The organism is Synechococcus sp. BO 8801 (genome assembly GCF_002252675.1).
Classification (GTDB): domain Bacteria; phylum Cyanobacteriota; class Cyanobacteriia; order PCC-6307; family Cyanobiaceae; genus Cyanobium.
This window is the reverse complement of sequence record NZ_NQKY01000001.1, coordinates 1-56,032: the sequence shown is the minus strand read 5'-3', so window position 1 is coordinate 56,032 and position 56,032 is coordinate 1. Positions and strand designations below refer to the sequence as shown.

The window sequence follows — 56,032 nt, the reverse complement described above, 5'->3', positions numbered from 1 at the left end:
TCACCCTCCTGGGGCGCCCGCCTGCGGCAGGCCCATGCCTGGATGGCGCCGCTGGTGCTGGCGCCCCTGCTGCTCTCGGCCGTCACGGGTGTGGGTTACCGCCTGCTGCGGGACTGGGGCGGGCTGAGCCGGGACCAGGTCCATCCGCTGATGGTGCTGCACGAGGGCGAATGGCTCCAGAGCTGGCTGGGCCAGGTGGGGGAGACGCTCTACGTGCTGCTCAATGGCCTGGGGCTGCTGTGGATGCTGGTCACCGGCGGCGCCATGGCCTGGGAGCGGCTGCAGCGGAGCTGGCGGCGGCGCGGGGGGAAGGGGGTCACCTGAGGCGGTAAGGTGTTGGTTTGGCCAGGCGCTCAGAGAAAAGGGATGGCAACCGAGACCGATCCGACCACCACCGATCCATCCACCGAGGTGGACCCGCAGACCGTGGACCAGGAGACCCCTGACGTGGCGGCTCCTGCCACCGTGACCATCACCACCGGCAAGCTCAGTGCCCGTGCCCTGATCGAGGAGTTCGAGGCGGCCCAGCTGAAGAGCGACCTGCCCGAGATCTACGTGGGCGACACCGTCAAGGTGGGCGTGCGCATCCGGGAGGGCAACAAGGAGCGGGTGCAGCCCTACGAGGGCGTGGTGATCGCCAAGCGCCACGGCGGCCTCAACCAGACGATCACCGTGCGCCGCATCTTCCAGGGCATCGGCGTGGAGCGGGTCTTCATGCTGCACAGCCCCCAGGTCGCTTCCGTGAAGGTGGAGCGGCGCGGTAAGGTGCGTCGGGCGAAGCTCTTCTATCTTCGTGACCGGGTGGGTAAAGCCACGCGCGTCAAACAGCGCTTCGATCGCTGAAGCCTGGTTTCACGGGATTTCATTGCCCGCGTCTCCCTCTCACGCTTTCCAGGGGCCATCGGCCTTGCGCCGTTAGTTCAGTTGGTAGAACGCAGGTCTCCAAAACCTGATGTCGGGGGTTCAAGTCCTCCACGGCGCGTTCGATGGTCCCATTTGCAGTCTCGTGGTTCCGAACATGGAGTTGGATCTACAACCCGGTGATGTGGTCAAGGTGCTGGAATCGGCCGCCCTTGGCTGGGTCCGGGCCCGGGTCATCCGGGTCAAGTCCGGAGGTCGGGTCGTGGTCCAGAGCGACCAGGGGCGGGAGTTCACCGCCCGGGGCAATCAGGTGCGTCTGATTGAACCCGCCGGCTTCCGCCCCTGAGCCCAACGCTCCGGCGTCCCCTTTGGCCAGCCCCAGCCCCGTGCCCCGCACGGGGCTTTTTGTGTGGCCCAGTCACCAGGCCCGCCCCCTGCCCGGCCTTCCCGGGCGCCGTTGACGGACCGCGTTGACGGAGGGACCGGTGACGATGGATACTTCCTTGGTCGGCGTCCGCGCCGTCGTGATCGCCCATCGGTGCCGCATCCTCCCCCCGGGGCGGATCGAGCCTCGAATGTCGGTCTGGGACTGTAGTTCAATCGGTTAGAGCACCGCCCTGTCACGGCGGAAGTTGCGGGTTCGAGCCCCGTCAGTCCCGTTCTCACCACCTGGAGCCGATTCCGTGGCCGCAGCGGTTCCCGTACGCGTTCGGCTGGCCCCCAGCCCCACCGGCACCCTCCACATCGGCACCGCCCGCACGGCGGTGTTCAACTGGCTGTTCGCCCGCCACCTGGGGGGCGCCTTCCTGCTCCGCATCGAGGACACCGACCGGGAACGGTCCAAGGCCGAGTACACCGAGAACATCCTCGATGGCCTGCGCTGGCTGGGCCTCACCTGGGACGAGGAGCCGGTGGTGCAGAGCGCCCGCATCGAGGCCCACCGGGCCGCGATCGAGCAACTGCTTGAGGGCGGCCACGCCTACCGCTGCTTCGCCAGTGACGCCGAACTGGCGGCCATGCGGGAGCGCCAGCAGGCCGAGGGCCGGGCCCCCCGCTACGACAACCTGCACCGGGATCTCACCCCGGAGCAGCAGCAGGCCTACATCGACGAGGGGCGCGAAGCGGTGGTCCGCTTCCGCATCGACGACGGCGCCACGATCACCTGGAACGACCTGGTGCGCGGCGAGATGCGCTGGGCCGGCAGCGACCTGGGCGGCGACATGGTGATCGCCCGCCGGGCGCCCGCCGATGCCATCGGCGACCCCCTCTACAACCTGGTGGTGGTGGTGGACGACGCCGCCATGGCCATCAGCCACGTGATCCGCGGCGAGGACCACATCGCCAACACCGGCAAGCAGCTGCTGCTCTATGCCGCCCTGGGGCTGACGCCGCCCCAGTTCGCCCACACCCCCCTGATCCTCAACCAGGAGGGTCGCAAGCTCTCCAAGCGCGACGGCGTCACCTCCGTGGGTGATTTCCGCGCCATGGGCTACACCGCCGAAGCCCTGGTCAACTACATGACCCTGCTGGGCTGGTCGCCGCCGGAGGGCATCGGCGAGCGCTTCAGCCTCGAGCAGGCGGCGGCGGTGTTCTCCTTCGAGCGCGTCAACCGGGCCGGGGCGCGCTTCGACTGGGACAAGCTCAACTGGCTCAACGGCCAGGTGCTGCACGGACTGGCGGCCGGCGAGCTGCGCCAGCGGCTGCTGCCCCTCTGGCAGGCCCGGGGCTGGGGCGAGGGGGCCAGCGCTGACGTCGCCTGGCAGGAGGATCTCTGCGCCCTGCTGGGGCCCTCCCTCAGCCTGCTGGCGGACGGGGTCGACCAGGCCGCCCCCTTCTTCGAGACGCCGGTGCCGGATGAGGCGGCCCTGGCCCTGCGGGCCGACGAGGCCAGCCGCGCCGCCCTGAGCGCCCTGCTGGAGCAGCTGCCGGAGGGGCCGCTCGAGACCGAAGCCGCCCAGGCGCTGCTGGGGGCCGCCGCCACGGCGGCGGGCGTCAAGAAAGGGGTGCTGATGAAGGGCCTGCGGGCCGCCCTGCTGGGCAGCCTCAAGGGGCCCGACCTGCTCACCACCTGGCTGCTGCTGCACCGGCTCGGCAGCGACCGGGGGCGGATCGCCACCTCGCTCTGATCCTCAGTCGTCGAGGGCGCCGTAGATCGGCTCCACCCGGATCGCCTGGACGCTGCCGGCCCGCAGCACCAGGAACTCGCTGGTCAGGTCGCTGATCGGCACGTTCACGAAGGTGTCGAGGGCCGCCGCGTTCAGCACGCCGCCATACCAGGTCTGGAAGTCCTCCAGGGTGTTGAAGTGCACCTCCTGGTGGTGGCCGCCACTCAGGAACAGGTGGATGGCATAGCGGCGGGGGGTGCGGGCCATGGGGCGCGGACGGCGGCGTCGGACTGCCCACAGGATGCCCCAAATGGCCGCAACAGGCTTGTGGCCGGCCGGTAGAGGGGATGGAGCGGGGCGCCGGAGGCGGTGAGGCCGAGACACACCAGCCGGGAGCGGTGGGGGTCCAGCAGCTCCAGCATCCGTTCGTCCTGGCCGGAACGGCGGCCGCCGTTGCCCCAGCCCAGCCAGATCAGCGACGGCGGCGCACCGGCCCGGGTGGCCCGCACCCTTCGCCGGATCCAGGCCAGGTTGGCGGCGCCCACCGGATCGGCGGCGAGGGCCAGGGCCGCCGGGCTCGGGCTGATGCGGGCGAAGAGATTCAGCACCTCCAGGCCGCCGTAGCCCCAGTCGGCGGCGAAGGCCATCAGCCGCCGCAGGGTGGGGTCGTCGTGGCGATGGTCGGCGCGGGAGGGGTTCAGGCCGATGAACAGCAGCCGGCTGCCCTGGGGCTCCCACACCCGCTCCAGCCACCAGCGGTACTGGCGGCAGCGGCTGAAGGCGGCCCGGCCGGTGGCCTTCACGGCGCTTCCGGGCCGCCGGATGGCAGGCTGTGGCGGACGGCGGACGGATCCCGGGAACGGCCATGGAGCGGGACAAGCCCCTGTTGCTGCTGGTGGACGGCCACTCCCTGGCCTTCCGCAGCTTCTACGCCTTCGCCAAGGGCGGCGAGGGTGGACTGGCCACCAAGGACGGGGTGCCCACCAGCGTCACCTACGGCTTCCTCAAGGCCCTGCTGGACAACTGCAAAGGCCTGGGGCCCCAGGGGGTGGTGATCGCCTTCGACACGGCCGAACCCACCTTCCGCCACGAGGCGGACGCCGCCTACAAGGCCCACCGCGAGGAGGCCCCGGAGCACTTCTTCGCCGATCTGGCCAACCTGCAGGCCATCCTCAGGGACTGCCTCAACCTGCCCCTGTCGATGGCGCCGGGCTACGAGGCCGACGACGTGCTCGGCACCCTGGCCAACCGGGCGGCGGGCGAGGGCTGGCGGGTGCGGATCCTCTCCGGCGACCGTGACCTGTTCCAGCTGGTGGACGACGAGCGCGACATCAGCGTGCTCTACATGGGCGGCGGCCCCTACGCCAAGAACAGCGGGCCCACGGAGATCCGCCGCGCCCAGGTGATCGAGAAGCTGGGGGTGCCGCCGGAGGGGGTGGTGGACCTCAAGGCCCTCACCGGCGACAGCTCCGACAACATCCCCGGCGTCAAGGGGGTGGGGCCCAAGACCGCCCTCACCCTGCTCAAGGCCCACGGCGACCTGGACGGCATCTACGCCGCCCTCGACGAGCAGAAGGGGGCCCTGAAGACCAAGCTGGAGACCGACCGGGAGAACGCCTTCCGCTCCCGGATGCTGGCGGAGATCCTGGTGCAGATCCCGTTGCCCGAGGAGCCCCGCCTGGCCCTGGGGCGGGTGGACCGCGAGGGGCTGGGGGCCCGCCTGGCCGAGCTGGAGCTGTTCAGCCTGGTGAAGCAGACCGAGGGCTTCGCCCGCCTGTTCTCTTCGGAGCCTCCCGAGCCCGCCGCCACCCCTGCCACGGCCCCGGCCCCGGACCCCGGCACCCCGGCGGCCCCAACCGCGGCCGCGCCTGAGGCCCCGGACGCCACCGTCTCCCCGGAGGACGGGGGGGATCCGGCCCTGCCCGCCCTGCGGCCGCAGCTGGTCACCACCCCCGAGGCCCTGGCCGCCCTGGTCGAGCGGCTGATGGGCTGCACCGACCCGGCGGCACCGGTCGCCATCGACACCGAGACCACCTCCCTCAACCCCTTCAAGGCGGAGCTGGTGGGGATCGGTGTCTGCTGGGGGGAGGGGCTGGCGGATCTGGCCTACGTGCCCATCGGCCACCACAGCCCACCGGCCCCCGACCTGCTCACCGCGGCCCCCCCGGCGCCGGAGCAGCTGCCCCTGGACGCGGTGCTGCTGGCCCTGGGGCCCTGGCTGGCCAGCGCCGGGCACCCCAAGGCGCTCCAGAACGCCAAGTACGACCGCCTGATCCTGCTGCGCCATGGGCTGCCCCTGGCCGGTGTGGTGATGGACACCCTGCTGGCGGACTACCTGCGGGATGCCAACGCCAAGCATGGCCTGGAGGCGATGGCGGCGCGGGAGTTCGGCCTCCAGCCGACGTCCTACGGCGACCTGGTGGCCAAGGGTCAGAGCTTCGCCGACGTGCCGATCGAGGCCGCGGCCCTCTACTGCGCCATGGACGTGCACCTCACCCGGCGCCTGGGCGCCGTGCTGGCGGAGCAGCTGGCGGCGATGGGGCCCCAGCTGCCCCTGCTGCTGCAGCAGGTGGAGCTGCCCCTGGAGCCGGTGCTGGCCCAGATGGAGGCCACCGGCATCCGCATCGACGTGCCCTACCTGAAGGAGCTGGCCGAGGAGCTCAGCACCACCCTGGCCCGGCTGGCGCAGGAGGCCCAGGCGGCGGCGGGGGTGGACTTCAACCTGGCCTCCCCCAAGCAGCTCGGGGAGCTGCTGTTCGACACCCTGGGGCTCGACCGCAAGAAATCCCGCCGCACCAAGACCGGCTGGAGCACCGATGCGGCGGTGCTCGAGAAGCTGGAGGACGACCATCCGGTGGTGAAGCTGGTGCTGGAGCACCGCACCCTCAGCAAGCTGCTGAGCACCTACGTGGAGGCGCTGCCGGCCCTGGTGGAACCCGAGACCGGGCGGGTGCACACCGATTTCAACCAGGCGGTCACCGCCACCGGGCGCCTGTCGAGCAGCAACCCCAACCTGCAGAACATCCCCATCCGCACCGAGTTCAGCCGCCGCATCCGCAAGGCCTTCCTGCCCCAGGAGGGCTGGCGGATGATCAGCGCCGACTACTCCCAGATCGAGCTGCGCATCCTCACCCACCTCTCGGGCGAGCCGGTGCTGGTGAAGGCCTACAACGAAGGCGACGACGTCCACGCCCTCACCGCCCGGCTGCTGCTCGAGACCGACACGGTGACGCCGGAGGAGCGGCGGCTGGGCAAGACGATCAACTTCGGGGTGATCTACGGCATGGGGGCCCAGCGGCTGGCCCGTGAAACCGGCATGGGCCAGGCCCGGGCCAAGGAGTTCCTGAGCCTTTACAAGCAGCGCTACCCGAAGGTGTTCGCCTACCTGGAGCTGCAGGAGCGGCTGGCCCTCAGCCGCGGCTACGTGGAGACGATCCTGGGGCGGCGGCGGCCGTTCCAGTTCGATCCCGGCGGCCTGGGCCGGCTGCTCGGCAAGGATCCGCTGGACATTGACCTGGAGGTGGCCCGCCGCGGCGGCATGGAGGCCCAGCAGTTGCGGGCGGCCGCCAATGCCCCGATCCAGGGCTCCAGCGCCGACATCATCAAGCTCGCGATGGTGAGCCTGCAACGGGCGCTCAGCGAGGCCGGCCTGCCGGCCCGGCTGCTGCTGCAGGTGCACGACGAACTGGTGCTGGAGGCGGCCCCGGAGGCGCTCGAGGAGGTGCGGGAGCTCACCCGCCGCACCATGGAGCAGGCGGTGCAGCTGCTGGTGCCACTGGCGGTCGACACCGGCGTCGGCCCCAACTGGATGGAGGCGAAATAGCCGCGTCAGACCACCTGGCGTCGGGGTGGCATCCCGGTGACAGCACGGTGTCGCTATCCCACCAGCCGCCGGGCACCACGATCAAGCCGATTCGATGGGAGCGACCCGACAGTCATGGGGCCCAGCCAAGAGGCACGGATCCCATGGCCAGCCCCACCCCCAATCAGGACGAGAACCTCGTCACCGGTCCACATCCCTTCGCGGGGAATTTCCACAAGACCCTGCCCCACAACCGCTTCGGCGAGGTGGACGTGGCCGCCTACCGGCTCTTCGAGCGGACCTGCGTCGCCATCGAGGCCGGTGCACCGATCAACTTCGAGAGCGTGCCGGGGGGCCCAGTGGCCCCGTCCTCGACGGATGTCCCCCAGACGGCGTTCAAGATCAGCTCAGGTGACACCCCCGCCATCCAGGCGCTGGGCAAGGCGGCGGCGAAGCTCACCAGCCCCCTGGCCGGCGCGGCGGCCGAGGGTTTCGGGCCCGACCCGAAATCCCTGGAGATGCCACCGGCACCCAGCATCCAGTCGATCTCCGCCACGGCGGAAATGGTGGAGCTGTACTGGATGGCGCTGCTGCGCGACGCGCCTCTGGTGGCCTTCCAGTTCGACCGCAGTCAGCCCACGAGCGGCTTTGCGGACGTGGGCGGACACGACGGAGAGCTCGGCTACGGCGTCGCCAGCCGGATCGGGACGGCCCGCCAGGCGGTGAACCGCTGCTTCGATGCCGCCGTGCGCCTCGACAGCGATCCCGGCCGGCTGCGCACCCCCCTGGATCTGGCGCAGGGTGGCGGCGGCGCCCGCATCGACCTTCAGACCCTCTTCCGCAGCGGCCTGCCCGGCGAGGACGCCGGACCACTGCTGAGCCAGTTCTTCCTGCAGAACGTCGGTTACGGCACCCAGACGATCGACCAGAGCCAGGTTCCCTACATCGCCAAGCGGGATTTCCTGGTCACCCACGCGGACTGGCTGCTGGCGCAGAACACCGGCAAGGACGGCTATGGCCGTGATTACGGCAACGGCAACAATTACGGCGACCAGGTGCACCGGGGCGCCACCTACTACCCACCGGGCAACGGCCGCCGCCTGATCAGCACGATGCGTGATCTGGCTCGGTTCGTGAACCGCGATGCCCTGCATCAGGCCTACTTCAATGCCGCCCTGTTCCTGCTCAACATCGACGCCCCCGTCGATGGTGGCAATCCCTATGGCGGCAACCGGTTTTCCAGGGAGGGGGCGTTCGCCTCGCTCGGTGGACCCGACCTGCTGACGGTGGTGTCCGAGGTGGCCAGCCGGGCGCTGAAGGTGGTGTGGCGGCAGAAGTGGCTGGTGCACCGTCGCTGCCGGCCGGAGGTGTTCGGCGGACTGTTGCAGATGGAGCGCAACGGCCACGAGGGCTGCCTGCGGGACTACGGCCTCCAGACGTCGGTGCCCACCGTTCCGGACTTCCAGAGCGCCGTGGGTGACACCCTCGCCGCGGTGAGCGCCCACAACGCCTCCCTTCCCGGCGGCGCCGCCACCCTCTTCCTGCCAATGGCCTTCTCCGCCGGTTCCCCCAGCCACCCGGCCTACGGGGCGGGCCATGCCACCGTGGCCGGCGCCTGCGTGACGGTGCTCAAGGCCTGGTTCGACGAGGACGCACGGCTGCGCGACATCTACGCCGCGGCCAATGCCAGGGCTGGAGCGGAGCGGATGGGTCCCAAGGATCCGCCCGACTCCCCCGACCCCAACCCCCCCCTGGAGCTGCTGCAGCCGGGCTACCGCCGGACCGGCACCGACCTGGAGGCGTTCGGCCCGCCCATGCCCTACCCCCCGGCCGCGTCCTCCGACGCGGAGCGCATCACGGTGGGGGGCGAACTCAACAAGCTGGCCAGCAACGTGGCCATGGGCCGCTCGATGGGCGGCGTCCACTGGCGCAGCGACAACACCCGCAGCCTGCGCCTGGGCGAGGAGGTGGCGATCGAGATTCTGCGCAAGCGCTCCGCCGAGTACGCCGAGCGGCCGCTCTCGTTCCGGTTCCGCTCCTTCGACGGCAAGCCGGTGCAGATTGTCCAGGGGGAGGTGCTGCGGGACTGATGGCGGCGAGGTTGGCTGGCGCAGGTAGGCTGCGCCAGCCGTGCCGCCGCCATCGATGCCCCAACCGGTGCGGGTGCTGCTGACCGGCCGCCACGGCCAGCTCGGACAGGCCCTGCTGGCCAGCGTCCCCGCCGGTATCGACCTGATCGCGACGGGACGGGATGACCTGGATCTGGCCGATCCGGCCGCCTGCCGCGCCGCGGTGCACAGGCACCGGCCCGACTGGGTGCTCAATGCCGGCGCCTACACCGCCGTTGACCGGGCCGAGAGCGAACCGGAGCTGGCCGAAGCGGTCAACGCCGGCGCCCCCGGGGCCTTCGCCGAGGCCCTGGCCGAGTCCGGCGGCCGGCTGCTGCAGGTGAGCACCGATTTCGTCTTCGACGGCGAGCAGGGCCATCCCTACGCCCCGGAGCAGGCCCTGGCCCCCCTTGGCGTCTACGGCGCCACCAAGGCCGAGGGGGAACGGCGGGCGGCGGCCGCCCTGGGCGCCGATCGCCTCTGCCTGCTGCGCACCAGCTGGGTGTACGGGCCGGTGGGGGCCAACTTCTGCCTCACCATGCTGCGCCTGCACCGAGCGAAAGCCGCCGCCGGCGAGTCCCTGGGGGTGGTGGCCGACCAGGTGGGCTGCCCCACGGCCACCGCCGGCCTGGCCGAGGCCTGCTGGCGGGTGATCGGACGGGGGGTGAGCGGGCGTCACCACTGGAGCGACTGCGGTGCCGCCAGCTGGTACGACTTCGCCGTGGCCATCGGCATGCTGGCGGCGGCCCGGGGGCTGATCGACACCCCGGCCCGGGTGCGGCCGATCACCACCGCCGACTACCCCACCCCGGCCCGTCGCCCCTCCTATTCCCTGCTGGATGGCACCACCACCCGGCACGCCCTGGACCTGGAGGGGCAACACTGGCAGGCCGCCCTCGCTGAGGTGCTGGCGCGGATTCCCCTGCCCCAGGCCTGAACACCCCGACCCCGTCTCGCCCCACACCGATGGATCCGTACCCCTCCCTCGACCTGCCGCTGCTGCTTGCCGGCCGCCGCCGCATCCTGGTGACCGGCGGCGCGGGCTTCATCGGCGGGGCGCTGGTGCGGCGGCTGCTGCGGGACAGCACCGCGACGGTGTTCAACCTCGACAAGATGGGCTACGCCAGCGACCTGCTGGGCATCTACAACGCCGTGGCGGAGCTGGGGCCGGCGGCGGAGCGGGCCGACGGGCCGCGGCACCGGCTGCTGCAGGTGGACCTGGCCGACGGGGAGGCCACCGCCGCCGCGGTGCGGCAGGCCGATCCGGACCTGGTGCTGCACCTGGCCGCCGAAAGCCACGTCGACCGCTCGATCGACGATCCTGGCGCCTTCCTGGTCAGCAACGTGATGGGGACCTACCACCTGCTGCAGGCGGTGCGGGCCCACTGGGAGGGGCTGCCGGCGGAGCGGCGGGAGCTGTTCCGCTTCCACCACATCAGCACCGATGAGGTGTTCGGCTCCCTGGGGGCCACGGGCCGGTTCTCCGAGACCACCCCCTACGACCCCCGCAGCCCCTACTCGGCCAGCAAGGCGGGCAGCGATCACCTGGTCCAGGCCTGGCACCACACCTTCGGGCTGCCGGTGGTGCTGACCAACTGCAGCAACAACTACGGGCCCTGGCAGTTCCCCGAGAAGCTGATCCCGGTGGTGATCCTCAAGGCCGCCGCCGGTGAGCCGATCCCCCTCTACGGCGACGGGGCCAACGTGCGCGACTGGCTCTACGTGGAGGACCACGTCGAGGCCCTGCTGCTGGCCGCCACCAGCGGCGAGGTGGGCCGCAGCTACTGCGTCGGTGGCCATGGGGAGCGCACCAACAAGGAGGTGGTGCACGCCATCTGCGCCCTGCTCGACGAGTTGCGGCCCGACGGTGCCCCCCACGCCGGCCTGATCACCCCGGTGGCCGACCGGCCCGGCCACGACCGGCGCTATGCCATCGACCCGGAGCGGATCAGCACCGAACTGGGCTGGCAGCCCCGCCACGACTTCCAGCAGGGCCTGCGGGCAACGGTGCAGTGGTACCTGGAGCACGACGACTGGTGCGCCAACGTGCGCAGCCGGGCCGGCTACGGCGGCGGCCGCCTGGGCCAGGCGGGTGCTGGCGCGGGAGCCGTGGCGGGAGCGGGCCATTGACCCTGCGGCTCACCAACACCCTCACCCGCACCTGCGAGCCGTTCGAGCCGCTGCAGCCGGGCAGGGTGTCGATCTACTGCTGCGGCGTCACGGTCTACGACCTCTGCCACCTGGGCCACGCCCGCAGCTACATCGTCTGGGATGTGCTGCGGCGTTATCTGCTGTGGAGCGGCTATGCCGTCACCTTCGTCCAGAACTTCACCGACATCGACGACAAGATCCTCAAGCGGGCCGAGGAGGAGGGCAGCTCCATGGAGGTGGTGAGCGAGCGCAACATCGCCGCCTTCCAGGCCGACATGGCCGCCCTGCACATCCTTCCCCCCGACCGGATGCCGCGGGCCACCCGCAGCCTGGACGCGATCCGTGCGCTGATCGGCGAGCTGGAGGCCAAGGGGGCGGCCTACTCAGCCGATGGCGACGTGTACTTCGCCGTGATGCGGCAGGCCGGCTACGGCAAGCTCAGCGGCCGCACGCTGGAGGAGCAGCAGGAAGGGGCCAGCGGCCGCACCAGCGAGGCGGAGGAGGCCCGCAAGCGCCACCCGTTTGATTTCGCGCTCTGGAAGGGGGCCAAGCCGGGCGAACCCAGCTTCCCCTCGCCCTGGGGCGCAGGCCGGCCCGGCTGGCACATCGAATGCTCGGCCATGGTGCGCGAGGAGCTGGGCACCACGATCGACATCCATCTCGGTGGTGCCGACCTGATCTTTCCCCACCACGAGAACGAGATCGCCCAGTCGGAGGCGGCCAGCGGCCAGCCCCTGGCCCGCTGGTGGCTGCACAACGGCATGGTCAACGTGGGCGGCGAGAAGATGTCCAAGTCGCTGGGCAACTTCACCACGATCCGCGCCCTGCTGGAGAGCGGCGTCAGCCCGATGACCCTGAGGCTGTTCGTGCTGCAGGCCCACTACCGCAAGCCGCTCGACTTCACCGCCGAGGCCCTGGCGGCGGCCGCCACCGGCTGGAAGGGACTGGACGCCGCCCTCGGCCTGGGTGAGCGTCACAGGGCGGCCCTGGGATGGGGGACCACAGCGGCGGCCGGGAGCGCTGTGGCGAGTGCCGCCGAGATCGGCGAGGAGCTGGCCGGGGCTCGGGAGCGCTTCGCCGCCGCCATGGACGACGACCTCAACACCTCGGCGGCCCTGGCGGTGCTGTTCGAGCTGGCCCGGCCGTTGCGGGCCCTGGCCAACCGCCTGGAACGGGGGGGGAGCGACGCCGAAGCCGCCGGCGAGGCGGCGGAGCTGGAGCCCCGCTGGCGGCTGCTCCTGGAGCTGGCCGGGGTGCTGGGGCTGGAGGCGGAGGCGGCGAGCGCAGCGGCGGTCTGCACCCCTGCCGAGGCAGCGGAGGCGGCGACGGCGATCCAGCAGCGGATCGAAGAGCGCCGGACCGCCAAGGCCGCCCGCGATTTCGCCACCGCCGACCGCATCCGGGCCGAGCTGGCCGCCGAGGGCATCGAGCTGATCGACCGGCCCGGCGGCGTGACCGACTGGGTGCGGAGCTGAGCCAATGGGCGATCTCGACATCCGCTGGCAGCAGAGATTCTCGAACTACTGCCGGGCGCTGGAGCAGCTGGAGACGTTCTTCCAGCCCCCTGAACTGAACGCCCGTGAGCACCAGGGATTGATCAAGGCGTTCGAGTACACCTTCGAACTGGCCTGGAACACCCTGCGCGATCTCCTGCTCAGCAAGGGCAACGAGCAACTGCTCGGTTCACGGGATACGTTGAAGGAATCATTCCGTCTGGGGCGGATCGAGGATGGCGAGAGCTGGATGCTGATGATTCAGGACCGCAATCTCACCAGCCACACCTACAACCGCTCCACCGCCGACGCGATCGCCGGGCACATCGGCCAGAACTATCTGGCCTGCTACCGACAGTTGCGGGCCCGTCTGGAGATGCTGCAGCAGGAGCCGACGCCATGAGCCCCCAGCCCTCCACCACCCCGATGGGATCGATCCCCGGGATCCCTGAGCGGTCCCAGGAACGGCTGCAACAGGTGTTCGAGTCCCAGGACCACCTGGAGGCCGTGTGGCTGTTCGGTTCACGGGCGATGGGACGCCACCGGGACGGATCGGACATCGACCTCTGCCTGGAGGGCCCGGAGCTCAGCCACCGCGACCGGCTGCGGCTGATGGCGGCGATCGATGAGCTGCTGCTGCCCTGGCAGGTGGATATGGCCTTGCGGAGGGAGATTTCCCAGGATCTGGAAGCCCATCTGCAGCGTGTCGGCCGCTGCATCTGGGTGCGGAGCTGAGCCGATGGCCAGCGTCTCGGTGGTGATCCAGTTCTTCGAGGACTTCGATTTCATCGAGCGGGTGGTGGAGCGGCTCGCCTGGGTCGACGAGATCGTGGTGAACGACGGGCCGTTCCAGTTCACCCGCGAGCTGCTGGAGCCGCTGGTGGGCCGGGATCTGGAGCAGCCCAGCCCCCGGGCCGCCGGGCTGTTCGGCGGGCTCGCCCGGCGGCTGGGGGTGCCGATCCAGTACCACCACGGCGTGTTCGCCGGCGAGCGGGAAAAGCGGATCCACGGCTACGGGCTGGCGGCCGGCGACGTGGTGCTGTCGGTGGATGCCGATGAACTGCTGCTGCTGGATCGGGCGGCGGTGGAGCGTTTCTGGGCCAGCCCGGCGGTGGTGGCCAGCTTCGACTGCGTCAATTTCACCTACCTGAATCTGGTGTGCGGCAAGCCGGGCAGCCCGCTGGTGGCCCGCAAACCGTTCGCGTTCAAGCGCGGGGCGATCACGGCCGAGCGCCACCTCGACTACCTCTGGCTGGTGGGGGTGGAGCAGGCGGCGGTGGCCAGCGAGGACTTCCTGCCGGAGGCCCTCTGCGGCGGCGCCCACCTCACCACCGTGCGCAGCGCCTATGGGGCCAGCATCAAGTTCGGCTTCTACAACTGCCTCTACTTCCACCTGCACGGCGGCGAGGGTCTGCAGGGCAGCTTCCAGGCGGCGCGGCAGTTCTTCGCCCAGGGGGACTTCGACGCCCAGACCCAGGCGCAGGTGTACGGGCGGGCGATGGCCGATGCGATCGGCTTCCCGGACCAGCAGTTCTTCCGCGCCGCCGACCCCGCCCTGATACCCGAGGCGATCCGCCATCTGGCTGAAGAGTGCTGTGAGCCCCACAACCACGGACGGCCCCACCGGCGCCTGAGCGGCCGGCTGGTGCCGGGGGTTCCCCTCTATGCGCTGCTGGAGCCGGGAAGCCGCTGGCGGGTGTCGCTCTCCATCACCGGCGAGGCACGGCTGCGCGTGTTCCCACTGGTGCTGGACGGTCCACCGCTGGACCTGGGGCGCGCCGCCATGGAGCAGCGCTGGACGGCAGAGGCGCTGAAGCCCCAAGCCCTGCAGATGGAGGCGCCGCGAGAGGGCCTGGCGGGCGAGCGGATCGGTGATCTGGTGGAGCTGGTGGTGTGGAGCGACGCCGAGACGGTTGCAGTCTGGGCACGGGCATCACTGGCGCCCCAGTTCAGCCTGCAGGTGGTGGATGCAAGCCCGGGCGCACCATCGAAGGCGACAGTCACCACAGCCGGGAGCTGAATCAGCCGCGTCCTGTCTCTGGTGCACCTACAAGGCCCTGGATCACCTGCTCAAGACGACTGCTGCTGCTGTGTTTCGCAAAGGGCTGGTCAAGAACCAGATTGGAATAGCGCAAGCATGCGTCCTGGACCTGGCCCAGGGACAGCTGGGCCTCCTTCCCCCTGGCACGCTCCAGGATGTTGCGGTGGATCTCCTCAGGTGAGGGATCGAGCCAAAGAAAGGACTCCCTGGACATGTCAACGCCTGCCATGGCGAGGCTGGCGCGCAAGGCTGCTCGCCACTGCTCCCAGACCAGAATGGTGCCTTCAATGATGATGGGCCCCTGGAAGGAGAGGCAGATGGAGTGCGATTGAAGGAACGAATAATGCAGGGCCTCGATCGCCGATGTGTGCTGCAGCAGCGCCTGCCAAAGCCCCCAGTCCCCTGCAGATCCGGGCTTGCAGAACGGACAGAGCCGCATGGCCGCAATCAGGGCAAGCTGGTCGGTATGGATGACATGGGCGATCCTGGACAGGCGAAGCGCCAGGCTTGTTTTGCCTGATCCAGAAGCACCAATGATGTAAAGAATGTGGTTCATTCTCCTGGCCTGAATGATTCCATGCGGGTCGCCGAGACTGGGCTCTGCCGCCCCAGCTGATCCAGCCTCAAAACGAAAAATCGAAACAACCCAACGTGGCGCATGGTCAGGGTGGACGATGCAAGCGAGATACGCGCGCGACCGGAACGGGTTCCGCCAATCACCGAAAAAGAGACCAAGGACGGGACTGGAGGGCGTCAGTCAACTGGAGACTGGGGCAGTTCGACAACGTCAGACTTGATGGAAGGCAGAAGCAACCTCCGGCCGAGTAAGCGTGGCCAGCGCAAGCGCCCGAGACTGGATCCAAAAGGGCCAAGGCAAGGCCTACGAAGATAAAGGGGACGTTAACAGGCACTCATGGGCGTTGGGGGCCTTGATCCTTTCGAAACCGACAGCATCGAACAAGGCTCCCGAGCGGATCACCTAGCAGCAAGCCTGCCAACCACGGCGAAGGGCGGGACGAGAGGCAGGAAGTCAGGGGCAGGGAGCAGCAGGTCCTTTGACAGCCAAGGTAATGACAGAAGAGGCGTGAATTCTGGCCAAAGAGAGTGACAGACGTGCATCACCGTCAAGGCCGAACGACGGAGTTACGGAGCCGAGCAGTGGCCTAGATTCTGCAGGGTGGAATATTCAGGCGTCCAGAAGACCTGGCCGTCGCCAGACAGTAGGATTCAAACATCTCTTCAGCCACGACGAAGCCCCTTTGCTGCATGTCCGCATAGGCCGTTCTCCAGTGAAGGGCATAGTGCTGACCCAACTTCGTTGCATTGACGGCCTGACCACCGTTGAGAATCTTGGATGCCACATGCCTGGGACTGCGATACTTGAAATGAATGATGCGAGCCCCGACCTCGCAGGCCACAAAGATCTTGTCACGGGAAAGATCACCATGTGCCAACACATGGTTGCCCATGGTGAGTCCCGAAACAAAACGGGGGTTGAAGGTATTTTTGGTGACAATCTGACCTGAGCAGGCCTCAACGACATCAATGGTCCCATAGACATCCTGTCTCTCGTCGTAGTGGACGAGCGAGCTGCTCGCTGCATTGCACAGGTGAAAGACAACAACTTCCGACTCTCTCTCGATCATTCGGTCCACCAGCCATCGAAATCCGACCCCTGGCGGAAGATCAACAAACTCGTCAGCATCCAGCGGGAAGATCAGCCTCAACTCATCTCCGGCGCAACCGAAGCAGTCCCTTGCCAGGCGACAGAGACCCTGTGTTTTCTTGGCCTGGTAATAGCCTTCGATGGGGTCCTGCACGAGAAGGACCGTACAGTCTGGGTGCAGCCTGGCGAACCTGGAGACAACCGAAGCCGTGCCGTCCCTGGAGAGATTATCCATCACGGCAAACTTGCGACACCCTAACTGATAGTGATGCAACAGGTTGGACATCATCACATCAGCCTCATCGCGCACCATCATGCAGATGGCGAGATCGTCAACAGGCTCAAGGGGCGCGTCGTCTGAAGGCGTGGGCCTCCTGAAGCTTCGATCAATGCTCAGATGTGACTGGTGAATCCTGAGGCGAGCCTCGGCATAAAGAACAGCGGCCCTGGTCGGTATATGTGAAATAAACTGCTCAGGGCAGGAGCCAATTTCCTGCGCCGCCGACGGGATGTCTTCTCGCCTCAGAAAGAAGAGGTAAGCCAGCATGTATGGATTGTGCGCCCGGGGAAATCGCTGCTTGAACTCGTTGACCCTGGAAAGAAACTCCTCGTCGCGACCCTGCCGATCGAGGAGTTCACACAACTTGGCCAGAAAGAGTCTGGTCGGCGCAAATCCTGGAGTCTGGGCAAGACCAGACAGCATCCGCTCAGCAGCTTCCAGTTGGCCGTTCTTCAGCAACTGGCCGGCTTCATCCAAGCTGGCAGACTGCTCACCCGTCAGGTTTGCCATGAACCAGTTGATGTCGAGCTACCGAAGGGTAGGATTGTATAGTTTTATTGTCAAGTTACGAGTGATCGGGGGTGACGGTAATCACGTGAAGCGAAGAATGCCTGCGAAAACGCATGCGATTGGCGACTTCGCTAAAGCTCAATCCCCCAATCCTCACAGACCGGAGCACAGATCTCACGGAATTGCCGAGCCTGAGCATCAGGAAGACTGGCCTGACGCAATGTTTTATACGAGGGTCTTTCTATGGAGGCTGTCAGAACATCCTCTCGAGACTGACTACAAAGCGCAATCCCATCGTCAACCACGCTATCGGGCAGACCAAGAAAGCTAAACAGCTTGGTGACCGTCGTGGCGGGATCAGAGCGAAGCTGCAATTGGGAGACAACATGGGAATCAGGGGCGTAAGGGGAAGCAAGGAGCTGCTCAATCCCTCGCATCGCGGACACCCAGCCCGTAGCCACCTCGACAGGATCTGTGGCAGGACGTTCACCATCACGGCCGCCGAACTTCAACGCTGCAGACTCATAGACTTCTACCGGACTGCGTACACAAGCGATGAAGACGGCGTCCGGAAAGACTTCCTTCACCACTCCCCAACCATGGCAGGCCACAGCACCGGGGGTCTTATCAATGAACTGATCACTCCCATAGGTCCTTCGATAAAATTCCCGAAAGAACCTTGTATTGGTATCCTTCAGTTCGTCAAGGTCAAGGAGCTTGACAAGCTCCTTACCCGTGAAGTCGGTGCGCCGGCGATAAAGATTGACCTGATGATGAATTTCCTGCAGCAGGGTCAGCGTATGGGCCTCACCGTGCGAGGGCAGCCTGGTGAACGTTGCAATCAGTTTTCCAACGAATGATGTTCCTGATCTTGGATAGCCAATGATGAAGATAGGGGCTTTCATGGATGGTGGGTGGTCTACGGTGACGGATGGCAAAGGGATGGCCTGCGGAGGCCTGGAACGATCACTCATGGTTCCTGATGAAAGAGGGCCTCGAGAGCTTCCAGCCTTGAAGGTGTCGATTCCTCCAGAGTCAGCTGGCGCTGCATCGCGTGACGAAGATCTGTGGCAACGGGCTGAACCTGATCCAGATGCGGATACGCCTCTGCCGCGAAGCCTTCCCAGCACGATGTGGCCATGGGTACACCAGCCTGGGAATAGAAATCTTCGAGACGGCGGAAGGCTGCCATGGGCTGGGAAAGAAAGGCAACCGCCGGTGGGAAAATCGTGGTGGTATCGGCCCCTTCATGGAGCATCCACTCAGCCATCTCAATCAAAGCGTCAAGAGCATGACGAATACCGTGCAGACTCGTCGCAAGATCAGCAACCCCGCCGGCCTGTTGCTCCTTCCGCTGGATACGATCGACCTGCCGGAGGATCCCATCGGCATCGGAAAGCAAAGCGACCGTTGCAGATTGAGCCACAAGTTGCTTCCAATACACAGGAGGATACCGATAGCCAATCACAAAATGGTGCTGTCTGCTTCGGCTGAGCGAAGTGATCCAGTCGCTTGGCGCATCAGCGTCGAGCCCTTGGGCAGGAGGGTCCAGGCAGGCATGGCCGTTCTGGACAGCAAGCCGCTCAATAAAACTGAAGAAGACCGAGTCGATGCCAAGCGGCAGCGCGACGCTCAGGTGAATCATCCGTGGCCTCCAACGGCGAGAGCCTTGTAGTAACTCTCCAGCGCCCGCTTCGGAGTCAATCGGCTGGCGGTCTGATGGGCCGCATGGGCCATCTGGAGGTATCTGTCGTGCTCCATCTCCAGAAACAGAGCCATCTTGGCGGCAAGATCGGCGGGATCCCTGGCCACGAAGTTGAAGCCATCCACACCGTGCTGGACCCGCTCCGCCAGCCCGCCGATGAAGGCAGCGATCACCGGCTTGTAGCAGGCGAACGCTTCGGTGACCACAAGCCCGAACACTTCGGGCCAGGTTGAGGGGACCACCACCACATCGACACCAGCCATGCGGCGGATCAGCTCGTCGTGCGTGTAGCCGCCGAGTTCCACCACCTCTCCATGCTCCCAGGCATGGCTGTCGCTGATCATCCCCTCCACCTTGGCCTGGTAATCGCCGGAGGCAAAATTCTTGTTGCCACCATTGATCACGATCTGGAACGGACGCAGGGGCTGACTGCGGTTGAGAAGATCGCCAGCCTTCAGCAGCACGTGAATGCCTTTGTTGTCCACGAACTGGCCGAAAAAGCCAAACCGAATCGGCTTCTGGGAGCTGGATTCCGGCATCGGCGCCTGCGCTGGGTAGCGCTCCAGATCGATCGGATGGTTGATCACATGGACACGCTGCGCATCGATTCCCATCTCCCGCACGAGCACGCCCCCCAGGTGCCTGGCCGGCACGATGTAGCTGTCGGCCATCTCCAGCAGATCCACGTTGTGCTTGTGCCGGGCCATGAAGGTGTCGGCGGTGATATGGGGGAAGCACATGGCACAGAGCTCCGGCTCGGCCTTGCTGCACAGGCCGCCGTTCGTCTTCTTCACCATCTGACCATCGGCCAGACAGGCAAACAGCATTTCATGCAGTCCCACGCTGATGTGCACCTCCGGCAGGGCGAAACGCAGCAGACCGAGCAGATCAATACCGATGTGCATGTAATGCGAAAGGAACACCGAGCGGGGCTCCAGCTTGCGAAGAAACAAGGTGAGGTCCTTGACGGCACGCGAATCGACACAGTTATGCCAGAAATAATCGTATTCTCCGGTGAAGAAGTAGAACTCATCCTCCGCTCCCGGCACCTTGCGCAGATAGGCAGAGGCCTTGGTCCTCAGGTTTGTCTGGGGCGATGTCGCGCCGATGAAGCACACCTTCAGATTGGAATACTTGCGCAGATTCAAAAACAGATCATAGGCACATTGTTGTGCCCCGCCATGCACCACCTTGGGATGGAAAAGGCTCAGAATCACCAGGTCGTAACGGCTCACAGCGAATACTCCACAGGTAGATCCATGGTTTCCAGGACTCGCCGCCACTTCAGGGAGAACAGCAAGCGGTTGATATGGCTGGTGGTCCCACTGAGGTGATAGGGCGCCACGGATCCAGTCCCTTCAGCGTGGTAGAACTTGATATCGTCCCAGACCCGCACAGGGATTCCTTCCTGTCGCGCTCTCAGGCAGAGGTCGAAATCCTCGAAGTGGGCATACACAATCTCTTCGCTGAAGCCACCCAGGTGGTTGAACAGCGGCGCGCTGATCGCCATCAGGGACCCTGAGCAGGCGATCACTTCCGCCCGGGTCTGGTTGCGGCCCACGGAGAAACCATTGAAAAGAGGAATCGCGCCGGCCTTGGCGGTTGTCAGTCGCGTGGCAGTGAGGCCCTCCTGCATCAGGGTGCCGTCCGTGAAGTACTGAAAGGCACTGTGGATCGCATTCGGTTCGTTGAGGGCTCGGGTGATGAGCTGCTTGTAATCCCCCACCGAGTCGGCGAACAGGTCGTTGTTGTGGAAGAGCAGGCACTCACCGGTGGCATGTTCAGCACCGAGATTGCATCCGGCCGAGAAGCCCAGGTTGGTGGCCCTGTTGAGGATGCCGATCCGCAGGCCCGGACGTATGTCGGCAAAGCGATCAAGGATGTGGAAGGTTTCTGAGAACAGCTCGGGCGAGTTGTTGACAACGATCAACTCGAGGGGCAAACCGGATTTGGCCAGCTGCAGAATGGCCGGCTTGGCCGCCAGGAAGGAGCCCAGCTGCACGAAGATCACCGAGGCCAATGGCGCCCGTGTCAACGGGGTGCGCGTCAGCCAGTGGACCTCAACATCATGGCGTTCAGCGGCCACGTGCCGGGCGAACAACCCGGAGGCCGCCCTCACGGTGTGGGGGGTGAACAGCCGCAGGGAATCCGGCCAGCGGTTGCCGCTGTCGATCGACACCCGGAACACACCCAACGCCGCCTCGAAGAAGCGGGGCGTGCTGGTTTCCTCGGGCACCTCCGCCAGGCAGATCTCCACCGAGGTGACGCGTGCCTTCTCTTCGCCTTCGGGTTCCACGATCAACGGCAGGCGGCCGAGCTCCGACCAGCGCCGGAAGCCCGAGCCGTCGATCAGGACGGCAAACCCATGGTTCTGATGCTCCGGCAGACCCAGGGCCTGGCACACATCGGGGCGGTGATAGAACGTGGCCGATCCCACCGCATGGGCGCCGGGCATCAGCGGGTCGCTCAGCCGGAACAGGCTGCCGCTGCCGAAGGCTTCCCGGCACCAGCCGATGAGCAGCAGCAGCGGCCCGCAGCGCAGGCTGCGATCGAGATGCACATCAACGGCGGCGCCCGTCTCACAGACCTGGGCTGTGATCGCATCGAGGCGGCCGAGGGGGACGTTGCCTTCCGCGGTGGTGCGGTCGGCCTCGATCGAGGCCCAGGTGAATTCAGGCTGGAGGCCCTTGGCCTCGCGGAAGCAGAGGTAGGCCTCATCCGCCTGGCCAAGGGCCTTGTGGATCAGACCGAGCTCGAAGGGGATCCAGGGGTTGCTCGCCTGCTCCCGGAACGGGCGCAGGATAGCCAGAGCCTCCTCGGGCAGCCCGCTCTGCCGATGGGCGTGGGCGCGGATGAAGGCCAGCATCGGATCTGCACTGTCCTCCGTCGTGCTGGCCAGCCAGCGATCCGTCAGGGAGATGGCCTCGCTGAAACACTCTTCATCCACCAACTGCTTGGCTTTTCGGAACAGGGCCTCCGAACTCAGCTGTTGAATATCGGGCTCGACAAAGACACTGGCTGCCGGACGATTGAGCAGGGGGTCAGGCTCCGGTGGAGCCGATACAGGCGCCACTGGGGAGCCAGGCTCCTCACCTGAAGAAAGGTGAATCGGATGGCCTGACGCACGATGGGTGCCGACATAGGCAGCCAGGCGATCCCAGTCGCTCAGGGAAACAGGATTCCCAAGGAGCCTGATCTGCAGTGCTTTGCGATCGAGAGAATCAACGGGCACAGGTCAGCGAGATCCGACTTTTGACTAGAAATAATCCTTAGCAACTTACCCCCAATTCCGCCACGATTTCAGCAGAGAGCATGGCAATCGCATGAAGCTTTGCTGAATATCTTTCGTGCATCACGTGCCATGGCCAAGCGCTTCATCAGCCGCGGAAGGCCTTCCGCTCTAGCGCTGTGCCTCGATCACCAGCACCCCGGGGAGATCGGATCCGAGCACCCCGTACTTCCAGCTGGCCATTTGGTGAATCCGCGCCTCGACGAAGCCGGCGGCGCGCAACTGGTCGAGCACTTCCCACCCCGGGATCCGATACACGAGCGAGCCGCCCACCGGCCGGATCGGATCGCCATGGCGCTCGGGCTCCCCGATGAGTTCCGGCAGACCCGTTTCCGTGTTGTGCCGGGCCTTCACGATCGATTCCCGCTGACCGAAGGCCAGCGGGCAGGTGGCCACCAGCCGCCCACCCGGCCGCAGCACCCGGGCGATCTCCCGGAAGGCGACCTCCAGCTGGGGCACGTGCTCGAACAGCTCGTTGCACAGCACCACGTCGAAGCGGGCCTCCGGGAACGTCAGGGCGCAGAGGTCCTGGTGCAGGAGATCGCTGCCGGCCAGTTCCGCGCCCTCCAGGTATTCGCTGCAGACGAGCGAGCCCGCCCCCAGCCGGCGCTGCAGCCACAGGGCCAGGCCGCTGAGCGCCTCCGCCAGGTACACCTCCTGGCGGGCCAGGGCGTCCAGAGATCCGCAGGCCTGCTCCAGCACCCGAAGCACGGCCCGGTTGCGGCTCAGCAGGCCGTTGGCCACCAGGGATTCCCGATAGTTCGGCCCCTGGATCTGCAGCGCCTCCGGCGGGATGTGCTCGCCCGTGAGGGGTTCGAGCAGTCCCAGGGTCTGCGTCACGGCGACGCACTCGTCCAGCAGGCTGCCCTGCTGGAGCAGGTCGGCGAGCTCCGGCTGAAACGCTTCGAAGCTGGTGTAGCTGCGCTGCAGATCATGCAGGGCGAGGACCTTCTCGCCGGGCATGAGCTGCGGGCGGATTCCTGCCTGCACCAAGGCTCTTTCGCCAGTATGGGCTGAAGGCTAGGGAGGGGTGGCCGGCGGCGCCATCATCCCGTTCTTGGCTTTGCTCGGCCTGTCCGTCCGCTCCGGCATCAACCGCTCTGTCGTCTGATGCCGGGCCTGACCATCTGCGGGGGCTGAGCAGCCGATCGGGGACGGGCGACGCTCCGCGCTGGAACGGCTCCGCAACGGCTGCAGACCCGCATCTCAGGGGGTTGCTTGCCTCGCGTTGGCGCCAATGAAGTCTGTACAGGCTGTACACAACCCGGAACCATTCGCAGCCCGACCTTCGCTGGTCCGATCAACGGGAACTGGGTATGGCTCGCCGGGCTCGACCCCGTTCCGGCCGTCATCCCCAGCCGGCACGGCGCCGCAGCGCGTCCGCCGCCGCTGGGGCCCCGGCCAGCTCCAGGCCCTCCGCCAGGCTGAGCAGCGTCGCCTGACGCTGGCTCAGGGCCACAGCCTCTTTCGTCGCCCCCAAAGCCTCGGCGTGGGCAAAGGCCAGCCCCGCCTGCTGCTGCTGCTGCCGCTCCTGGGCCGAGGGCTCGATCCGCTGGCTGAGGGCCACCCCGTAGCGCAGCCACTCCGCCGGATCGTGACTCTCCAGCGGGTGGGCCGCGATCACCGCCTGCCAGTCGGTGGTCATGCCGGTTGGGTCGTTGCCGGTTGGCTCACTCATGGTCGGCAGTCCTCCAGCCACCCCACCAGGGGGGAGGCCCCGGCCACCGCCAGCACTCCGAAGCGGCTGCCGATGGCCTGGGCCAGGGGCAGGCGATAGGCCCCACCGGTCGCCAGCAGCACCGTGAACGGACGCTCCCGGTGGAGAGCCTCCACGTCCGCCAGCAGCGCTTCCAGGCTGTGTTCGAAACCGGCCGCCGGCCGGTGGGGGTGGCGGCTCTCCGGCACCTCCAGACAACGCAGACCGAAGGCCCCGCCCGCAAACAGGCGGCCGGCCCGGTGGGCCTCCTGCAGCGCCTCGGAGCCATGCCCCACCAGCACCACCTCGGCCCCGCCGAGGAGCTCCAGCAAGGCGGAACCCTGGGGGGGTTGGCGCAGCCGGCCCGGCCGGCCCTGCAGCTCCCAGGGCAGCCAGAGGCCCTGGGTCGCGGCATCTGCACTCCACACCTGGGCCTGCAGCAGGGCCTGCAACGCCGGCCGGGCCCAGTGGCGCAGGCTGTCGAGGGGTGTCTGGGTCGTCGCGTAGAAGCCGTCTTCCACTTCAAAGCGCCGCAGCACCTCTATCGCCCCCGGCAGGGCCGTCCCGACATCGGTCGCACCAGTGGCCCAGAACGCGTCGTCGTGGTGGCGGCGCCGCAGCTCGGCCAGCGCCTCCTCCAGGGGTTCGGCGGCCCCTGCGGCGTGACGCAGCACCATCAGCTCCAGCGGATCCAGCTCCACCACCAGGGCGCCCGGGCGCCACTCCACCGCCGGCAGCGGGGCGATCTGCGGCCCCAGCCGCTCCTGCCAGAGCGTCGCCGCCCGCCGCAGCACCCTCAGGGCGTCATCGCCCGGTGGCAGCCCACCCTCCCCCAGGCTCTCCACCAGGCTGGTGATCGGATGGTCGGCCTGCCGGCCGCTGTTCTGCCAGGGCTCCAGAAACGCCGCCAGGGCCCCGGTCACCCCCTCACCGTCGCCCGTGAGGAATGGCGCCAGGGAAAACACCTCCCCCGCCTGCGACGGATCGGCCGCCGCCGCTACCAGTCGCAGGGGCGGCGAGGCCGCAGCGGCGCCAACCCCGTCGTCGTCATCGTCGAGCCACTCCGGCTCCAGGACCTCGCTGGGGGCGCCGCCCGCCGCGCCGCGGCCCTGGGGCAGCAGCTCCAGGCTGAAGCGCGCCCGCAGCAGCGCCGCCTCGAAGGCCGGGCGCCGTTCCGCCGCCACCGGCAGCCGGCCCACCCTTGCCACCAGTTGGGCCAGCTCGCTGGCGCTGATCCCGCCGGCGCCCGGCAGCCCCTCGATCACCCGGGCCATGGCGCCGCGGCAGCCTTCTACAACCCAGTCCGGCAGGGGATCCAGCAGCCGGCTCAGCCGCAGAAACAGATCCAGGCAGGGCCCGGCGGCGGCCCCATCGGTCCCGATCCGCTGCTGGAAGGCCAGGGCACCGTGCTGCACCAGCTGCTGCTCCAGCACGGGCAGCCAGTCGGGCACGGGCCAGGGGTGGGGCGCCGCGCGCTCCAGCACCTTCGCCATGCTCAGGCAGAGCGCCCCGTCGCCGGCCCGTTCGGCGGCCCCGAAGTCCGGCGCCTGGCCATCGCGGGGGATCACCTGCCCATGGACCTGCACCGTCAGCTGGCCCAGCAGATCCCCGTAGCGCTCCCACAGCACCGCCGCCACCTCCGGCCGCGCCGGCGCCAGCTCGATCACGTGCGCCAGCAGGAGGTCGTGGGCGGCCAGGGCCGCCTCCGGCTCCTGTCGCTCGAGCGCCTCCCGCAGGGCCGCCGCCGCCAGCTCGGTCAGTTCCCCCAGAAGGGGATCCTCCGGCGCCCGACCCGCCGTCTCGGCCCGCAGCATCGCGATCAGGCGATGGTGCTCGGCAGGAGACAGATCCAGCTGCCGCAGCACCCGCAGCGGCACCCAGACGCCAGGCTCGCCGCCACCGCCGCCGGCGCTGTCCATGGCGACACGAGACAAAGCGGTAGGGCGGCAATAACGTTCCGCCAACGATTCCAGCATGGCTGCGATGCTCGCCGAGCCGCCCGGCACCCTGGAAGATTCCACCGCCTCCCTGACGGAGCTGCGGCGCCCTGGGCTGGTGGGCCGGCTCGAGGGCTGGAGCCCCGAGGGGGGCCTCAGCGGCTGGGCGTGCGCCTGGCCCCTGCACGCCCAGGCGGCCCCCCTGCGCCTGCACCTGGTGCTCGAGGATCTGCTCGATCCCGGCCAGCGACGGGTCCTCGCCGAGCTGATGGCCGTGCAGGCGCGGCCCGACCTGCTCGCCCTGGGCATTGAGCAGCCCTGCGGCTTCCGCTTCTGGTGGGGCCCCACCCACCCCCTGCCCCCCTTCTCCCAGGGACTGGTGCTGCGGGTGCTCGCCGACGGGACAGGGACCGAACTGCCCGGCAGTCCCCTGCGGCTGGATGTCGCCACCCACGGGCGGATCGAGCACCAGCGCCGCCACGGTCCCATCCGCGAAGGCGCCCTCACCCAGCTGCAGATGCCGCTCCTGCACGGCTGGGGCCGCGGCCCCGAGCCCCTGCAGCTGCGCCTCGACGGTGGCACCTGCCTGCCCATCACGCCCCCCGAGCCGCTGCCGGAGGCTCCCTGGCCGTTCCAGCTGCTGCTCCCCGCCGCCCTCGCCGACGGCGCCGTGCACCATCTCCAGCTGGAGACTGCCGCCGGCCTGGTGCTGGACCAGCGCTACGAGCTGCTCCCCTTCCACCTCACCCCCTGGGCGGCCCTGCAGCGGCACGCCCGGCCCCCCTTCCCCGACGAGCTCTCCCCCCTCGCCCGCGAGCGCTACCGCAGCCTGCGCACCTGGCTGGCCTGGGCGGACAGTGACGGCACGCACCTGCCCCCCGACCTGCCCCTGCTGCAGCGCCTGCTCGAGCTCCCCCTGCCCCGCACGGAAGGGGCGCCGGTGGCCGTTGGGACCACCGAACCGGGACCCGACGGCAGCGCCACGGTGCGCCAACCCCTGCGGCTGCCGATCGCGGCGGATCCGCGCGTGTCGATCGTGATCCCGGTGCACAACCAGTACGGCGTCACCCGCCGCTGCCTGGCGGCGATCGCCTATGCCCCCACCCGCATCCCGTTCGAGATCGTGGTGGTCGACGACGGCTCCAGCGACGGCACCGCCGAGGCCCTGACCGCCGACGCCCCCGGGGTGCGCCTGATCCGCCACGACTTCGCCCGCGGCTTCAACCAGGCCTGCTGCAGCGGCGCCGCCGCCGCCCGCGCCCCCTTCCTGGTGCTGCTCAACAACGACACCGAACCCTGCGCCGGCTGGCTGGAGGAACTGCTCGATCCCTTCGAGCGCTGGGCCGACACCGGCATGGTGGGGGCCCAGCTGATCTACCCCGACGGCACCCTGCAGGAGGCCGGCGGCATCGTCTGGGGCAACGGCGAACCCTGGAACTACGGCCGCGGCGGCAACCCCCACGACCCCCGCGTCGCCTACGCCCGCCAGGTGGACTACGTCAGCGCCGCCGCCCTCGCCATCCCCCTTGAGCTCTGGAAGCGGATCGGTGGCTTCAGCCCGGAGTTCTCCCCCGCCTACTACGAGGACACCGACCTGGCCTTCAAGGTGCGCCAGGCCGGCCACACCGTGCGCTACAGCCCCCTGGCCCGGGTGATCCACCACGAGGGCCTCAGCTGCGGCACCGACACCCAGGCCACCAGCGGGCTGAAGCGCTTCCAGGCGGTCCACGGCCCCGTCTTCCAGCAGAAGTGGGCCGCCGCCTTCGAGGGCAGCCGCGAGCCCGGCCACGCCGCCGCCGAAACCATCAAGGACCGCGGCATCCTCGGCCGCGCCCTCTGCCTCGATCAGGAAACCCCCCGGCCCGATCGCGATGCCGGCAGCCATGCGGCCCTGGTCGAGATGGGGCTGCTCCAGGAGCTGGGCTGGAAGGTGACGCTCCTGCCCCTCAACCTGGCCTGGCTGGCCAGCTACAGCGAGGAGCTCCAGCGCCGCGGCATCGAGCTGATCCATGCCCCGTTCGTGCTCTCGCTCGAGGCGTTCCTGCGGGAGCGGGGCCGGGAGTTCGAGCTCATCTATCTCACCCGCCACACCGTGGCGGCCCAGGCCCTGCCGCTCATCCATCGCTATGCCCCCCAGGCCCGGCTGATCTTCTGCAACGCCGACCTGCACCACCTGCGCCAGCTGCGCGCCGCCCGCGCCGAGGGACTCGAGGGCGACGCCGCCCGCCGCGCCCTGGAAGCGGTGGAGGAGGTGAAGCGCCAGGAGCTGGCGGTGATGCGGGAGGTGCACCTGACCTTCAGCTATTCGGAGGTGGAACGGGCGGTGATCGAGGCCGAAACCCTCGGCGAGGCCGCCACCGCCCCCTGTCCCTGGGTGGTGCAGGGCCCGGAGGCCCCCGCCCCCCTCGAGGGCCGCAGCGGCCTCGCCTTCCTGGGCAGCTACGGCCACCCCCCCAACCGGGACGCGGTCGAGGCCTTCCTGGTGCAGGTGTGGCCCCTGCTGCTCCAGCAGCGGCCCGAGTTGCGCCTGCATCTGTACGGCAGCGGCCTGGACGACACCACCGCCGCCCGCTGGGGCGCCGAACCCGGGGTGATCGTCGAGGGCTGGGTCGCCGATCCCGCCACCGTGTACGCCCGCCATCGCCTGTTCGTGGCCCCGCTGCGCTCCGGCGCCGGCCTCAAGGGCAAGGTGGTGGCCGCCGCCGCCCACGGCATTCCCCAGGTGCTCAGCCCCCTGGCCGCCGAGGCCACCGGCCTGCGCCACGGCCAGGAGGTGCTGATCGCCCGCAGTCCCGCGGACTGGCGGGAGGCCGTGCTGCATCTCATCGCCGACGACGACGCCTGGCGCGCCATGGGTGCCGCCGCCTTCGCCTATGCCCGGGACACCTGGAGCCAGGAGCGCGGCCGGGCCCTGATGGCCGACGCCCTGGCCCGCCTCGATCTGCCCCACCGGAGCCCCGCGTGATGAGCACCGCCCGCGACACCCTGCCCGAACCCCTGTCCGGCCTGCGGGAGCCGGCCGTGGTGGAGCTGCCCCCCGGCCGCCCCTGGCTGGCCCTCTCCGAACTCAACCGCCTGATCCGCCAGCAGAGCCAGGCCCGACCCCTGGCCCGCGCCTGGGTGCTCGACCAGCTCGTGCACGCCATTCCCCTGCCCATCGAGGAGGAGAAGGCCCTGATGGCGGCGTTCCTGGAGCGCCGGGGCATCACCGACGACGACCAGGTGCCCGGCTGGCTGCAGGAGCGCGGCCTGGTCTTCGACGACCTTCGCATCCTCGCCACCCAGAATCAGCGCCTGCAGCGCCTGGTGCGCAGCCGCTGGAACGAGGAGGTGGAGGTGCGCTTCCTGCAGCGCAAGCCCGAGCTCGACCAGGTGGTCTATTCCCTGCTGCGGGTCGAGGGCGAGGACCTGGCCGCCGAGCTCCATCACCAGATCGCCGAAGGGGAAGCCGACTTCGCCGATCTCGCCCCGCTCCACTCCAGCGGCCCCGAGCGCCACTGCCGCGGCCAGATCGGCCCCCTGCCCCTGGCCACCGGCCACCAGAGCCTGGTGAGCCGCCTGCGCCGCGGCCGCCCCGGCCAGCTGTTCGAACCTTTTCAAGCGGGCGAGAGCTGGGTGGTGCTGAGGCTCGAACAGTTCCTGCCCGCCGAGTTGAACGAAGCCACCAGGGAACGCATGATGGGCGAACTCTTCGAGGAATGGCTCGAGCAGCGGGTGCGGCTCCTCCTCGAAGGCCAGCCGCTGCCGCCCCTCGACGCGATGCTCGCCCTGCTGCAGGAGGACGGCACCCCATGACCTCCTCCCCCGGGGCCATCAGCGGCCTGCTGAACGACTTCAGCCCCTTCGACCGCCTGCCGCCCGCCCGCCGCGACGCGATCGATCCGCTGCTGGAGCCCCTCCGCTTCCGCATCGGCCAGACCGTGCTGCGCCCGGACGTGCAGCCCGAAGGCCTGCTGCTGCTCTGCAGCGGCCAGCTGCGCAGCCTCGGCCCCAGCCCCAACGGCCGTGGGCTGCGCACGATCGAACGCCTGGGTCCCGGTTCCCTGGCGGGCTGGGCCGGCCTGCTGCGCGGCGATCCCTGCGAACATCTGCGCGCCACCACCGACGTGGAGGCCCTGCAGCTCCCCGCCGCCGCCTTCCGCGACCTGCTTGGGGGCCATCCTGACTTCGCCGCCTGGTTCGCCAACCGGCCCAGCGCCGCCGAGCTCCACACCCTGCTGCTGGCCCTGGCGAAACGGGATCCCCTCGGTGAAGCTCTCCTCGACGACTGGCCCCTGCCCGCCGACCAGGTGCGCGTCCGCAGCCTGCGGCCCGGCGGCCCCACGGAGCTGGGCCTGCCCCCCGGTTTCCGCTGGTACGCCAGCAGTGGCCTGCCCCTGGCCGAGCCCTGGTCCGACCGACCCCTGGCGGCCCCCGGCCCCGAGGCCCCCTGGCTGCGGCTGGTGGGCCTGGCGATCCCCCACGAGGCGGAAACCCCGATCACCCTGGGCGCCGACCCCCTCCCCCCGACCCTGCTCCCCAGCGTGGAGGGGGCCGGCGCCAGCTACGCCCCGCCAGTGGAGCCCCCACCCCGTCGGGCCGCCGACCGCAGCGGCCAGCTGGTGCTGGGCCGGGCCAGCGGCCCCCGCGCCGTGCCCATCGCCCTCTGCCAGGCCCTGGCCGATTACTTCGGGGTGCCCCTGAACCGCGATGCCCTGGCCGATCAGGTCGACGCCATCCTGCAGCGCCAGGACCGGCTCAACCTGGTCAACATCGGCCAGATCATGGACACCCTCGGCCTGCGGGTGGTGCTCTCCCGGGTGCCCGCCAGCCGCCTGGGGCGGGTGCCCGCCCCGGCCCTCCTGTACCAGAACGGCCATTTCGGCCTGCTCGACGGCGTCGAAGCCGATGGCCGCGCCCGCCTGCTGGAAGCCGAACTCGGCGCCCTGCTGGTGCCGGCCGAGGAGCTGGTCACCCACGAGGGGGGCCTGGTGGAGCTGCTGCTGTTCGACCGCAAGCCCGATGCCAAGCAGCGCCGCTTCGACTGGAGCTGGTATGCCCCCTTCCTGCGCCAGCACCGCCGCGAGCTGATCGAGGTGCTGGTGGCCTCGGTGGTGATCAACGCCCTGCGGCTCGTCTTCCCCCTCGGCCTGATGGTGCTGATCCAGAGCGTGGTCGCCAGCCGCAACATCGGCGCCCTGGTGAGCATCGCCAGCGTGATGCTGCTGGCCGCCCTGGTGGAGAGCATCTTCAAGACCCTGCGCAGCTTCCTGTTCACCGACCTGGCCAACCGGATCGACCTGGACGCCAAGGCGACGATCCTCGACCACCTCGTACGCCTGCCCCAGGGCTTCTTCGATGCCCGACCCGTCGGCCGGATCACCTTCTACTTCTCCCAGCTCGACCGCCTGCGCGATTTCCTGCTCGGCCAGACCCTGCCCACCCTGGTGGATTTCGCCTTCAGCCTCATCTACATCGCAATCCTGTTCGCGATCAGTCCCCTGCTCACCCTGGTGACCCTGGCCACCCTGCCCCTGATCGCCGCCGTGGGCCTGGTCAGCAATCCCCTGGTGCGCAGCCAGATCAACCGCACCATGGCCCAGGCCGTGCGCGCCTCCAGCTTCCTCACCGAAGCCATCACCGGGATCCAGACGATCAAATCCCAGAACGCCGAACTCAAGACCCGCTGGGAATTCCAGAACCGCTACGCCGCCTACATCGGTGAGGATTTCAAGCTCAAGGTGACCCGCGAATCGATCGCCAACCTCTCCAACTTCCTCAGCAACCTGGGGCAGCTGGTGGTGATCTCCGTGGCGATCTGGCTGATCATCAAGGGCGACCTCAGCCTCGCCGCCCTGTTCGGCTTCAACATCCTCTCCGGCTACATCCGCCAGCCCCTGGTGCAGCTGGTGGGCACCTGGCAGGACTTCCAGTTCAACACCCAGGCCCTGCGGATGGTGGCCGATGTGGTCGACCGCGACACCGAGCAGACCCGCGAGCAGGCCAGCAACATCCCCCTGCCCCCGCTCCAGGGCAGGGTCCAGTTCGTGGATGTGGGCTTCCGCTTCAGCGACCAGGGCCCCCTGGTGCTCGACGGGGTGGATCTGGAGATCCCCGCCGGCTCCTTCGTGGGCCTGGTGGGCGGCTCCGGCAGCGGCAAATCCACCCTGCTCAAGCTGCTCTCCCGCTTCTACGCGCCGGAGCGGGGCAGCGTCCTCATCGATGGCCTCGACATCGGCAAGGTGGAGCTCTATTCCCTGCGCCGGCAGATCGGTGTGGTGCCCCAGGATTCGCTCCTGTTCGACGGCACCATCCGCGAGAACCTGCTGATGGTGAAGCCCGATGCCACCGCCGCCGAGATGATGCGCGCCGCCCGCATCGCCTGCGCCCACGACTTCATCATGCAGATGCCCCAGGGCTACAACTCCAGCGTCGGCGAGCGGGGCGCCGGCCTCTCCGGCGGCCAGCGCCAGCGCCTCGCCCTGGCCCGGGCCGTGCTCCAGAACCCCCGGATGCTGATCCTCGACGAGGCCACCAGCGCCCTCGATGCCACCACGGAGCGCCAGGTGTGCATCAACCTGTTCGAGGCCTTCCGGGGCCGCACCGTCTTCTTCATCACCCACCGCCTCTCCACCGTCCAGCCCGCCGACCTGATCGTGCTGATGGACCGCGGCGCCGTGATGGAGCAGGGCAGCCACCGCCAGCTGATGCAGCTGCGCGGCTGGTACTACGCCCTCTACCGCAGCCAGAACCAGGAGGGACTCAGCTGATGGCCACCCCACCCCGCTCCGCCGATCCCGCCTCCCGGCTCGTGGCCCTGATGGAGGACTGCGTCGGCTGGCTGCGCTCCCCCCGGGCCAGTCGCCGCCCGGTGATGCCGGTGCGGGTCGATCTGGTGGGCCGGAACGGCCCGCCCAGCGCGGCTTCCCCCGGGGTGGCCCCACCGGCCGCGACCACTCCTGCCACCCCCGGGGCCCCGGCCGAGGGGGTCCCCGTGGCCGCCCCGGAGCCGGACCACCCCTTCGGAGCCGGCCTGGCGGCCGCCGACGGCGATGCACCGCGGGAATGGTCGTTCCGTGAGACGGTGGTGCTGCGCAAGAGCCGCCGCAGCTCCAGCCTGCTGGTGTGGGCCGGGGTGGGGGGCGTGGTGGCCCTCGGCCTCTGGAGCGTCACCGCGCCGATCGCCGAAACCGTGGCGGTCCCGGGCAAGCTCGAGCCCTCCACCACTGTCAAGGACGTGGATTCGCCCGTCCCCGGCGTGGTGGAAGCCGTGCTGGTGAAGGAGGGCCAGTCGGTGAAGAAGGGCCAGCCCCTGATCCGCTTCGACCTGCGCGAGCCCCGCAGCAAGCTGGCGGCCGCCGAGAGCATCCGCGAGCGGCTGCTCAACGAGAACCTCGTCGCCCGCGCCACCCTCGGCGAGGACACCGCCACCGCCGGCCTCACGGCCAACCAGCGCAGCCAGCTGCAGGATCGTGCCCGCGAACTCAACAGCCGCCTCGAGGCCGCTCGCGAGGAACTGGCCAAGAGCAGCACCCGCCTGGCCGGCTACCGCGATTCCCTGCGCATCTACAGCGACATCGAGCGCCGCTACCAGTCCCTGGTGCGCGACGGCGCCGTCAGCGAGGTGCAGCTGCTCGAGGCCCGCAACCGGATGCAGGACCTCCAGACCAGCGTGGCCGAGGAGGAGCGCGAGATCGCCCGGCTGCGCTCCCAGCTGGTCAACACCGGCTCCGGCACCGACGTGGAGCTGCGCACCACGATCGAGACCAACCTGCGCCAGATCAGCGATCTCGACGCCCAGATCCGCCAGGCCCGCCTGCAGATCCAGTACGGCGTGCTCACGGCTCCCACCGATGGCCTGGTGTTCGACGTCGAGGCCAGTGCCGGCAGCGTGGTCGGCGCCACCGAGACGACGCCCCTGCTGAAGGTGGTGCCCCAGGACTCGCTGCGGGCCAAGGTCTACCTGCCCAACAAGGCCATCGGCTTCGTGCAGGTGGGCCAGAGCGCCGACCTCTCGATCGAGACCTTCCCCGCCAACAGCTTCGGCTACGTGCCGGCCACGGTGCAACGCATCGGCTCCGATGCCCTCACCCCCGAGGAGCAGACCCAGGTGCTCGGCACCCAGGCGGAGGGCCTGCACTTCCCGGTCATCCTCCAGCTCCGCCGCCAGACCATCCCCCTGCCCGACAAGGGCAGCGTGCCGCTCCAGGCCGGCATGGCCCTCACCGCCGACATCAAGCTGCGGGAACGGCGCGTGATCAGCCTGCTCACCGGCCTGTTCGAGGATCAGCGCCGCAACCTCCAGCGCCTGCGATCCAATTGAGCACCAGGCCCCAGGGCGACTGGTGGCGCTTCGTGCCACCCGAGCAGCGCCGGCGCCGGCGCTTCAAGGCCTGGCGGCTGCGCTGGAAGGAGCGGCTGCGGCAGCGCTGGCTGGCCATCACCATCGCCTTCCTGGCCTACGGGCTGGTGCTGCTCTGGCTGCTGCTGCACCTGCCACCGGTGGTGACCCTGCTCGCCCTGGCCCCGATGCTGCTGGTGCCGCTGCTCGGCTACCTCACCTACTGGCTGCTGTGGAAGGAGTTCCACGAATGAGGCCGGCCCATCGCCATGGGGCCAGCGGGCAGGGGGCCTGCCGCCCTCAGCCCTTCACATAGAGGCTGGGCAGGGCCCCCAGCAGCCACTGGGGCATGAACTGCTCACCGCCGGCGAAGCCGATCTTGCCGGGGGGGTAGAAGGGCAGCACCGCCAGCACCACCTGGGTGGCCTTGGGGCGGGTCATGTTGCGCACGTAGTGGGCCAGCTGGGAGCGCAGCTGCCGGTCCTCCTCCGCCAGGGGGGTGGCGGCATAGCCGCTGCGCAGGAACTTGCGGTAGAGGTCGCCGAAGGTGCTCTCGAACAGGGGCTGCAGCCGCTCCTCGGGCGTGTCCAGCCAGATCTGGCCCAGCTGGCGCCGGAAGCTGCCCAGTTCCTGGCGGATGGCGCCATCGTCGGGGTCGATCTCGAACAGGTTCACCAGCCCATTGAGGCGGGTGAGGAACTCCTCGCTGCCGGTGAGCTGGAGGGCCTGGGCGCCGGTGAACGACGACAGCTGGGGCAGCGGCGGCGCTGTCTCGGGCTCCGTAGCGACCGCACCGGCAGCGGCTGCCGCCGGCACCGCCCTCACCGCCCCCGCCGGTGCCAGAGCCCTGCGCTCCAGGGGGCTGGGCCGGCGCAACCGGGGCAGAAGTTCCGGCTCGAACAGGCTGGCGTAATCCTCGAGGAGCCAGGTGGGCAGATTCTGTTCGCAGTTGCGCACTTTCATCTTGCCGCGGCGGAAATAGGGCATCACCGCCAGCACGATGTTGGCCATTTCCGGGCGATCGAAGCCGCCCGACAGGCGCTCGGAGAGATGGTCCCTCCAGGCCTCCTCATCGCGCAGCAGCGGTTGGCTGGCCAGCTCAGTGCCGATCATCCGGCGGTAGCTGTCACCGACCGCGGAGCCATAGAGAAGCTCCAGGGCATCGATCGGGGCACTCAGCCAGAACTTCGACAGGCACTGGCGGGCCAGCCGGGCCTCCGCCAGCCGTGAGGGGGTGGCTTCATGGGCGTAATCCATGAAGATCGTGCCCAGCCGCGCCGCCGACCATGGCGTGATCTGGGGCCGGCGATCCATCTCCATCGGGACGGTGCCAGGATCACTCACCAGAGTATCCAGAAGACCACCATCTTTTTCAGGCTTTCTTTCACCCCAACTCACCGTATCCCGGCGTCCGAACAGACGGCTCCAGAGCGACATGACGCAGGTCAGGTACTTGCAGCGGGATTGTAATAGCGTTGTCAGATGGAACTGTTGCTGATCCATCAGAACCATCCCGGCCAGTTTCGTGATCTGACACCCGCCCTCGAACGCCGCGGCCATCGCCTGCTCGGCCTGGGCGCCACACCCAGGGCCGGGGTCCCCCGGCTCCACTACGACTGGCAGGCGCCGGTGCTCCCCGCCGGGCTGGCCGACCCGCTGCTGGAGGCCAACCTGCGCCGGGCCGCCCGGGTCCAGGAGCGCTGCCTGCAGCTGCGGGGGCAGGGCTACCGCCCCGACGCCGTGATCGGCCACAGCGGCTGGGGGGAGCTGCTCTACCTGCGCGACATCTGGCCCGAGGCGGTGCTGATCGCCTACCCCGAGCTCTATGCCAGCCCGCTGCTGCTCGGCTACGGCTTCGATGCCGACCTGGGCGAACCCTCCCACGCCCTGCGGGCCCAGTGGCGCCGGGGCAACCTGATGGGCCTGGCGGCGGTGGCCGACGCCGACGCCTGCGTCGTGCCCACCCGCTTCGCCCGCGACACCTTCCCCCCGGACCTGCGCGGCCGCTTCCAGGTGCTGCACGAAGGCATCGCCCTGCCGGCCCCCGCCACCGGAGCCATCAACCTGCGGCTGGAGGGCGGCCCGACCCTGACCAAGGGGGATCCGGTGATCACCGTCGCCAGCCGCAACCTCGAACCCCTGCGCGGCTTCCGCAGCGTCCTGCGGGCCCTCCCCGCCGTGCTCGCCGCCCGGCCGGACGCCCGGGCCGTGATCGTGGGCGGCACCGACAGCGGCTACGGAGCGCCCTCATCCCATCCCGACGGCCACAAGGGTGAACAGCTGGCCCTGCTCGGCCACCAACTGCCCCTGGATCGGGTCCATTTCCTGCCGCCCCTGCCGCACCGCGAGCTGCTGGCCCTGTTCCGCATCAGCGCCGCCCACGTCCACCTCACCTACCCCTATGCCCTGTCCTGGAGCGTGCTGGAGGCGATGGCCTGCGGCGCCCTCGTGGTGGGCTCCGACAACCCGCCGCTGGACGAGGTGATCCAGCACGGCCACAACGGGCTGCTGGTGCCCTTCAACGAACCCGACCGGCTGGCCGAGGTGTTGCTGGCGGTGCTCGCCGATCCGCCTGCTTTCGCGGCGATGGCCGAAGCCGGCCGCGCCACCGTCGCCGCCCGCTACGAGGTGAACCGGGCCGCCGAGGCCTTCGAGGCCCTGATCCTCAGCCTGCGGCTGCTGCCCTGAACGCCGCCGCCGCCTGCAGCACCGCCGCCACCACCGGGAGCCAGTCGCGATCCTCGCCCTGGCGGAACAGGCGCAGGCTCGGGTACCAGGGGCTGTCCTGGCGCTGCCGCAGCCAGCGGGGATCGGCGCTGAAGGGGAGCAGCACCCAGGCCGGATGGCCCATGGCACCGGCCAGGTGGGCCATGGCCGTGTCCACCGTGATCAGCAGATCGGTGCTGGCCAGCACCCCGGCGGTGGCCAGAAAGTCGCCGTCCTGGGGGATGGCATCGCCGAACAGGGGGGCCACGGGCTCCGCCATCTCCCGGTCTTCGCCCTGCTGCAGCAGCACCGGCTCCCACCCCTGCGCCACCAGCCCCTCCACCAGCCGCACCAGGGCGACGGCGGGCAGGGTGCGCTTGCGGTACTCCCGCCGGGTGAAGCCGTCGGCGAGCTTGCGGCCGCTGGCCCAGGTGAGACCCACCCGTGGCGGCCGGCCCCAGCCGTCGGCGGGCATGGCCGGGGCCAGCCCCCGCAGGTAAGTCCCCCGACCATCCGGCCCCGGGGGCTGGGGACAGGGGGCCCCGCCGAGGGCCGCCGGAAGCGACAACAGGCTCACCAGGTCCCTGGCAGGGGCTGGCTCCGTCCCGTCGCCGCCCGAGCCATCTCCGTCAGGATCGTCCCCGCCCGTCGCTGGCCTGGCGCGCACCTCCGGCGGCTGGGGCAGCCAGGCCAGACCCCGGCGCAGCAGCGCCACCAGCGACGGCTCCACCTCCAGCACCACCGACTGGCCCCGGGCCGTGGCCTGCTCAAGCAGCGGGGGGATCCAGCGCAGGTACTGGAGGCCATCGCCCAGGCCCTGCTCGGTGCGCACATGCAGCACCGGGGCGCTGGCCACCACCGCCGCCACGCCACCCTCCGGTCCGGGGGCCATGCCGGGCAGCTCGAAGCGGCGTTCGGCCAGGGCATAGGCCTCGTCGTAGGACTCCAGCCCGATCAGCAGGGCGGCATGGTTGCAGGCCAGGGCCGGGCCATCCCCCCGCTGGCGGCTGGCCCGGAAGGCCCGGTCGGCCGCCTCGAAGCGGTTCAGATCCCGGAGGCTGTTGCCCAGGCCCATGAACGGGGCCGGGCTGTCCGGCTGCAGCAGGGACGCCCGCCGGTAGAGCTCCAGGGCCTCCTCCGGCTGATCCGAGAGCCAGAGGGCATTGGCGGCCCGCAGCAGCAGCGGAGCCGGCGCGTCAGCGGTGCCGACCAGCTCCTGATAGATGCAGGCGGCTTCGCACCATTCCTGCCGGCGCTCCGCCGCCTCCGCTTCCTGAAGGACCTGATCCAGGTCGAAATCGCCGGGAAGGACTGACATGACAGGAATCCTGAACCGGCAACCAGGCTGCGGCAACAATGTATCTCCTGAAGGCCTTGGTGCAGACAGCATCGATGCAACAAAGTCAGAACAAAGTCGGCTTTAAGGTTTCAACCTTTCGTGGTGAATTGTTCAAGAAGTATGACGGAAAACGAAGCCTGGGATACACATAACCCCCAAACCAGCCCCCTAGGGTCTCGATCAAATAACCGGCATCTTTTGTCGAATGGCTTCCTCCGATACCCTTTCGATCTTCGTGCCGGACCCCGGCACGACGCTCACCCAGACCACGAGCAGCGGCGCCCGGGTCTTCACCAGTCAGACCGGTGACGTCACCAACTCGCGGGTCTTCCCCAACAAGGGCCGCAGCATTGAGGATGTCGGCATCAGGGAGTCCTCCTCCGGTGACACCCGCACCACGTTTTCAGGTGCTTCCAAGGACACCTCCTACCTCGGAAACGCCGATGACAACACCGTTGTCTTCACTGGTGACGCCAGAAACACGTCCATCAGCACCGGCGCTGGTGACGACACCCTGATCGCCACCGACATCAACAGAGGCACCATCTCCCTGGGCAGTGGTGACAACACCGCCATCACCGGAGCCCTGAAGAACACCACCTTCACCGCCGGCAGCGGTGCCGACAGTTTCACCATCAACGACAGGGCCGATTCCGTCCGAATCAGTGCCGGTGCCGGCGACGACACCCTGATCTTCGGCGGCAGGGTCTCCGACTCCACAGTCCTGCTCGGCCAGGGCGCCGATGTGCTGGACTTCTCCGCCCGGGTGCAGAACACCTGGATCGATCTCGGCAACGATGCCAACGTCGATCAGGTCTCCTTCTTCAGCAAGGGGGACATCGGCAGCGGCACCCAGATCTTCGGGGCCGGCGATGGCGACCTGCTCATCATCGGCGGCGAAGAATACGTCTTCGATGACAGCCAGACGGCCTTCATCTCCACCAAGGGCGACTCCATCACCTTCGGCTGATGACCCCAGCAGCCACCCGTGGTCACCTTGGAACAGGCCCGATTCGCCCGTAACTACGTCACCTGCCTGGAGAAGGGGGACCTGGCCGCCGCCAGGTCCCTGCTCCTTCTCTGGAGCAAGACCTACTTCTCGGACCTGCCCGCCTCCCCCAGCCGCCGCGATCTCACCAATCCCGACCTCTGGGGCTGCCTGGCCCAGTACGCCTCCCTCAGCGGAGACCGTTCCCCCGTCGACGACTACTGGCGGCGGCTGGATGGCATCACCCCCTACACCCCAACAACGGGCGCCATCCCGCTGCTGGGGGTGCCGATCCTCAACCGCCCCGATCTGCTGCAGCGCCTGCTGGACAGCCTCGACCACCCCGTCGAGACCCTCGCCATCGTCGACAACAGCATCGGCTCCGGGCTGGCCGACAGCGACGCGCTGCAGCGGCTGCTGGCCCGGCTGGAGCGGCAGCCCCCCGCCGGCGTCGCCCGGGTGCGGGTGGCGCGGCCCTTCGGGAACCAGGGAGTCGCCTCAAGCTGGAACGCGATCCTCACCTCTTTTCCGGAGGCCGGTTTCGCCCTGCTGGTCAACAACGACGTGGTCTTCGCCCCGGGCGTGCTGGCGGAAGTGGTTGGGCGGATTGACCCCTCCCGTGCCCAGTTCCTGCCGCTGCTGCCGGCCCCCCAGGAGTTCTCCGCCTTCGCCCTCACCCCGGCCGCCTGGAATCGGGTGGGCCTGTTCGATGCCAACTTCCACCCGGCCTACTGCGAAGACCTCGACTACGCCGAGCGCCTGCGCGGCTGCCCCACCATCGAGTGGATCGCCCCGGAGGCCCTGCAGCGGCGGCAGCAGCAGGCCAACCCCGTCGCCAGCGCCACCATCGCCAGCGACGCCCGGCTCAAGGCCTGCAATCGCACCACCTTCCTGCTCAACAGCCTCTGGCTCCACAGCCGGCGACGTCTCGACCAGCCCCACCGCGGCACCTGGATGCGCCGCTGGCTGAGCCAGTGGGACCTCGAAGCGGCCCCTGCACCGGCCCCTGAACCCGTCGGTCCTGTCGGCGCGGGGCGGCCGTGAACACCCTGCCCCGCCTGATGCGCCGCTTCCGGGACGAGGATCTCGGCCCACGGCCCCGGATCGTGGTGCTCGGCGCCGCCAAGCTGGGCAACTATGTGGTGCTCCAGCCGCTGCTGCGGGGACTGCGCCACAAGTATCCCGATGCCCTGATCACCTACGTGGGCAGCCAGCGCACCCGGGAGCTGGAGCGGCTCAATCCCTGGATCGACGCCAGCCTTCCCCTGGCGGAGCAGGGCCCGGCGGCCCTGCCGGCCCTGCGGCAGTGGCGCCGGACCCTCCCGGAGCAGGGACGGGGCGACGGGGTGGATCTGGTGATCAACGCCGACGGCCACGCCTCCCACAGCCCCGCCTGGGCCCAGGCCCTGGAGCCCCGTTTCGTGGTCGGAGCGGCGCCGATCCCCGACGGCGACCACCCCCTCCACGCCCTCGCTCTGGATCCCCACTGGGCCAGTCCCTCCCTGGTGGAGCGCTACCGCGGCTGGATCGGCAGCAACAGCATCCGCGAACTGCACTGCCGCATCGCCTGGGTCGACACGGAATTCGAGCGGCTGGAGCTGCCCGCCGAGCCCGCCCCCCCCGGGCTGCCGCCGGTGCTGATCGCCGTGAACGGCGAGCGGCCCGCCAAGCTCTGGCCCCTGGAGCACTGGCTGGTCCTGCTCGAGCGCCTGCACCGGGAGATGGGCCTGCCGGCCGGATCGATCGGCCTGATCGGCGGCCCTCCCCCCGCCGAAGCGCGCCGGCCGGGCGACCGGCTCGAGCGGGCCCTGCTGGCCCGCACCGGGGTGCGGGATCTGCGCGGGCGCCTCAGCCTGCCGGCGCTGGTNGGGGGCCCTGGCCCGCAGCCGGCTCTGCATCGCCGTGGATTCCGGCCCGCTGCACCTGGCCGCCGCCGCCGGCTGCCCCACGGTGGCCCTGTTCGGCACCGACGCCGACGGCATCGGTGCCAGCCCCCGGGATCTCTGGGCCCCCCGGGCCGACCACGTCTGGGTCAGCCGCAGCCGGCAGCGCTGCGGCGGCTGCCTCCAGGTGCGCTTCGAGAACCCCGCCTGCCCGCTGGAGCGTCACGCCTGCATGGACGGCCTGCCGCCCGATGCGGTGTGGCCCCTGGTGCAGCAGGCCTGGCAGCGGAACGGGACCCGGAACGGAGCCCCCTGCGACACGCCCGGCTGAACGCCGCCGGGACGCCCTGCACCCCTCGGCCGTCACTCAGGCTGCTTGCCCGCCATCAGGGTTTCGATCTTGCGGATCCGCTGCAGGGTGGTCTGCCACACCTCCAGCTGGAAGGCCCGCTCCCCGTCGCCCGCCGCCACCGCCCGGCGGCAGTCCTCCACCAGCGCCTCCAGGTCCTCACGGCGCTCGAAGGCTTCCCAGAGCTGGCGCTCGATCCGGGCCCGCTCGATGAAGTTCCAGCGCTGCAGCCACGACATGGGAAGGGATCGGTGTGGCCCCAGTTAAGCCAGCGGGGACGGCGGCCGGGGATGGGACACTGGGAGGCCACGAACCCGATGGGGGAGCCGCGCGTGAAGGCCATCAGCGTTCTGGGCTCCACCGGATCGATCGGCACCCAGACCCTGGAGATCGCCGAGGAGTTCCCCGACCGCTTCAAGGTGGTGGCCCTCACCGCCGGCAACAACCTGGATCTGCTGGTGGAGCAGATCCTGCGCCACGCGCCTGAGGTGGTGGCCCTGGCCGATGCCGGCCGGCTCGGCGAACTGGCGGGCCGCCTGGCGGACCTCGAACCGGCCCGGCGTCCCGCCCGTCTGCCCGAGCTGCTGGGGGGCTCCGACGGCCTCTGTGCCGCGGCGGCCTGGGCCAGCGCCGATCTGGTGGTCACAGGCATCGTCGGCTGCGCCGGGCTGCTGCCCACCCTGGCCGCGATCCGCGCCGGCAAGGACCTGGCCCTGGCCAACAAGGAAACCCTGATCGCCGCCGGCCCGGTGGTGCTGCCCGAACTGCAGCGCAGCGGCAGCCGGCTGCTGCCCGCCGACTCGGAGCATTCAGCCCTGTTCCAGTGCCTGCAGGGCACCCCCTGGGCGGACACCGCCCGCCTCTCCACCGGCGTGCCGACCCCGGGTCTGCGGCGGATCCAGCTCACCGCCTCCGGCGGCGCCTTCCGCGACTGGCCCGCCGCCGATCTGGCCAAGGCCACGGTGGCCGACGCCACCAGCCACCCCAACTGGAGCATGGGCCGCAAGATCACGGTGGATTCGGCCACCTTGATGAACAAGGGGCTGGAGGTGATCGAGGCCCACTACCTGTTCGGCCTCGACTACGACCACATCGAGATCGTCATCCACCCCCAGAGCATCATCCACTCGATGGTGGAGCTGGCCGATTCCTCGGTGCTGGCCCAGCTGGGCTGGCCCGACATGAAGCTGCCCCTGCTCTACTGCCTCAGCTGGCCGGAACGGCTGGAAACCCCCTGGCGGCGGCTCGATCTCACCGCCGTGGGCCAGCTCACCTTCCGCGCCCCCGACCGGGAGAAATACCCCTGCATGGCGCTGGCCTACGCCGCCGGCCGGGCCGGAGGCACCATGCCGGCGGTGCTCAACGCCGCCAACGAGCAGGCGGTGGCCCTGTTCCTGGAGGAGGCGATCCCCTTCCTGGCCATCCCCGAGCTGATCGAGCGGGTCTGCGACCGCCACCGCGCCGATCACCACGGCACCCCTTCCCTCGACGACGTGCTGGCGGTGGACGGCTGGGCCCGCCAGGCCACCCGCGAAGCCGCCGCCGCGCACCGCAGCCACCCGGCGCCGGCCCTGCCGGCGTGAGCGGGGTCCAGCACCACCTGCTGCTCTGCGCCACCCCCACCAAGGCGCTCTGCGGCGATCCGGCCGTCGGTGCGGCCAGCTGGAACCGCCTCAAGCAGCTGGTGCGGGACCTGGGCCTGGAGGACCCCGGCCGTCCCCAGGGGGTGGTGCTCCGCACCAAGGCCGACTGCCTGCGCGTCTGTTGCGAGGGCCCGGTGCTGCTCATATGGCCGGAAGGCCTCACCTACGGGGGTGTCACCCCCGAGCGGATCGAGCGCATCGTCCACGAGCACGTCATCGGCGGGGTGCCGATCGAGGAGTGGATCGTGCGGCGCACCCCCTTCAGCCGTCCCCTTCCGCCTGACTGAGGCGCTTCAGCCAGCTCACCGCCAGGCGATCGGCCCAGCAGGCCGGTCCGTCGCCGGGGGCATGGAAGCCGTTGTGGCCGCCATGGGGCGTGATCACCACCGTGGGAACCGGTGCTGCGCCGGCGCCGGCGCGGCCGGACAGCGCGGCCGCCAGCTGGCGCAGCGGACTGGCCGGCACCCAGGGGTCGTCGCCGGCATGGAGCAGCAGGGTGGGGGGCAGGGGCCGGCCCGCGATCAGGGGCGCCAGGGGGCTGGCGGCGTCGTAGTAGGCGGCCACCGAGCCGAAACCCCAGCGCGGGGCGGTGATGGCCGCATCGAAGGCCCGGATCGTCCGGGCCCGGCCGGGTCCCGCCAGCGCCCGGCGTTCAGCCTCCTTCAGCCCGCCCGGATCGGCCAGGGTCTGCTCCCGCAGGCGCTGCATCAGCCAGCGCTGGTACACCCGGTTGCGGCGGCGCTCGAACTGGACGGCGCAGACATGGAGCTCCAGCGGGCTGCTGACACAGACCAGGCCATCGAAGGCCAGCCCGGCCAGGCTGCCGTTGAGCAGCACCGTGCCGCCCAGGGAGATGCCGGCGCCGAACAGAGGCCGGCCGGCGGCGAGCTGCCGGGCCAGGGCCACGGCGGGGCGCAGATCCTCGTTGCAGCAGGCGCAGTAGGTGCCCCGGGCGAGCGGCCGGCCCCGCCCGGCCCCCCGCAGGTTGAGCCGCAGCACGGCGAACCCCTCGGCCACCAGGGCCAGGGCCAGCCGGCGGGGGCCGGGGCCGTCACTGGAGCCCCCCAGCCCGTGCATCACCAGCACCAGGGCGGCCGGCGCGGCGCCGGAGGGGCGGTCCAGCAGCCCCAGCAGCTGGCCGCCATCGGCCAGGGGGATGGTCAGCGGTTCGGCCCGATCGGGGGGGAAGCGCTGGGGACGCAGGGTGTCCCGCAGGGTCTGCAGATCCCCCCCGATCCAGGGGGAGCGCTGGCGGAAGGGGCTCAGGCCGAGGTGGTCCGGGAGCTGGGACACGACCGGGGCCCCACCCTCAGGCCGCCACCTTCACCTTGCCCACGCCCATGGAGCGGAGCTCGCTGAGCAGGCCGTTGAGCACCGCCTTGGCATCCCCGAACACCATGGCGGTCTGGGGCATCTCGAACAGGGCGTTGTTGATGCCCGCATAGCCCGCACCGAGGCTGCGCTTGACCACGAACACCTGGCGGGCCTGGTCCACCTCCAGCACGGGCATGCCGTACAGGGGGCTGGTGGGGTCGTTCTTGGCCTGGGGATTCACCACGTCGTTGGCCCCCAGCACGATCACCACGTCGGTGCGCGGGAACTCGGGGTTGACCAGATCCATCTCCAGCAGCTGCTCGTAGGGCACGTCGGCCTCGGCCAGCAGCACGTTCATGTGGCCGGGCATGCGTCCTGCCACCGGATGGATGGCGTAGCTCACCTCCACCCCATGGCTCTCGAGCAGCTTGGCCAGCTCCCGCAGGGAATGCTGGGCCTGGGCCACGGCCAGGCCGTAGCCCGGCACGAACACCACCCGCTCGGCCTGCTCCAGGGCCATGGCGCATTCCTCGGCGCTGCAGCTGGTGATGCGGGTGTAGCCCGCCTCGCTGCCGCCGCCGCCCACGGCCCCGGCGCTGGCCCCGAGGGCACCGCCGAAGAGCACCGACACCAGGGAGCGGTTCATGGCGGTGCACATCACCTGGGTGAGGATCAGGCCCGCCGCCCCGACCATGGCGCCGGCCACGATCAGCAGCTGGCTGCCCACCACGAAGCCGGCCGCCGCCGCCGCCACCCCGGAATAGGAGTTGAGCAGGGAGATGACCACCGGCATGTCGGCCCCGCCGATGGGCAGGGTGACGCCGATGCCCAGCAGGGTGGAGCCGCCGATCAGCAGCCACAGGGGCAGGCCGCCGGGATCGCCGGGCAGCAGCAGGGCCGACACCAGGCAGAGCACCGCCAGGGAGATGTTGACGCCGTGGCGCAGGCGGCTCTGGGTCCAGCCGGGGGTGTCCAGCCAACCCTGGAGCTTGGCCATGGCCACGATCGAGCCGCTGAAGGTGATGGCACCGACGAACACGGACACGGCGATCGACACCAGGGCGACGATGTCGGCGTCACCGGTGTCGAAGATGGCCACCCCCATGGCCACCAGCAGGGAGGCCATGCCGCCGCAGCCGTTGAACAGGGCCACCGTTTCCGGCATGGCGGTCATCGGCACCCGGCGGGCGGTGAACAGGCCGGCCAGGCCTCCGGCGGCGCTGCCGGCGGCGATCCAGAGCCAGGCGATCGGATCGGGGCGGATCTGGATCAGCAGGCCGACCACGGCCAGCCCCATGGCCAGGGCGGCCAGGCCGTTGGCCCCGCGCGCCGAGCTCACCTTCGAGAGACCCTTGATGCCGAGGGCGAGCAGGAGAACGGCCGCCAGATCGATGCCGGCGGCGAAAGCATCCATGGAGAAAGTCATCGGCTGTCGCCCTTGCGGCGGAACATGGCGAGCATGCGATCGGTGACGAGGAAGCCGCCGATCACGTTGTAGAGGGCGAAGCCCAGGGAGAGGGCTCCGATCACCAGCAGGGCCGTGTTGTCCCCGGCCTGCTGGATGAGGGTGAGGGAGGCCAGCACGGTGATGCCGCTGATGGCGTTGGCCCCCGACATCAGCGGGGTGTGCAGGGTGGGTGGCACCTTGCCGATCAGCTCCAGCCCCAGCAGGCTGCCCAGCAGGAGCACCCAGAGGGACTGCGTCAGAAGGCTCATGAACGGGCTCCGATGGGGGACAGGCCGGCGGGCTGGACGATGTCGTCCCGGCGGCAGACACCGGCGTGGGTGAAGAGGCAGCCGTCGAGGATCGGATCCTCCGGATCCAGCCGGAAGCCGTCCTCCCCGAGCACGTGCTCGATGAGGGCGGCGATGTTGCGGGCGTAGAGGGCGCTGGCGTGGTTGGGGACGGTGCTGGGCAGGCCGTCGGCCCCGATCAGCAGCACGCCCCGGCGCTCCACCGTGGCCCCTGGGATCGTGCCGAAGCAGTTACCGCCCTGGGCCACGGCCAGATCGACCACCACCGCGCCTGGCCGCATGCCGTCGAGCATCGCCTCGCTGATCAGGCGCGGCGCCGGCCGGCCGGGCACCAGGGCCGTGCAGATGACCATGTCGGCCAGGGCCAGCTGGTCGGCCAGCTGCTGGCGCTGGGCCGCCAGGAAGGCCTCGCTGGCCTGGCGGGCGTAGCCCCCCACCTCGGCCGGGGCCTCCTCCAGTTCGGGTGGGTCGATGAAGCGCCCGCCGAGAGATTCCACCTGCTCCTTCACCGCCGGCCGCACGTCCGAGACGTAGACCACGCCCCCGAGGCGGCGGGCGGTGGCCAGGGCCTGCAGGCCGGCGACGCCGGCCCCCAGGATCAGCACCCGGGAGGGCTGGATCGTGCCCGCCGCCGTCATCAGCATCGGCACGTAGCGATCGAGGGCGGCCGCCGCCAGCAGCACCGCCTTGTAGCCGGCGATGTTGGCCTGGGAGGAGAGCACATCCATCGACTGGGCCCGGGTGATCCGGGGCAGCAGCTCGAGGGCGATGGCGGAGGCCCGCCGGTCGTTGAGGGTGTCGACCAGAGCCGTGGCGCCGTAGGGGGCCAGCAGCCCCACCAGCAGGGCCCCGGCCTGGAGGCGGGCCAGCGCCTCCGGACGCGGGGGCTGGACACAGAGCACGGCGTCGGCCATCTCCCAGTCCCTGGCCTCCCCGTCCCACAGGTCGGCACCCACGGCGGCGTAGTCGGCGTCGAGGAAGCCGGCCGCCTGGCCCGCCCCCCGCTCCACCTGCAGGGTCGCCCCCTTGGCCACCAGCCGCCTGACCGTTTCGGGGGTCGCGGCGACCCTCCGCTCACCGGGAGCCGTCTCCCTGGGAATCAGCAATTTGACCAACGCGAGGCCACCCACACTTCTTCCGCGATAGACAGACCCGCCGCTGACGGCAAGCAACCGTCAGCCAATGTGCGGACACGCCCACCCGGCCCTGGACGGCCCAGCAGAATCGATGGATGGCGCCACCGTCCTTCGATCTGGGTCTGCGCCGCCAGGCCGGGGCTCCCGGCACCTCGCCGGCGGCCGGCGGCCCCGAACCGCGGGCCTGGCAGCGGCGCCTGATCCAGCTGCTCCGGGCCCGGCTGGTGGCGGCGAGCCCCGGCGGCCAGGACGTGCTGCTCCACGCCGGTCCCGGTGCCGGCAAGACCCTGGGGGCCCTGCTCGCCTTCCGGCAGCTGCAGCGGGAAGGGCGGCTGGAGCGGTTCGTGGTCTTCTGCCACCGCAGCGCCATTGGCCGCCAGTGGGTCAACGCCGCCGCCCGCCTCGGCCTGGACCTGCGGGAATGGGACGCCCCGGGGGGAGCCCCCCCGTCCCCCGCCGGCCAGGGCCTGCTGCTCAGCTACCAGGCGGCGGCCCTGCACCGCCTGCGCCTGGAGCAGGAGCTGGGCGGCCTGCTGGCGGGCCGGCCCTGGCTGGCGATCGCCGACGAGGTGCATCACCTGGGCGTCGATCCCCTGGAACCGGAGGCAACGGCCTGGGGCCATGCCTTCGGCAGCCTCAGCGGCGGCGCCCGGCTGCGGCTGGGGCTGACCGGCACCCCCTTCCGCGCCGACAACCTGGGCTTCTGTGCCGCCCGCCGGATCCGGATGCACGACCAGGACGGGCCGGCCGAGCGGATCATCCCGGACCTCTGCGTCGAGCCCCGGGCCCTGATCGCCGCCGGTGACGTGCGACCCCTGGAATTCCGCTTCCAGGACGGCTGGGTGGAACACGGGCGTCCGGAGGATGGCCGAGAGCGCGAGACCTCCCCCCTGTCGGCGGAGCAGCGGGAGAGCTGGCGGGCCCGCAACCTGCGTCGGGCCATCCGGCCGGGGGATCGGGGCGGGATCGCCCTGCGGCTGCTGCTCCAGGCCCGCCGCCGCCTGGAGCGGGTGCGGCTGGAGCATCCGGGGGCGGGCGGGCTGGTGGTGGCCCGCGACATCGGCCACGCCGGCGCCATCGCCGACCTGCTGGCCCAGGAGGGGGACCGGGTGCACCTGGTGCACTCCCAGGATCCGGAGGCCGCCCGCCACCTGGCGGCCTTCCAGGCCGGAGACGCCGACTGGCTGGTGAGCATCGACATGTGCGCCGAAGGCTTCGACGCGCCGCGGCTGCGGGTGGTGGCCTACCTCACCACCGTGGTCACCCGCAGCCGCTTCGTGCAGGCGATCACCAGGGCCGTGCGCATGGACGGGGATCGCTCCGGTCAGGAATCCATCCCACGGCGACCGTCCTACGTGTTCGCACCGGCCGATCCGCTGCTGATCGGCTACGCCCGGGGCTGGACCGTGAGCGAGCCCTACGTGATCCGCCCGCGCCCGCCGGAGACGGCCGCCGCCGGGGGCAGCTCACCGGGCAGTGGCGAGCGCCTGCCCCTGCAGGCCCTGGCGGACGACGCCGGGCGGATGATCAGCGTCAGCGGCCCCGTGCTGCCGAACATCGGGCGCCGGTCGGCCTGAAGTCGCCCATCGGCTTAATTTTTGGCTTTGATTGGCTTGTTGCAGGCGCTTTTCCTGCAACGATGTGACAACCAACACCGTCGTTGCGCCCACCAGCCGCCAACGTGGGCACCACAGGACATCCACCGAGATCACCCCGATGGACAGGCCAAGAGACGACGCCAGCGATCACGACGGTTTTTCCGATACCCCCCTCGATGCGGCCGTGCATCGACGTGTGACCGTGGCCGTCTGCTGGGCCCTGGCCCGGCGGGCCGCCCTGGACGGCCGTGAGCTGTTCGAGGACAGCTACGCCATCAACGAGGAATTCCGTGAGTGGCTCCTCACCCTTGAGGACCACCCCGAACTGCTGCAGGCCAACGTGCTGATGGTGCCCAGGGACCTGCACCTGGATCGCCGACCGGAAACCGACGGACTGCTGGAGATCTGAGGTCTCCGGAGATTGAACGTCTCCGAAGTTCTGGGGGCGGGGAGCTGGCTGGCCGGGCCGGGCTCAGCGGCGCCGGGGACCGCCCGGGCGGTTGCCGCCGGGCCGGGGGCCGGTGGCGCCGGCATTGCGTTCCCGGTAGGTGATGCGCCCCCGGGTCAGGTCGTAGGGGCTGATCTCGACCAGCACCTTGTCGCCGGCCAGAAGCTTGATGCGGAACTTGGTGAGCTTGCCCGCCGCCCGGCAGAGGCACTGGTGACCGGCAGGCTGCTCAAGGGTGACGAGGTAGAACCCGTTGCCCTGCTCCTTTTCGATCACACCGGACGTTTCGATCATGCGGGAAGGCTGGCGTAAGGACAACAACAGTCCACCAGCTTAGGCGCCTAGCGTGACCCACCTCCCGGCGCCAGCCCCGACGCCGGGTCGCCCCCCGCCACACGCAGGCCGGGTGCGGAGCGATAGGGTCGACCGGCCGCCCACCTCCAGACCCCCATGATCCTTCCCCCCATCGCGATGGATCTGGGCCTGCTGCTGATCTCGATCGGCGTGGTCAACCTCTGGCGGGCCAGGGAAAGCTCCTGACTGCGGAGGCGGTGAGCACCACCCTGCTCTTCCACAAGCCCTACGGGGTGCTCAGCCAGTTCCGGCCCGAACCCGGCAGCGCCTGGAGCACCCTGGCGGACCACATCGATCGCCCCGGCGTCTACGCCGCCGGCCGGCTGGATGCGGACAGCGAGGGACTGCTGGTACTCACCGACGATGGCCGTCTCCAGGCCAGGCTCACCGATCCGGCCTGGGGACACTGGCGCCGCTATCTGGTGCAGGTGGAGGGAATCATCACCGAAGCGGCCCTCAACAGCCTCCGCCGGGGGGTGATGGTGAAGGGACGCCGCACCCTGCCGGCCCGGGCCAGGGCGGTGGAGGACCCAACTCTGCCGGAGAGGGATCCGCCGATCCGGCACCGCCTGCGGGTGCCGACGGCCTGGCTGGAGGTGGAGCTGAGGGAGGGGCGCAACCGGCAGGTGCGGCGCATGACCGCGGCGGTGGGCCTGCCCACCCTGCGCCTGCTGCGCACGGCGATCGACCTGATGGATGGGGGCCCGCCGCTGGATCTGGCCGGGCTGGCCCCTGGGGCCTGGCGGGAGGTGAGCCCCGGGGAGCGGCAACGGCTGGTGGCGCTGCTCAGACCGTCAGGGCGTCCTTCAGCTCCCTGACGGTCTGCAGCTGGCCGTAGTAGTAGTTGGCCCGGGCACGGCGGTCGGGATCCTCGAGGGTGTCGAAGGCATCGAAGCCCAGGGAGGCCCAGAGCTCATGGCCGCAGGCGCGCGTCAGTTCGGCGATCGCCTCCTCCTCCAGGTTGGCCAGACGCCGCTGCAGGTTCTTGATCTGGGAAATCGCCATGGCCGCCGCCAAACGCTGCAATAGTACACACGAACTGGCGGGCCGGGCCGCTCAGAACGGCAGCTTCTTCTTGGCTTCCTTGTCGAGGTCCGACTCCATCTCCCGCAGGCGCCGCAGGATCGTGTCGTAGTACTCCTTGAGGTAGTCCTCCAGGCGGGTGGTCTCGGCCTCATCGAGGCCGAAGGCGGCATAGCTGGCCTCCATCGGCGCGGTGAGGGGCTCGCCTCCCCCCACCACCTCGGCGAAGGCGAGGCGCTCGGCCACGTTCAGGCTGGCTTCGAAGAATCCCGTGATCGCCTGCATCAGCTGCAGCAGAACCGGTGGTACCCGGAACACCCGGGCCTCGCGGCCGCTGTAGCGCTCGCAGAGCTGGGTGATCTCCCCGGTGGTCCAGGCCCGGGGACCGACGACGGGGAACGCCTGCCGGACCGTCTCCGGACGCTCCAGGGCGGCCACGGCGAAGCGCGCCACATCCTGGGTGTTCATGTAGGCGATCGGGGTCGGGGCCCCGCTCACCCAGACGGTCTGGCTCTCCAGCACCGGGATGGCGAACTGGCTGATCAGGCCCTGCATGAAGGCGACGCAGCGCAGGATCGTGTAGTCGAGGTCGGAGGCCTCGAGCCAGTCCTCCGTGCAGGCCTTGATGTCCATCAGCGGCACGCTGCGGTGGCGGGCCGCATCGAGCAGGGAGACGAACACCAGCCGGCGCAGACCGGCCCGGCCACAGGCCGCGAACAGGTTCTGCTTGCCGGCCCAGTCGATGTCGTAGGCACTGCCGCCGTCGGTGGCCCGGGCCGTGGCGGCGTCGATCACCGCCTCCTGGCCCTCGAGGGCGTAATCGAGGCTGTCGGGCTCCAGCAGGTCACCGCGGGTGAGGTCGCAGCCCCATTCCTGGAGAAAGGCGGCCTTGCGCGGCGATCGCACCACGCAGCGCACGACATGGCCCGCGTCAAGGGCGCGACGGGCGATCTGGCGACCGAGGGTTCCTGTTCCGCCGATGACAAGAACCTTCATGGACCCCAGCAAAGGAAGCGGGCTGAGCCTAGTGGTGCGTCCGGCGCCGGCGCGATCCGGGACTTCAGTCGTTCAGGAGCTTGAGCAGCAGGGCGCCGCCCGCCAGGCCGACGGGGATCAGCACCCAGAAGATGGCGGCGGTGCCGAAGATTTCAGAGGCCATGGCCCGGACAGGGGGGAACGGGATACCTATCTAGCAGCCGTCGCGGCCACCAGGCCCCGGGCCGCGGCCACGATCACCGGCCAGGGGGCCTCACTGCGCAGCTGGGCGGCCATCACGCCGCTGGCGGCGGTGGCGAACCCCTGCGCCGACAGGGCCGCCACCAGGTCGGCCAGCGGCGGGGGGCCCTGGCCCAGCCGGCGGGCAATGGCGTCCACGGGCCAGCAGCGGGGCGTGGAGGCCGGATCGGCCCGGAGCCGCTCCAGCAGCCGCCGGCCCGGGCGATCGAGGTGGGCACCGCCGGCCTCGGCCTCCTGGAGCATGGTCGTGAGCGTGGCGGGATCCTGGAGGGGGCCGATCCAGAGGGGGCCGCTCACCGCCAGGGGCGGGGCCTCACCGGATGGCGCCCCGGGGCAGTCGCAGGGCCGCCACCGCCCCAGCCGTCCCAGGCTCTGCACCTGCTGGTCCCCGCAGCCGTGGCAGTGGGCCACCAGGCCCAGGTGCCCCTCCTCGCCGCGGGCGGGGTGGCGTTCCAGCCGCAGGGCGGTGCGGAAGGCCCGTCCTTCACTGAAGCTGAGCAGGGGGGTGATGCCGCGGCCCATCGCCCAGGCGCTGCGGGCCAGCAGCCCCAGCTGCAGGCGCAGGGCGATCTCCCAGCTGGCGGGGTGGGCCCGGGCGGCGGCGCCGAAACGGCGCAGCGCGGCCCGGCGATCGTGGCCCGTGGCCGAACGTCCATCGGTGCTGGCCAGGTAGAGCACCCCGCCGAAGGCCACCGCCTCGAGGGCCAGGGGAACCAGGTCGGCGGGACAGCCGAAGGCGTCGAGATCCACCAGCTCGAAGCGGCGCCCCTCGACCAGGCAGCCCGCCAGCAGCTGCTGGGCCGTGGCGGCACCCACCTGCCTTTCCACCGCCGCCGGCAGGCCGGCGAGATTCCGCTCCAGCAGCGGCAGCCGGTCGGGGTCGGCGTCGTTGGCCCACACCGCCGTGGCGCCCCCTTCGAGGCCATAGCGGAGGGCCCGGATGCCGCAGCCCGCCATGCCGTCGAGCACCCGCACGGGCCCGCCCGCCGCCCCGACGGCCAGGCTCCGGACCAGCAGCACGCCGAAGTCCCTGGCCGGCCGGGAGGCGGGCCGGAAGAATCCGTCACCGGTCTCCAGCACGGCCGCCCCTTCGCAATAGTGATCAGGTCCGCTCACGTCCGGATCCTTGCCGCAGCCATCGGTGTCGTCCGCCGACCCCCAGCCTGCCTCCGGGGAGGGCCCGGCGCCGGAGGGGGCCGACTGGGGGGAGCACGCCCTCTGGCACTGGAAGGGCCACGGCTGCCACTGGCGCCGCCTTGGGGACAGCGGGCGGCCGGCCGTGGTGCTGCTGCACGGTTTCGGGGCCGGCAGCGGCCACTGGCGCCGCAATGCCGGTGCCCTGGCGGCGGCGGGGTGGTGCGTCTACGGGCTCGACCTGATCGGCTTCGGCGCCTCCAGCCAGCCGGGGACGCACCGCCATCAGGCCCTGGACAACCGCCTCTGGTCCCGCCAGGTGCAGGCGTTCCTGGCGGAGGTGGTCGGCGGGCCGGCGGTGCTGGTGGGCCACTCCCTCGGCGGCCTGGTGGCCCTCACCTGCAGCGTGTTCTCCCCCACCTGGGTGAGGGCCGTGGTGGCGGCCCCCCTCCCCGACCCCAGCCTGCTGATGGCCCAGCGGCGCCCGCCCCGGCGCCGGCCCTGGCGGCGGCGCCTGAAGCGGCGGGGGATCCAGCTGCTGCTGCGGCTGCTTCCCCTGGAGCTGGCGGTGCCCCTGCTGGCCCATTCCCCGTTGCTCGACCTGGGCATCCAGTCGGCCTACCACCACCCGGTGATCGGTGACCAGGAGCTGCGGCGGGTGATCGCCCGCCCCGCCAGGCGGCCCGGCGCGGTGCGGGCCCTGCGGGCGATGAGCATCGGCATGGCCCTGCGGCCGCATCGGGCCACGGCCGTCTCGCTGCTGCAGCGGCCGGGGCGGCCCACCCTGCTGATCTGGGGGGGCCAGGACCGGCTGGTGCCTGTGGAGGTGGCCCGGCAATGCCTCGGCCTGCGCAGCGACCTCGTCCTGCACGTGATCGCCCAGTGCGGCCACTGTCCCCACGACGAGACCCCCGACGCCTTCCACGGCGCGGTGCTGCCGTGGCTGGAACGCCTGGGGAACGGCTGACTCCAGGGCTCACCCCGGCGCGTAGTTTTGGGAGGACCATTCCGGTCGCCGTTCCGGTCCCCCGCAGCACTCCGCTCCCGACCCCGACATGAAGCACACCCTCTCGGTGCTGGTGGAAGACGAATCGGGGGCCCTCAGCCGCATCTCCGGTCTGTTCGCCCGGCGGGGCTTCAACATCGAGAGCCTGGCGGTGGGGCCGGCCGAGCACCGCGGCATGTCCCGGCTGACGATGGTGGTGGAAGGGGACGACCGCACCCTCGAGCAGATGACCAAGCAGCTCAACAAGCTGATCAACGTGCTCGGCGTCATTGACCTCTCCACCATTCCCGCCGTGGAGCGGGAGCTGATGCTGCTGAAGGTGGCGGCACCGGCCGAGAACCGCGGCGCCATCTTCGATCTGGTGCAGGTGTTCCGGGCCAAGGTGGTGGATGTGGCCGACGATGCCCTCACCCTCGAGGTGGTGGGGGATCCGGGCAAGCTGGTGGCTCTGGAGCGCCTGCTCGAGACCTACGGCATCCTCGAGATCGCCCGCACGGGCAAGGTGGCCCTGGAGCGGGCCTCGGGGGTGAACACCGAGCTGCTCAAGGCCACCGTCTCCGACAAGCGGGTCCCGGCCTGAGGGCAGGCCGGTTCCGCCGCAGGCGAGCTCAGGGCTTCTTGTTCTGGACCAGGGTGCCGCCTTCGATCACCCGGGCCCTGATCAGCTTGTCCCCCTGCTGGATCCGGTCGATCACGTCCATCCCCTTGCTGACCCGGCCGAACACCGCGTAGCGGCCGTCCAGCTCGGGCAAGGCCTGCAGGGCCACGTAGAACTGGGCGCTGGCCGAATTGGGATCGTTCGAGCGGGCCATGGCCACGGCGCCGCGCTCGTGGCTGAGGGCCAGCTGGCGGGTGACGGTCGGTGAGGTGATCTCCTCCCCGTAGCGGGGTTCCTGCTCGCCGTCGAGCTTGAGCTCCAGGGGAATGCGCCGGGACTCGCCACTGGCTGGGTCGACGAAGCCGCCCGAGCCGTAGTCGCTGGCGGGCACCTTGGGATCGGCGCTGCTGGGGTCACCGCCCTGGACCACGAACGGGACCGGCTCCTTCACCACCCGGTGGAAAACCGTGCCGTTGTAGACCCCGCGGCGGACGAGATCAACGAAGTTTCCGGCCGTGAGCGGGGCCGCCGCCCCATCGAGGGTCAGCTCCACCGGCCCCTTGCTGGTCTCCATCGCCACCACGGCCGTGCCCTTGAGGCAGGGGGTGGTGGCCGCTTCGCAGCCCATGGGTCGGTTGCCGGTGTCGGCGGCGCAGGCCGCCAGGCCGAGGGGCGTCAGGCCCAGCAGCACCAGAAGCAGCAGGCGCCAGCCGAGGCCGGCGGCTTTCGTGGCGGACCGCATCGTCAGATGCCCTCCAGGGGGACGCCCAGGAAACGGGCCAGGCGGGCACCGGCCAGCTCCAGATCCGCCAGGGGCATCGGCTCACCCACCCGGGTCAGGGGCATGTCCCTTCGGCCCTGCACCCGCAGGGCCAGCCGTCGCTGGGGACTGAGGCCGTCCCGCACCTCCACCTTCACCGCCTGGATCTCCCGCAGGGGGATCACCACCTCGATCAGCTGGCGGAAGCCGCGGCGGCTGATGCGAGCCTCGCCGGCCTTCCGATCGAAACGGTTGAGGCCAGAGCCCACATCGATGCTGATCACGAGCCACAGGTAGGTGGCCAGCAGCAGCGCCGCCACGCCGTAGAGCCCCATCACCAGCCCCTGCGGCACCCAGACCAGGGCAGCGGGGTGGCCGATGGGCAGCAGGTCACGGCCGAACCGGCTGGAGGCGCTGGTGAGCACGAAGCCGATGCCACCGATGGTCACGGCCGCAGCCACCAGCAGGTTGGAGAGACGCCGGGAGCCGAGCACCGGCTGCTCCAGCACCTGCTCGTCGGCCGAAGGGGAAGCGACGCCGGGCGAAGCCATGCGGTCAGAGGGGGCGATGGGCCGCCATCCTGCCGCGAAGCGTGCCGGAGGCGTCAGTTTCAGCCCATGTCGCCCGGCGCGGGAGGCGGATCAACGTTGTTACCATCCCCCGGTAACCCACAGCCCTGCGGGTCATCCGCACCGCTTTCACCCATGACGATCGCCCTAGGGCGTGCACCGGCCACGCGTGGATGGTTCGACGTCCTCGACGACTGGCTCAAGCGCGACCGCTTCGTTTTCGTGGGGT

Annotated in this window: 53 protein-coding genes, 2 tRNA genes and 1 pseudogene; 31 read left to right on the top strand and 25 right to left on the bottom strand. The window is 69.9% G+C overall.

The window, feature by feature from the left end; genetic code table 11:
- Positions 1–42: 42 nt before the first annotated feature.
- From CJZ86_RS00275 to gltX, 6 genes are all read left to right on the top strand, one after another.
- Positions 43–324 carry a peptidase gene (locus CJZ86_RS00275; RefSeq protein ID WP_190612165.1) on the top strand — a complete coding sequence of 94 codons (282 nt, stop codon included), beginning with the start codon at positions 43–45 and terminating at the stop codon, positions 322–324.
- A 42-nt stretch (positions 325–366) separates the two neighbouring features.
- On the top strand, positions 367–843 hold the full coding sequence (gene rplS / locus CJZ86_RS00270; protein ID WP_094583968.1) for a 50S ribosomal protein L19: 477 nt from the start codon (positions 367–369) through the stop codon (positions 841–843).
- A 66-nt stretch (positions 844–909) separates the two neighbouring features.
- Positions 910–982: transfer RNA gene (locus CJZ86_RS00265), tRNA-Trp, on the top strand.
- Between the two features lie 36 nt (positions 983–1,018).
- Entirely contained in the window at positions 1,019–1,207 is a 189-nt protein-coding gene (locus CJZ86_RS00260) for an SH3 domain-containing protein (protein ID WP_006043540.1), read from the top strand.
- Between the two features lie 239 nt (positions 1,208–1,446).
- Positions 1,447–1,520, top strand: a tRNA-Asp gene (locus CJZ86_RS00255).
- Positions 1,521–1,544: 24 nt separating this feature from the next.
- Positions 1,545–2,987 (top strand): glutamate--tRNA ligase, encoded by a 1,443-nt coding sequence (gltX, locus tag CJZ86_RS00250; protein WP_094583967.1) that lies wholly within the window; start codon positions 1,545–1,547, stop codon positions 2,985–2,987.
- A 3-nt stretch (positions 2,988–2,990) separates the two neighbouring features.
- Here the strand turns inward: gltX and CJZ86_RS00245 are convergent, their stop codons facing one another.
- A complete protein-coding gene (locus CJZ86_RS00245; RefSeq protein ID WP_094583966.1) occupies positions 2,991–3,233 on the bottom strand; it encodes a hypothetical protein in 243 nt (80 codons plus the stop codon).
- Entirely contained in the window at positions 3,191–3,769 is a 579-nt protein-coding gene (locus CJZ86_RS00240) for a DUF1643 domain-containing protein (RefSeq protein WP_094583965.1), read from the bottom strand. The genes CJZ86_RS00245 and CJZ86_RS00240 overlap by 43 nt, the downstream gene beginning before the upstream one ends.
- Positions 3,770–3,831: 62 nt before the next feature.
- Here CJZ86_RS00240 and polA point away from each other — a divergent pair, with 62 nt between their 5' ends.
- The 8 genes from polA (at position 3,832) to CJZ86_RS00200 (ending at position 14,540) form a co-directional block, all read left to right on the top strand.
- Complete coding sequence (gene polA, locus CJZ86_RS00235) at positions 3,832–6,789, top strand: DNA polymerase I (protein WP_094583964.1); 2,958 nt, start codon at positions 3,832–3,834, stop codon at positions 6,787–6,789.
- Between the two features lie 143 nt (positions 6,790–6,932).
- Positions 6,933–8,858, top strand: coding sequence for a phosphatase PAP2 family protein (locus CJZ86_RS00230; RefSeq protein ID WP_094583963.1), 1,926 nt, complete (start codon positions 6,933–6,935; stop codon positions 8,856–8,858).
- A 55-nt stretch (positions 8,859–8,913) separates the two neighbouring features.
- Entirely contained in the window at positions 8,914–9,813 is a 900-nt protein-coding gene (rfbD, locus tag CJZ86_RS00225; RefSeq protein ID WP_094583962.1) for a dTDP-4-dehydrorhamnose reductase, read from the top strand.
- 29 nt (positions 9,814–9,842) lie between these two features.
- Entirely contained in the window at positions 9,843–11,006 is a 1,164-nt protein-coding gene (rfbB, locus tag CJZ86_RS00220; protein ID WP_094583961.1) for a dTDP-glucose 4,6-dehydratase, read from the top strand.
- Positions 11,003–12,502 carry a cysteine--tRNA ligase gene (cysS, locus tag CJZ86_RS00215; RefSeq protein WP_094583960.1) on the top strand — a complete coding sequence of 500 codons (1,500 nt, stop codon included), beginning with the start codon at positions 11,003–11,005 and terminating at the stop codon, positions 12,500–12,502. Before rfbB ends, cysS begins: the two co-directional genes overlap by 4 nt.
- A 4-nt stretch (positions 12,503–12,506) precedes the next feature.
- The gene (locus CJZ86_RS00210) at positions 12,507–12,923 is read left to right on the top strand and encodes a nucleotidyltransferase substrate binding protein (RefSeq protein WP_094583959.1); all 417 of its coding nucleotides are present in this window, start codon (positions 12,507–12,509) and stop codon (positions 12,921–12,923) included.
- A complete protein-coding gene (locus tag CJZ86_RS00205) occupies positions 12,920–13,255 on the top strand; it encodes a nucleotidyltransferase domain-containing protein (protein WP_198960034.1) in 336 nt (111 codons plus the stop codon). Before CJZ86_RS00210 ends, CJZ86_RS00205 begins: the two co-directional genes overlap by 4 nt.
- Before the next feature lie 4 nt (positions 13,256–13,259).
- Positions 13,260–14,540: a glycosyltransferase family protein gene (locus tag CJZ86_RS00200; protein WP_094583958.1), complete on the top strand. Its 1,281-nt coding sequence runs from the start codon at positions 13,260–13,262 to the stop codon at positions 14,538–14,540.
- A gap of 1 nt (position 14,541) precedes the next feature.
- On the opposite strand, the gene CJZ86_RS00195 is transcribed toward CJZ86_RS00200, so the two are convergent.
- The 9 genes from CJZ86_RS00195 to CJZ86_RS00155 form a co-directional block, all read right to left on the bottom strand.
- Positions 14,542–15,117 (bottom strand): AAA family ATPase, encoded by a 576-nt coding sequence (locus CJZ86_RS00195; protein ID WP_094583957.1) that lies wholly within the window; start codon positions 15,115–15,117, stop codon positions 14,542–14,544.
- 607 nt (positions 15,118–15,724) lie between these two features.
- Complete coding sequence (locus CJZ86_RS00190) at positions 15,725–17,017, bottom strand: glycosyltransferase family 2 protein (RefSeq protein ID WP_094583956.1); 1,293 nt, start codon at positions 17,015–17,017, stop codon at positions 15,725–15,727.
- A gap of 131 nt (positions 17,018–17,148) precedes the next feature.
- Positions 17,149–17,922 (bottom strand): sulfotransferase family protein, encoded by a 774-nt coding sequence (locus CJZ86_RS00185; protein ID WP_158219470.1) that lies wholly within the window; start codon positions 17,920–17,922, stop codon positions 17,149–17,151.
- A 65-nt stretch (positions 17,923–17,987) separates the two neighbouring features.
- Positions 17,988–18,662 carry a hypothetical protein gene (locus tag CJZ86_RS00180; RefSeq protein WP_094583954.1) on the bottom strand — a complete coding sequence of 225 codons (675 nt, stop codon included), beginning with the start codon at positions 18,660–18,662 and terminating at the stop codon, positions 17,988–17,990.
- Positions 18,659–19,957, bottom strand: a complete 1,299-nt coding sequence (locus CJZ86_RS00175; protein WP_094583953.1) for a glycosyltransferase — start codon at positions 19,955–19,957, stop codon at positions 18,659–18,661. Before CJZ86_RS00175 ends, CJZ86_RS00180 begins: the two co-directional genes overlap by 4 nt.
- Entirely contained in the window at positions 19,954–21,669 is a 1,716-nt protein-coding gene (locus tag CJZ86_RS00170) for a glycosyltransferase (protein WP_158219469.1), read from the bottom strand. The genes CJZ86_RS00175 and CJZ86_RS00170 overlap by 4 nt, the downstream gene beginning before the upstream one ends.
- A 453-nt stretch (positions 21,670–22,122) precedes the next feature.
- Positions 22,123–22,974, bottom strand: coding sequence for a class I SAM-dependent methyltransferase (locus CJZ86_RS00165; RefSeq protein ID WP_094583951.1), 852 nt, complete (start codon positions 22,972–22,974; stop codon positions 22,123–22,125).
- Between the two features lie 385 nt (positions 22,975–23,359).
- Positions 23,360–23,689, bottom strand: a complete 330-nt coding sequence (locus CJZ86_RS00160; protein ID WP_143593990.1) for a hypothetical protein — start codon at positions 23,687–23,689, stop codon at positions 23,360–23,362.
- The gene (locus CJZ86_RS00155) at positions 23,686–25,641 is read right to left on the bottom strand and encodes a hypothetical protein (protein ID WP_233133738.1); all 1,956 of its coding nucleotides are present in this window, start codon (positions 25,639–25,641) and stop codon (positions 23,686–23,688) included. Before CJZ86_RS00155 ends, CJZ86_RS00160 begins: the two co-directional genes overlap by 4 nt.
- Positions 25,642–25,681: 40 nt before the next feature.
- On the opposite strand from CJZ86_RS00155, the gene CJZ86_RS00150 reads away from it, so the two are divergent.
- The 5 genes from CJZ86_RS00150 to CJZ86_RS00130 are packed head-to-tail and all read left to right on the top strand — an operon-like array spanning position 25,682 to position 34,218.
- Complete coding sequence (locus CJZ86_RS00150) at positions 25,682–28,609, top strand: glycosyltransferase (protein ID WP_233133737.1); 2,928 nt, start codon at positions 25,682–25,684, stop codon at positions 28,607–28,609.
- The gene (locus CJZ86_RS00145) at positions 28,609–29,439 is read left to right on the top strand and encodes a peptidylprolyl isomerase (protein ID WP_094583947.1); all 831 of its coding nucleotides are present in this window, start codon (positions 28,609–28,611) and stop codon (positions 29,437–29,439) included. The genes CJZ86_RS00150 and CJZ86_RS00145 overlap by 1 nt, the downstream gene beginning before the upstream one ends.
- Complete coding sequence (locus tag CJZ86_RS00140; RefSeq protein WP_094583946.1) at positions 29,436–32,393, top strand: ABC transporter transmembrane domain-containing protein; 2,958 nt, start codon at positions 29,436–29,438, stop codon at positions 32,391–32,393. The genes CJZ86_RS00145 and CJZ86_RS00140 overlap by 4 nt, the downstream gene beginning before the upstream one ends.
- The gene (locus tag CJZ86_RS00135) at positions 32,393–33,946 is read left to right on the top strand and encodes a beta-barrel domain-containing protein (RefSeq protein WP_094583945.1); all 1,554 of its coding nucleotides are present in this window, start codon (positions 32,393–32,395) and stop codon (positions 33,944–33,946) included. Before CJZ86_RS00140 ends, CJZ86_RS00135 begins: the two co-directional genes overlap by 1 nt.
- A complete protein-coding gene (locus CJZ86_RS00130) occupies positions 33,943–34,218 on the top strand; it encodes a hypothetical protein (RefSeq protein ID WP_094583944.1) in 276 nt (91 codons plus the stop codon). Before CJZ86_RS00135 ends, CJZ86_RS00130 begins: the two co-directional genes overlap by 4 nt.
- 46 nt (positions 34,219–34,264) lie before the next feature.
- Here the strand turns inward: CJZ86_RS00130 and CJZ86_RS00125 are convergent, their stop codons facing one another.
- Positions 34,265–35,284 carry a hypothetical protein gene (locus tag CJZ86_RS00125; RefSeq protein ID WP_094583943.1) on the bottom strand — a complete coding sequence of 340 codons (1,020 nt, stop codon included), beginning with the start codon at positions 35,282–35,284 and terminating at the stop codon, positions 34,265–34,267.
- 171 nt (positions 35,285–35,455) lie between these two features.
- On the opposite strand from CJZ86_RS00125, the gene CJZ86_RS00120 reads away from it, so the two are divergent.
- Positions 35,456–36,652: a glycosyltransferase gene (locus tag CJZ86_RS00120; protein ID WP_158219468.1), complete on the top strand. Its 1,197-nt coding sequence runs from the start codon at positions 35,456–35,458 to the stop codon at positions 36,650–36,652.
- Here CJZ86_RS00120 and CJZ86_RS00115 read toward each other — a convergent pair.
- Positions 36,630–37,988 (bottom strand): glycosyltransferase family protein, encoded by a 1,359-nt coding sequence (locus tag CJZ86_RS00115; RefSeq protein ID WP_094583941.1) that lies wholly within the window; start codon positions 37,986–37,988, stop codon positions 36,630–36,632. The genes CJZ86_RS00120 and CJZ86_RS00115 overlap by 23 nt on opposite strands.
- A gap of 226 nt (positions 37,989–38,214) precedes the next feature.
- Between CJZ86_RS00115 and CJZ86_RS00110 the strand changes: the two genes are divergently transcribed.
- The 3 genes from CJZ86_RS00110 (at position 38,215) to CJZ86_RS00100 (ending at position 41,211) form a co-directional block, all read left to right on the top strand.
- Positions 38,215–38,979, top strand: coding sequence for a hypothetical protein (locus tag CJZ86_RS00110; protein ID WP_094583940.1), 765 nt, complete (start codon positions 38,215–38,217; stop codon positions 38,977–38,979).
- Between the two features lie 18 nt (positions 38,980–38,997).
- Positions 38,998–40,041, top strand: coding sequence for a glycosyltransferase family 2 protein (locus CJZ86_RS00105; protein WP_094583939.1), 1,044 nt, complete (start codon positions 38,998–39,000; stop codon positions 40,039–40,041).
- A gap of 858 nt (positions 40,042–40,899) precedes the next feature.
- Positions 40,900–41,211: a glycosyltransferase family 9 protein gene (locus tag CJZ86_RS00100; RefSeq protein WP_158219467.1), complete on the top strand. Its 312-nt coding sequence runs from the start codon at positions 40,900–40,902 to the stop codon at positions 41,209–41,211.
- 32 nt (positions 41,212–41,243) lie between these two features.
- Here the strand turns inward: CJZ86_RS00100 and CJZ86_RS00095 are convergent, their stop codons facing one another.
- Positions 41,244–41,468 carry a hypothetical protein gene (locus CJZ86_RS00095; RefSeq protein WP_094583937.1) on the bottom strand — a complete coding sequence of 75 codons (225 nt, stop codon included), beginning with the start codon at positions 41,466–41,468 and terminating at the stop codon, positions 41,244–41,246.
- A gap of 93 nt (positions 41,469–41,561) precedes the next feature.
- Here CJZ86_RS00095 and CJZ86_RS00090 point away from each other — a divergent pair, with 93 nt between their 5' ends.
- On the top strand, positions 41,562–42,812 hold the full coding sequence (locus tag CJZ86_RS00090) for a 1-deoxy-D-xylulose-5-phosphate reductoisomerase (protein ID WP_094584189.1): 1,251 nt from the start codon (positions 41,562–41,564) through the stop codon (positions 42,810–42,812).
- Entirely contained in the window at positions 42,809–43,159 is a 351-nt protein-coding gene (locus CJZ86_RS00085) for a (2Fe-2S) ferredoxin domain-containing protein (RefSeq protein WP_094583936.1), read from the top strand. The genes CJZ86_RS00090 and CJZ86_RS00085 overlap by 4 nt, the downstream gene beginning before the upstream one ends.
- On the opposite strand, the gene CJZ86_RS00080 is transcribed toward CJZ86_RS00085, so the two are convergent.
- From CJZ86_RS00080 to CJZ86_RS00065, 4 genes are read right to left on the bottom strand one after another with little or no spacing between them, the layout of a single operon-like run.
- The gene (locus CJZ86_RS00080; RefSeq protein WP_094583935.1) at positions 43,134–44,165 is read right to left on the bottom strand and encodes a YheT family hydrolase; all 1,032 of its coding nucleotides are present in this window, start codon (positions 44,163–44,165) and stop codon (positions 43,134–43,136) included. The genes CJZ86_RS00085 and CJZ86_RS00080 overlap by 26 nt on opposite strands.
- Before the next feature lie 16 nt (positions 44,166–44,181).
- Positions 44,182–45,612 (bottom strand): NAD(P)(+) transhydrogenase (Re/Si-specific) subunit beta, encoded by a 1,431-nt coding sequence (locus tag CJZ86_RS00075; protein ID WP_198960033.1) that lies wholly within the window; start codon positions 45,610–45,612, stop codon positions 44,182–44,184.
- The gene (locus tag CJZ86_RS00070; protein ID WP_015108787.1) at positions 45,609–45,902 is read right to left on the bottom strand and encodes an NAD(P) transhydrogenase subunit alpha part 2; all 294 of its coding nucleotides are present in this window, start codon (positions 45,900–45,902) and stop codon (positions 45,609–45,611) included. The genes CJZ86_RS00075 and CJZ86_RS00070 overlap by 4 nt, the downstream gene beginning before the upstream one ends.
- Positions 45,899–47,056: an NAD(P) transhydrogenase subunit alpha gene (locus CJZ86_RS00065; RefSeq protein ID WP_199297209.1), complete on the bottom strand. Its 1,158-nt coding sequence runs from the start codon at positions 47,054–47,056 to the stop codon at positions 45,899–45,901. Before CJZ86_RS00065 ends, CJZ86_RS00070 begins: the two co-directional genes overlap by 4 nt.
- Positions 47,057–47,172: 116 nt before the next feature.
- Between CJZ86_RS00065 and CJZ86_RS00060 the strand changes: the two genes are divergently transcribed.
- Entirely contained in the window at positions 47,173–48,654 is a 1,482-nt protein-coding gene (locus CJZ86_RS00060) for a DEAD/DEAH box helicase (RefSeq protein ID WP_198960032.1), read from the top strand.
- A gap of 139 nt (positions 48,655–48,793) precedes the next feature.
- A complete protein-coding gene (locus tag CJZ86_RS00055) occupies positions 48,794–49,084 on the top strand; it encodes a DUF8673 family protein (protein WP_094583933.1) in 291 nt (96 codons plus the stop codon).
- 63 nt (positions 49,085–49,147) lie between these two features.
- On the opposite strand, the gene infA is transcribed toward CJZ86_RS00055, so the two are convergent.
- Positions 49,148–49,417 (bottom strand): translation initiation factor IF-1, encoded by a 270-nt coding sequence (gene infA / locus CJZ86_RS00050; RefSeq protein WP_015108791.1) that lies wholly within the window; start codon positions 49,415–49,417, stop codon positions 49,148–49,150.
- A 257-nt stretch (positions 49,418–49,674) separates the two neighbouring features.
- On the opposite strand from infA, the gene CJZ86_RS00045 reads away from it, so the two are divergent.
- Positions 49,675–50,295 (top strand): pseudouridine synthase, encoded by a 621-nt coding sequence (locus tag CJZ86_RS00045; RefSeq protein ID WP_094583932.1) that lies wholly within the window; start codon positions 49,675–49,677, stop codon positions 50,293–50,295.
- Here the strand turns inward: CJZ86_RS00045 and CJZ86_RS00040 are convergent.
- The 4 genes from CJZ86_RS00040 to CJZ86_RS00025 all read right to left on the bottom strand — a co-directional run bounded on the left by CJZ86_RS00040 (position 50,264) and on the right by CJZ86_RS00025 (position 52,852).
- A complete protein-coding gene (locus CJZ86_RS00040) occupies positions 50,264–50,482 on the bottom strand; it encodes a DUF8669 family protein (RefSeq protein ID WP_094583931.1) in 219 nt (72 codons plus the stop codon). The two genes, CJZ86_RS00045 and CJZ86_RS00040, sit on opposite strands and share 32 nt — an antisense overlap.
- A 51-nt stretch (positions 50,483–50,533) precedes the next feature.
- Positions 50,534–51,496 carry an NAD(P)H-binding protein gene (locus CJZ86_RS00035; protein WP_094583930.1) on the bottom strand — a complete coding sequence of 321 codons (963 nt, stop codon included), beginning with the start codon at positions 51,494–51,496 and terminating at the stop codon, positions 50,534–50,536.
- Positions 51,497–51,560: 64 nt separating this feature from the next.
- Entirely contained in the window at positions 51,561–51,659 is a 99-nt protein-coding gene (gene petM / locus CJZ86_RS00030) for a cytochrome b6-f complex subunit PetM (RefSeq protein WP_015108796.1), read from the bottom strand.
- Between the two features lie 26 nt (positions 51,660–51,685).
- A complete protein-coding gene (locus tag CJZ86_RS00025) occupies positions 51,686–52,852 on the bottom strand; it encodes a N2,N2-dimethylguanosine tRNA methyltransferase (protein ID WP_233133736.1) in 1,167 nt (388 codons plus the stop codon).
- A 25-nt stretch (positions 52,853–52,877) separates the two neighbouring features.
- Here CJZ86_RS00025 and CJZ86_RS00020 point away from each other — a divergent pair, with 25 nt between their 5' ends.
- Both CJZ86_RS00020 and ilvN read left to right on the top strand, forming a co-directional pair.
- A complete protein-coding gene (locus CJZ86_RS00020; RefSeq protein WP_094583929.1) occupies positions 52,878–53,837 on the top strand; it encodes an alpha/beta fold hydrolase in 960 nt (319 codons plus the stop codon).
- A gap of 88 nt (positions 53,838–53,925) precedes the next feature.
- Positions 53,926–54,456, top strand: coding sequence for an acetolactate synthase small subunit (gene ilvN / locus CJZ86_RS00015; RefSeq protein ID WP_094583928.1), 531 nt, complete (start codon positions 53,926–53,928; stop codon positions 54,454–54,456).
- Positions 54,457–54,484: 28 nt separating this feature from the next.
- On the opposite strand, the gene CJZ86_RS00010 is transcribed toward ilvN, so the two are convergent.
- The gene (locus CJZ86_RS00010) at positions 54,485–55,216 is read right to left on the bottom strand and encodes a peptidylprolyl isomerase (protein WP_094583927.1); all 732 of its coding nucleotides are present in this window, start codon (positions 55,214–55,216) and stop codon (positions 54,485–54,487) included.
- A gap of 2 nt (positions 55,217–55,218) precedes the next feature.
- The gene (locus CJZ86_RS00005; RefSeq protein WP_094583926.1) at positions 55,219–55,785 is read right to left on the bottom strand and encodes a photosystem I assembly protein Ycf4; all 567 of its coding nucleotides are present in this window, start codon (positions 55,783–55,785) and stop codon (positions 55,219–55,221) included.
- Positions 55,786–55,881: 96 nt separating this feature from the next.
- Here CJZ86_RS00005 and CJZ86_RS17670 point away from each other — a divergent pair.
- Positions 55,882–56,032: pseudogene (locus CJZ86_RS17670) on the top strand (photosystem II D2 protein (photosystem q(a) protein)); the annotation flags it as partial.

Excerpts from the sequence above, each read along its gene's own strand:
- CJZ86_RS00055 (WP_094583933.1), top strand. The coding sequence starts at position 48,794 with ATGGACAGGCCAAGAGACGACGCCAGCGATCACGACGGTTTTTCCGAT.
- infA (WP_015108791.1), bottom strand. The coding sequence starts at position 49,417 with ATGATCGAAACGTCCGGTGTGATCGAAAAGGAGCAGGGCAACGGGTTC.
- CJZ86_RS00230 (WP_094583963.1), top strand. The coding sequence starts at position 6,933 with ATGGCCAGCCCCACCCCCAATCAGGACGAGAACCTCGTCACCGGTCCA.
- CJZ86_RS00135 (WP_094583945.1), top strand. The coding sequence starts at position 32,393 with ATGGCCACCCCACCCCGCTCCGCCGATCCCGCCTCCCGGCTCGTGGCC.
- CJZ86_RS00075 (WP_198960033.1), bottom strand. The coding sequence starts at position 45,612 with ATGACTTTCTCCATGGATGCTTTCGCCGCCGGCATCGATCTGGCGGCC.
- CJZ86_RS00200 (WP_094583958.1), top strand. The coding sequence starts at position 13,260 with ATGGCCAGCGTCTCGGTGGTGATCCAGTTCTTCGAGGACTTCGATTTC.
- CJZ86_RS00195 (WP_094583957.1), bottom strand. The coding sequence starts at position 15,117 with ATGAACCACATTCTTTACATCATTGGTGCTTCTGGATCAGGCAAAACA.
- CJZ86_RS00095 (WP_094583937.1), bottom strand. The coding sequence starts at position 41,468 with ATGTCGTGGCTGCAGCGCTGGAACTTCATCGAGCGGGCCCGGATCGAG.
- CJZ86_RS00005 (WP_094583926.1), bottom strand. The coding sequence starts at position 55,785 with ATGGCTTCGCCCGGCGTCGCTTCCCCTTCGGCCGACGAGCAGGTGCTG.
- CJZ86_RS00060 (WP_198960032.1), top strand. The coding sequence starts at position 47,173 with ATGGCGCCACCGTCCTTCGATCTGGGTCTGCGCCGCCAGGCCGGGGCT.
- petM (WP_015108796.1), bottom strand. The coding sequence starts at position 51,659 with ATGGCCTCTGAAATCTTCGGCACCGCCGCCATCTTCTGGGTGCTGATC.
- CJZ86_RS00190 (WP_094583956.1), bottom strand. The coding sequence starts at position 17,017 with ATGGCAAACCTGACGGGTGAGCAGTCTGCCAGCTTGGATGAAGCCGGC.
- CJZ86_RS00185 (WP_158219470.1), bottom strand. The coding sequence starts at position 17,922 with ATGAAAGCCCCTATCTTCATCATTGGCTATCCAAGATCAGGAACATCA.
- CJZ86_RS00125 (WP_094583943.1), bottom strand. The coding sequence starts at position 35,284 with ATGGAGATGGATCGCCGGCCCCAGATCACGCCATGGTCGGCGGCGCGG.
- CJZ86_RS00245 (WP_094583966.1), bottom strand. The coding sequence starts at position 3,233 with ATGGCCCGCACCCCCCGCCGCTATGCCATCCACCTGTTCCTGAGTGGC.
- CJZ86_RS00160 (WP_143593990.1), bottom strand. The coding sequence starts at position 23,689 with ATGAGTGAGCCAACCGGCAACGACCCAACCGGCATGACCACCGACTGG.
- CJZ86_RS00210 (WP_094583959.1), top strand. The coding sequence starts at position 12,507 with ATGGGCGATCTCGACATCCGCTGGCAGCAGAGATTCTCGAACTACTGC.
- CJZ86_RS00180 (WP_094583954.1), bottom strand. The coding sequence starts at position 18,662 with ATGATTCACCTGAGCGTCGCGCTGCCGCTTGGCATCGACTCGGTCTTC.
- rfbD (WP_094583962.1), top strand. The coding sequence starts at position 8,914 with ATGCCCCAACCGGTGCGGGTGCTGCTGACCGGCCGCCACGGCCAGCTC.
- CJZ86_RS00035 (WP_094583930.1), bottom strand. The coding sequence starts at position 51,496 with ATGAAGGTTCTTGTCATCGGCGGAACAGGAACCCTCGGTCGCCAGATC.
- CJZ86_RS00145 (WP_094583947.1), top strand. The coding sequence starts at position 28,609 with ATGAGCACCGCCCGCGACACCCTGCCCGAACCCCTGTCCGGCCTGCGG.
- polA (WP_094583964.1), top strand. The coding sequence starts at position 3,832 with ATGGAGCGGGACAAGCCCCTGTTGCTGCTGGTGGACGGCCACTCCCTG.
- CJZ86_RS00260 (WP_006043540.1), top strand. The coding sequence starts at position 1,019 with ATGGAGTTGGATCTACAACCCGGTGATGTGGTCAAGGTGCTGGAATCG.
- CJZ86_RS00165 (WP_094583951.1), bottom strand. The coding sequence starts at position 22,974 with ATGCCCGGCGAGAAGGTCCTCGCCCTGCATGATCTGCAGCGCAGCTAC.
- CJZ86_RS00115 (WP_094583941.1), bottom strand. The coding sequence starts at position 37,988 with ATGTCAGTCCTTCCCGGCGATTTCGACCTGGATCAGGTCCTTCAGGAA.
- CJZ86_RS00275 (WP_190612165.1), top strand. The coding sequence starts at position 43 with ATGGCGCCGCTGGTGCTGGCGCCCCTGCTGCTCTCGGCCGTCACGGGT.
- CJZ86_RS00205 (WP_198960034.1), top strand. The coding sequence starts at position 12,920 with ATGAGCCCCCAGCCCTCCACCACCCCGATGGGATCGATCCCCGGGATC.
- ilvN (WP_094583928.1), top strand. The coding sequence starts at position 53,926 with ATGAAGCACACCCTCTCGGTGCTGGTGGAAGACGAATCGGGGGCCCTC.
- CJZ86_RS00140 (WP_094583946.1), top strand. The coding sequence starts at position 29,436 with ATGACCTCCTCCCCCGGGGCCATCAGCGGCCTGCTGAACGACTTCAGC.
- CJZ86_RS00040 (WP_094583931.1), bottom strand. The coding sequence starts at position 50,482 with ATGGCGATTTCCCAGATCAAGAACCTGCAGCGGCGTCTGGCCAACCTG.
- rplS (WP_094583968.1), top strand. The coding sequence starts at position 367 with ATGGCAACCGAGACCGATCCGACCACCACCGATCCATCCACCGAGGTG.
- CJZ86_RS00150 (WP_233133737.1), top strand. The coding sequence starts at position 25,682 with ATGGCTGCGATGCTCGCCGAGCCGCCCGGCACCCTGGAAGATTCCACC.
- rfbB (WP_094583961.1), top strand. The coding sequence starts at position 9,843 with ATGGATCCGTACCCCTCCCTCGACCTGCCGCTGCTGCTTGCCGGCCGC.
- CJZ86_RS00010 (WP_094583927.1), bottom strand. The coding sequence starts at position 55,216 with ATGCGGTCCGCCACGAAAGCCGCCGGCCTCGGCTGGCGCCTGCTGCTT.
- CJZ86_RS00110 (WP_094583940.1), top strand. The coding sequence starts at position 38,215 with ATGGCTTCCTCCGATACCCTTTCGATCTTCGTGCCGGACCCCGGCACG.
- CJZ86_RS00070 (WP_015108787.1), bottom strand. The coding sequence starts at position 45,902 with ATGAGCCTTCTGACGCAGTCCCTCTGGGTGCTCCTGCTGGGCAGCCTG.